This is a genomic window from Microbulbifer maximicatervae (SeqCode), from assembly GCF_052467825.1.
In genome coordinates this window covers 1,101,513-1,158,327 of sequence record NZ_CP174327.1, presented here as the reverse complement: position 1 = coordinate 1,158,327, position 56,815 = coordinate 1,101,513, and the positions used below count along the sequence as shown (strand labels likewise).

Genomic DNA, 56,815 nt, shown 5'->3' with positions numbered 1-56,815 from the left:
CGACCTAAAGACAGGCAAGGATCTGAAGGAACAACTGACCGGTATCAAGTTTAGTGATGCCAGTTGGGCGCCGGATGAGTCCGGTTTTTACTATAGCCGGTACCCGTTTAACAGAGATGGCACGGCGGATGATAGCAAACAGGTAGCCGTCTATTTTCACCGACTGGGAAATGCCCAGGAGAGTGATCAACTGGTCTATGAAATTACTGACCATCCCACCCGCAATCCGGGGGCGTCGGTGAGTGATGATGGCAACTATCTCCTGTTTGGTATCTTCGACGGCTATGACTCGAACGGCTTTTACTATCGCGATTTACGCGATGAAAGCGGCAAGGTAGTTAAGCTTCTGGATGACTGGGATGGCCTATACCAGTATCTCGGAAATAAAGGGAGCACCTTTTACTTTGAGACCAGTGCGGGGGCGCCGCTGGGCCGTGTAATCGCTATTGATCTGAATAAGCCGCAACGCAAACACTGGCGCGATCTGGTGCCGGAGACGACTAGTGCCCTGCAGAGTGCCAGTTATATCGGTGATCGCTTTGTGCTTCACTACCTGGAGGATGCGAAATCGCGAGTGCTGGTGACCGATACTAACGGTAAGAAACAGTACGAGCTGAAGCTGCCAGGGGTGGGCTCAGTGAAGGGGTTTTACGGTGAGCCGAATGAAGTCGAGACCTTCTACGCTTTCTCTAATTTTATTACCCCGCCGAGTATCTACCACCTGAATGTACAGACTGGCGAAACCAAACTGTTCAAGCAGCCAAAATATGCAGCAGATTTTTCCGATCTGACTGTGAGCCAGCATTTCTATAAGAGTAAGGACGGTACCCGGGTGCCTCTATTCCTGGTGCATAAGAAGGGAGTGAAGCGCGATGGCTCCAACCCCACGCTGCTTTATGGGTATGGTGGTTTTAACTCCGCTCAGTTACCGCGCTTCTACAACCGCTTTGTCGGTTGGTTGGATATGGGCGGCACCCTGGCACTGGCCAACTTACGCGGTGGTAGCGAGTACGGCAATGCTTGGCACCAGGCGGGTACCAAGACGCAAAAGCAAAATGTCTTTGATGATTTTATCGCTGCAGCTGAGTGGCTGATCGAGGAGAAAGTCACTTCTCCTGAAAAACTTGCTATTAGTGGTCGCTCCAATGGTGGACTATTGGCGGGGGCAACGCTGGTACAACGACCGGATTTATTTGCGGCGGCATTACCGGTAGTCGGTGTCCTGGATATGCTGCGATATCATACCGCTTCCGCTAATGCCCGGCAGTGGTCGAGCGATTATGGGCTTAGTGAAAATCGCGATGAGTTCAAAGCGCTGCATGCCTATTCTCCGGTCCACAACACCCGTGAGGGCACCTGCTATCCGGCCACGCTGATCACAACTGCCGATCGCGATGATCGAGTGGTTCCCTGGCACAGCTACAAATTTGCGGCAGCCCTACAAAGGGATCAGGGCTGTGACAGACCGGTCTGGCTTGCCGTGGAGACTCGGGCAGGGCACGGTGCAGGCAAGCCGGTATGGATGCAGGTGGAAGACTTCGCCAATCAGTGGAGCTTCCTTGCCTACCAGCTGGGCATGAAAATCGAGTAGCCTTTCCAGCTAACCCAACAAAAGTAATAGCGGGATCAATCAAAAAAACTCCCGGTAGGACGATTGCAAAGGGGTTTAGTTTTGCGGCGGTGTCACTAGTGAAGTTAGTGTGCCGCCCACTCTGTCGGAGTGGTGGTATCACCAACCGGTCTGCCCTTCCGGAAGGAGGTGGCTTCGATAGAGCTAATCACTGGGTATGAATAACGATAACAACTCATCCGGTGGATTTATGAAACACGCATTTGTAACCGGGGGAACCGGTTTTCTCGGCGCTAATTTGGTAGAGCAATTGGTTGGTGATGGGTGGAAAGTTACCGCCATGCATCGGCGCACCTCCAATACCGATATGTTGCGCTCTCTGGGCGTCAATCTGGTTGAGGCCTCTCTGAATGACCCTCAGTCCCTTCAAGCTGCAATTCCAAATAATGTCGATGCACTTTTCCATATGGCGGCTAATACCAGTATGTGGCGCGGCGGTAATGCCCAGCAGTGGAAAGATAATGTTGAGGGGGCGGCTAATATTGCCAAAGTTGCCAGGGAGAAAAATGTAGGGCGTATGGTGGTGACCAGCTCAATTTCTGCTTATGGCTACCATAAGGAAAGAATTACTGAAGAAAGTGATAAGCTGGCAGATGACCCTCATCATCACTATCTGTACACGAAAAAAAGAGAGGAAATTGCCGTTCGCAAGGAAATTGAGCAGGGCCTGGATGCGGTATTTCTAAACCCTTGTGCAATTGTTGGTAAATACGATACCACCAGCTGGGCGCAGACCTTTTTTCTGATTGATAAAAATCAATTACCAGGTGTTCCACCGGGCTGGGGTTCTTTTTGCCATGCCGGTGCAGTAGCGCGAGCGCATATCGACGCGGTTGAAAAGGGGCGGTGTGGCGAAAATTATATCCTGGCCGGAACGGATGCCAGTTTTTTAGAGTTCTTTGGAAAGATCGCTGAGCTATTGCATAAACCTGTACCAAAACGCACCACACCGGCATTTCTAATTCAATCTATCGCCTGGTTTTCTGACCTCTGGTCTCGGGTGAGTGGGCAAGAGCCGGTTATTACCCCTGAAAAAGCCACGTTGGTAACGCGGAGAGTCGTTGCTAGTAGCGCTAAAGCTGAATGTGAACTCGGTTATCAATCGGGGGTGGCTTTGGATACTATGTTATGCGAATGTCGCGATTGGTTAGTGCAGAACAATTTGTTGGAGTCGAAGTGAATCGTAATAATATTATTTTTGGGTTAGTTGCCTTGCTTTTGGTTTTACAGCTTATTCAGTATTACTTTTTCTCTGGCGCAAGCTAGTTATAAAAAGGAAGTAATGATGGCGGAAAAGCGCTGTGACTGGTGCCTGTCTACACCACTTTATCAAAGTTACCACGATGAGGAGTGGGGTAGGCCGGTTACCGATGATCAAACCCTGTTTGAGTTTTTGTTGCTGGAGGGGGCCCAGGCGGGCTTATCCTGGATTACAGTGCTCAATAAGCGGGAGAATTACCGTAAACTGTTTAATAATTTTGATGCTGAAAAAATTGCTCGGTACACCCCTAAAAAGGTAGAGAAATTACTTCTCAACCCGGGAATTATTCGCAACCGGCTCAAGGTTGAATCGGCCATCAAGAATGCACGGGCAACCCTCGAGTTGCGCGATCGCGGTATATCCTTAAGGGATTTTCTCTGGCAGTTCACCGGTGGAAGAGTGATTGTTAATCGCCCCCGCTCCATGAAGCAGGTGTCGGCCACAACAGCAGAATCTGATGCGATGAGTAAGGCGTTAAAGAAAGCGGGTTTTAGTTTTGTGGGATCAACCATTATGTACGCGCATATGCAGGCTACTGGAATGGTCAATGATCACTTGGAAACTTGTCCGGCTCATCAGCGTTGTGTCGATGAAGCGCAGAACTTAGGTTTGGCTTGAATTTAAAATAGGGATTTATTTTCGGGGATCGATGAATATTAATAGCTTTCTCAATGAGTATTGGCCCCAAGTAACTGCACTATCCCTAAAGTTGGCAGCCGCACTACTGGTAGTTTTGGTGACGCTGTTTGTGGCCCATCTTGCTCGCCGAGCGGTTGATCGTATGCCGGACCGGTTTGATATTACCTTGCGCCCGGTACTGCGCAGTATTTCGAGCTGGGCGGTTTATATTGTTGGCGCACTGCTGGTATTGGATGTCTTTGGTATTAACACTACCAGCTTAATTGCTCTACTCGGCGCTACTGGTGTGGCAGTAGCCTTAGCGTTGAAAGATACCCTGCAAAATATTGCTTCGGGGTTCCTATTGCTGGGATTGCGGCCGTTCCGCGTTGGGGATGTGATTCAGTTCGGTGCCATATTGGGCACTGTTCGCGAGGTAGGGCTGTTTACTACGGAGCTGGATACCATGGATGGGCTGCGTATTACCGCACCCAACAGTGCTATCTGGGGGCAAGTGCTCACCAACTTCAGTCGCAATAAGACTCGCCGTATCGAGATTGTGGCGAGTATCGCCTATGGCGATGACATTGATCGCGGCCTAACAGTATTACGTCGCCTAGTAGAACAGGAACCCCGTATTCTTGCTGAGCCAGAGCCAAGTTTCGCTGTTAAGGCGCTTGCTGACAGCGCGGTCAATTTACAGTTGCGGGCCTGGGCTGCCAATGATCAGTACTGGGATGTTTATTGGTCCCTGATGCAAAAGCTTAAGCCTGCACTGGAGGCAGAAGGCTTGACGGTACCCTTTCCCCAGCGAGAGCTACATATCGTGGACCGGGTCACAAGCCGGCGTTAGTCCATTACCGCAGGGTCACTTGTGGCAATATCCTGCTTCAGGTATTGGGTCCACCTAGTCCAAAATCTCCGATTTGCCTCAACTCAACGCAAACATATGGCGTTCTGGGGGGCATGAATCGACACCTCACCGAATTCGTGTCAAAGTTAGCGGCGTTTTTTTGTACAACTTTTGATCGAGATAGGAAGATGCCGATAAAGCTGAACAACCCACTGATCCCCAGCCTGCTGGCTGTCGCTATCCTTGCGGGCTGTCAGGGTGACAAAAGTACCCAGACTGGAGCCAACGTAGATAAGCCCCAAAATGCGGTTGCCGAGGCCTCAGTAACTGTAGATGCGGTTGCCGAAACCAAGCGCCTGACTGAGTGGCTGGATGAGCGTTATGAGGAACAGCTGCAGTTCAGCCCGATTCAGCTGTCCTACCTGGGTCGCAAAGACCACTACGACCAAATCGACGATATGAGTGAAGCCGCAGAGGCTCGCCGCTTGGTTTGGCAAGAGAAAAGTGTTGAAGAGCTCAAGAAGAATTTCGACTACAGCAAGCTGACTCAGGAAGGGAAAACCTCCTACGATATCTGGATTTATCAGTTTGAACAGGCCAAGGCCGCTGCGCCGTTTATCCGTCACGGCTACATCTTTGAGCAGATGGGAGGTGCACAATCGCAGTTGCCCAACTTCCTGCTGAACTTCCACAAGGTCGACAACGTTGAAGATATGCAGGCGTATATCACCCGTATCGGTGGTATCTCCCGCGCGATCAACCAGTTGCTTGACCGCGCCAAGCTGTCGTCCAAAGAAGGTATCCGCCCCCCGCGCTTTGCCTATGAGGGTGCAATTGATCAGTCCAGTAAATTGATTGAAGGCGCGCCGTTTACCGATGGTGAAGACGCACCTCTGTGGGCCGGTGCCAAAGGGAAAATCGCTGAGCTGCTCGAAGCCGGTACTATTGATCAGAAGCAGGCAGACAAGCTGACTGCGGAAGCGCGCAAGGCATTAGAGACTGAGTTCTTCCCCGCATATCAAGGGCTGGTTACCTGGCTCAAAGCGGATATGCAGAAGGCCTCAGCAGAGCCTCAAGGTGCTAGTAGCCTGCCCAATGGTATGGCCTACTACAATCAGCGCCTGGCCAACACCACAACTACGGACCTGACTGCCGACGAGATCCACAATATCGGCCTGGAAGAAGTGGCGCGTATCCGTGGTGAGATGGAAACTATCAAGAAGCAGGTTGGTTTCGAAGGTAGCCTGCAGGACTTCTTCAAGTTTATTCGCGAAGATGGCCAATTCTACTACCCGAATACCGATGAAGGTCGCCAGGGCTACCTGGATGACTCAACTGCGTTCCTGGACAACATTACCAAGAAATTGCCGGAATACTTTGGCCTTCTGCCGAAAGCTGAGTTGGTAGTAAAGCGGGTTGAGTCTTTCCGCGAACAGGATGGCGGTGCCCAGCATTACTACCCCGGCACTCCCGATGGTTCCCGCCCGGGTATTTACTATGCGCATCTGTCTGATATGAGTGCCTATTCCACGACTGATATGGAAACTGTGGCCTACCACGAAGGCAACCCCGGTCACCATATGCAGATCTCAATTGCTCAGGAATTGGAAGGTATCCCGCAGTTCCGCACTCAAGCTCACTTTACTGTCTATGTAGAGGGCTGGGCGCTGTACTCTGAGAAGCTTGCTAAAGAAATGGGGGCCTTCGAAGATCCCTATAACCTGTTTGGCCACCTGACGGCTGAAATGTGGCGAGCCATTCGCCTTGTTGTTGATACCGGCCTGCACGCCAAAGGCTGGAGTGAAGAGCAAGCGGTGGAGTACTTCCTGGAAAACTCCGCAATCCCCGAGACTGCAGTTCGTTCCGAAGTGCGTCGTTACCTGGCGTGGCCGGGCCAGGCAACTGCTTACAAGATCGGTATGCTGAAAATTCAGGAGCTGCGCAAGCAGGCTGAAGATCAGTTGGGTGATAAATTCGATATTCGCGGATTCCACGATACCGTACTGGGTGGCGGTGCTTTGCCAGTGCCCGTATTGGAGAGCCGTGTAGCCTCTTGGGTGGAATCGGTGAAGCAATCATAAGCTTCTTAGCTGACTCTTTTAAAAAGCCGGGCATAGCCCGGCTTTTTTATTGGGCTTATTTCTGTGAATATCGTCTGTGTATAGAGGAAAGCTGGTTTTCCCTAAAATAATTGTTTATGGAAAAGTCCCAATGGATTCAAATATTTACTCTGCCCCAGAGGCTGAATTAGATACTGTTTCAGAAGACGAAGCGCAGTTTTATATAGTTTCACCAACCAAATTCTGGGTAATGAGCCTAGGTACAGTGGGTATCTATTCAGTTTATTGGTTTTACCGTCATTGGGCAGAATATCAGCGTGCTAGTGGAGAGAATATGTGGCCGGTTATGCGGGCGATATTCTCTATCTTTTTTACTCATTCCCTTTTTTCCAGGATTCAAAGCCGTATCGAGATTGATAAGGTGGATTACCGCTGGGTGCCGGCACTTTGGGCTACGTTATATGTAGTTTTTGCGATTGCCGGGGCTATTGTCGACAGGATTTCCTATTACTCCGATGTAATTTCATTGATCGATATAGTAAGTATACTTCTCTTACCCTTTACATTGTGGCCACTTTATGAGGGACAGAAAGCTGCCAATATGGTTAATGGAGATATTTCAGGACAGGCTAACTCGAGATTTACTCCCTGGAATTTTGTTTGGTTGGCTGTAGGGGCTGTGTTTTGGGGAGTGGGTATTTTTGGGGCTTATTATCTGCTGGGCAATGTATAAGAGAGGAGTATCTATGAGACGTTCAGGATTTATTATCGTCGCTCTGCTATTACAACTGTTTCCTTCCGCTTTATGGGCGGAGCCAACACCCACTGAAATTACCGTGCGCGCCAAGGCCATGGATGCCAAGTTTATTGGCTCCTCGATCGGTGGTGCCATGGTTATTATTCGCGATGCAGATTCTGGGGAAATTCTTGCCAAGGGGCTTACCCAAGGGAGCACCGGTGACACCACCAGAATTATGAAAACGCCCCGAGAGAGGTTCCAACCTATCGCCGATGGCGCTGCACATTTTACCGCTACACTGAATATCAGTGAGCCGGTGTTTCTGACGGTGGAAGTTCTTGCACCGTATATCAAAAAGCAGGCCCGAGTGGTGGCGCAGACACAGACTTGGCTGGTTCCGGGAAAGCCTATTTCTGGTGATGGGCTGATTGTGGAAATTCCGGGAATGTTGGTAGATTTACTCAGCCCACAGACCCATCTCTATACAGGCTTGGACCAGAGTCCCTTTGAGATTCGCGCTAATGTGGTAATGATGTGCGGATGTTCACTTACCGATGGTGGGCTTTGGGATGGCAGTAAGATAGAAGTTGTGGCATTGGTTAAAAGAGATGGCAAATCATTTGCTCGAGTGCCGCTAGAGATACAGGAGACTATGAATACTTTTAGTGCGCCCTTTGCGACGGATTTGCCAGGTGTTTATGAAATTGTGCTATATGCCTATGATCCCAAGACTGGAAATACCGGTGTGGATCGGGGGAGCTTCATTGTGCGCTAGGCAAGTGCGGCAAGCCGTCTGAGATATGGATTCCTATGGATATTCGGCAGGCTATAGAGAGTGACCTCGAAGGCATGTGGAGCCTCTTTAGTGTTGTGCGAAACAGAGGGGATCTGCCTTTCTCGCATAAGATCAGTCGAGAAGTGTTTTCTGCTCAATGGCTTAATGACGACTTACAGACTTATGTTACCGAAGAGTTACCTCACCTGCTGGGGGTGTATAAATTAGGGGTTAATTTCCCTGGTATTCATAGCCATGTCGCGACAGCCAACTTTCTCGTGCACACGGATGTGCGCGATCGCGGTGTAGATCGTGCACTGGTCCAGCATGCAATCGCCAGAGCCCAGGACGCCGGCTATTTGGAAATGCAGTTCAACTACGTTCCCAGCGACAATGAGCCCGTAATTACCCTTTATACCGAGCTGGGCTTCACTATTATCAAAACGCTAGATAGAGCATTTACCGATCCTTTGGGAAGGTTGCAAGATGCTTATGTTATGCAGCGGTTTTTACAGTAGCTCGCCTGGTTATGGACCGGCAAAACCCAAAACACCAACAAGAAAGCCGGGAAGCGCTAATTGAGGAGCATCGACCGGAGCGTATTGAGGCGCGCTTGCGAAGTCGTCCACAGTCACAGTGGCTCTCTGATTTTGTTTTGGGAGCGATAGATGGCTGCGTAACTACCTTTGCCATTGTTGCAGGCGCTTTTGGTGCAGGCTTCTCCGAAGCGGTTGTGCTCGTGATGGGCTTTGCCAACCTTATCGCTGATGGTTTCAGCATGGCGGTAAGCAATTATGAAGCTGCCAGTGTGGAGCGTGAGCAACGAGCCGCGGCTATGCGTACAGAGCGTCAGCATATTGCTTTAATTCCCGAGGGAGAGCGGGAAGAGATCAGGCAGATTTTCTATCGAAAGGGATTTCGAGGTAAAGTTCTCGATAATATTGTTGCCACTATCACCGCGAATCAAAAGCTGTGGATAGAGACAATGCTGGCGGAAGAGTACGGTATAAGCCGCTTAGAGCATAACCCTCTGGGGGCGGCACTGATAACCTTCGCCGCTTTTTTGTGTGTAGGTGCTATTCCCCTGCTGCCCTACCTTTTCCACAGCCTTAATCCCGCCGAACAATTTTATGCGAGCGCCGTTCTGTCGGTCTGCGCTTTTTTTGCTATTGGCTTGTGCAAAGGACTGGTGTTTTCCCACCACCTGCTGGTGGCGGGCTTAAAAACTCTGTTTTTTGGCAGTAGCGCAGCGGCCCTGGCACTCGTCGTTGGCTATCTACTGCGCCACTTGGTGACTTAATATTTATGCGGCTACCACTTTGTTGCGCCCGCCATTCTTGGCTCGATACATACGTTTATCTGCTTCGGCCAATAGCTGATTGAGTGGCTTGCCATTGGTGCTGCCTTCGACGACTCCGAGACTGATTGAGATTTTTACCGGGCGTGTATAGCGGCGACTGAGGGTGGATACTCTGCGACGAAGTTTTTCTGCAAGGACACTGCCGCCTTTCAAGTCAGTATTCGGCAATAGCAATAAAAATTCTTCGCCGCCCCAGCGCGCCACAATATCCTCAGACCGGGTGTTACTTTTCAGTATCTTGGCAACATCTTGTAATACGCGGTCGCCAAAGGAGTGCCCGTAGGTATCGTTGATCGTCTTGAAGTTATCTAAGTCTCCGATAAGGATGACATATTGATCTTTCAGCTCATCATTCCGGCGTTCTAATTCATGAATGGCGCGAAATGCTTCTCTGCGATTCGCTAATCCGGTCAATGTGTCCGTGGCAGCATAGGTCTCCAATTCACCTGTTAATCGCTGGAGGAGCTGTTGAGTTTGGTGACGGCTACTGTCAAGTAATGCAGTTAGAGCCGTGAGTGCACCAAATACTGCAATAAAACGCGCACGATAGGCCGTATCATATTTGGCCGTGAGCCCTGGGAAATCCGGATAAAACAGGATTGCTGCCGTAGCGAGACCTATGCCGAGCAGTGCAGTGGTGCCGGTTTTATAGCCGTAAAGGTTGATAAATCCGGGGACCAGCATAACTGCCCACATCAATCCGGTATTGTTTACACCACCAGTCATTAGTAAGTAGAAATACAGCGCCAATAAAAGAATTCCCACCAATAATGGCGTTTTCTCGGTAGGACCGATAATGTTGACAGTGATATATGCAAATAAAATAACCACCGCGACGATAAAAAGCGTCGATGCCTGCAGGATATTAGTTGCAGTAAGGGCGATGATCGCCATGGCTCCGGTGATAGCCATAGCGAATATCAGCATATAAGAGGAGGCCAATATCCGTCTGCGCAGATCTATGCGCTGCACTTCATCAATAGAGGTGGATATCGCGGGGTTTTGATTGTTATACCCTGAGCTCATAGTCATTCCCGTTGCTATACCGACTGCAACCTTCCGCTTGCTCGGGACCGTCCTGCATCATACAACTATGCTGGTAGCCACTGCCGGAGTGAAGCAATGGTGAGTATAGGGGGAATCTGTCACCGACCAAAGTAGCAAGCTACAGTATCAGTAACTCAAACTTTAGAACTGAGAAATCGTGACACAAATTCAACTGACTTCTGGCGATATCTTGACGATGCGTGGAGATGCTCTGGTGTGTCCGGCACACAAGCATCTTATTCGGGGGCGGGGGCTTTCAGCGCAGATTTATGCCCAGTGCGGGACTCGGTTACCCCCCCAATGTGCCAATCAAAGAGCATGCCCAGTTGGTGAAGCTCGCGTGACTCGAGCCTATGATTTACCGGTCGATTACTTATTGCATACTGTTACGCCCCAGTGGAGCAGTGGCGATCAATGGGGGAGCCAGGCTATAGTTCTGTTGAGGCACTGCTATGAAAGTGTTTTAGAGTTGGCGATAGAGCGCGGCTGCAAAACGATACTGTTTCCGGCATTGGGAGCTGGCACTAACCGCTTCCCTCACGAGATTGCAGCACATCAGGGGTTGGCCGTTTTACGCGCTTATGCCTCAAGGTTCGAGAGACTCACAGTTTGTTTGCACTCACAAACTGCATTGGCGCAGTGGCAGAAAGTTGAGCAGCGCTTTTATGGCCATAATTGATGTGTCACGGGTAATTGAATGGGATACAGCCTATTGTGTTAATTATTTAGTTAAGCACTATTGATTCCATGCAGTTAATGGTTCCTTCAATAACCTAATGTGGCGTATATACAGTAGTTCTGCGGTGCAGGCAGATCGAACCACGGCATGCCAGTCTAACAAGCAATAACTTACCAAGTCGTCTTCTGATCTCATGAATTGAGAGTTATTCAGGTGTTATACAGCCTTTTCTAACTTTTCGGTGATTATTAAGTGCTATGCCTACATTTAATTATTTGGTTCTATCGTGCTAAATGTTGCTTTCGTTGGTCTTAACGAGCCATCTATTCGATAAAGTTAGTTATTAATGATTTAATAAATACGTCCGGCTTCTATGCGTATTTTTTAAATCTAATAAATTTTTAGTGGCTATGAATTATTGTAAAGTCTGCATACAGGAACAAGAAATCTATGAAGATGTAGGGCATAGATGTGCATTGTGTCTAAGGTGGGAGTATCCTAAAGTAAAAAAGAGATCCTCTTTTTTACCGTTCCCAATGCCGCTGCTGAATAGAAAGCGCGTTATTATTCGCTGCAAGTGGGACTGGTTTGTCATCGTGCTTTCCCTTTTGTTAGTGGCTATTATAGTTGTTTCTTACTTTAAGCTTTTAGTATCTCGGCGAGTAGAGTCTTTATCTGAGGGCGCAATCTTGGCAGACCTTACTAATGAGGGATATATTTTATCAATGCTGCCAGTAATGTTTATTTCTATAATATTATTTGCGACCTTCTCTAAGCTGATTTCATACTTAATCCCTACGGCAAGGGTAGAACTTGATAAGGAGCTCAGTCTAAGATATTTTGAGGGCTATGGGTTAAAGCAGTCAATGCGTAACAATTTTAGAATTCTCTCGTTTTTTTTGGCTTGTTTTTTACCTTTGATGGTTTTGGGGCTAAATAGTTATTTTGTTGTCAGCTCCAACGGGGTGAAATTAAATTCATTATTTTCCCTTTTTCCTAAAGAGTATAATTGGAGCCAAATTCAGACGGTTGAAACAGCTACTGGTACTGGCGCGGCACGCAGCCGTTGGGTTCCAAAGTACATTTTAAGAATGGATGATAATAAGAAAATTAATTTAATTGATTATAAGCTGCAGAGATTTATTGCCTCTTACCCCAGGCTCAGAATTTATCTGCGAGATCAAAAGCACATTAAGTACGAGAAAAATTTGACAGATAATGGTATTCGTTGGCTGAGATATAATTTGTCAAAGGATGACTTTGATGAAGTGATGCATATCTTACAAGATACGCCGTAATAATTATTTTGAGCGCGGACTAAATAATAAATAAAAAGGGCCCCATAAGGGCCCTTTTTATTAGAGGAGATACCAGCCGTCTTTTTGACGGCTGGTATGTACCCTGATTATTGACAGGAACTCGCTTCCCAATACTGGGGCGCGTTAGCCGGGGACCACCAGTTGGGGCCAAAAGTAGACACATAAACCTGGCCTTCGAAGGTTACTAGGTCGCCAACCTGATAGCCTTCGTCACCAGCATATGGCTGCTGGAATTCGGGGCAGGAAGCGGTCTCACCTGAACCTTGATCGCTGTCGGTGTTGTCATCGGAACCGTTATCGGCGTTGTCGTCAGAACCGCTATCGGAGCCATTGTCGTTGCTATCGCCAGAGCCGCTGTCGGAACCATTGTCGGAGCCTTCGCCCTCAGTTTGACAGGTGGTTTCGGTCCACAGCGATGGCGCAGAACCTGGAGACCACCAGTTTGGCTCGTGGGTGGACTCGTAGGCGACTCCTTCAAAGACAACAACGTCACCGACTGAATAACCTGGGTCGCCGGCATAGGGCTGCTCAAACGCGACGCAGGCGCTGCTTCCGCCATTATTATTGCCACCGCCACTTCCGGTGTCGCCAGTATCTCCGGTATCTCCGGTGTCTCCGGTGTCTCCGGTGTCTCCGGTGTCTCCGGTGTCTCCAGTGTCTCCAGTGTCTCCAGTGTCTCCGGTGTCTCCAGTGTCTCCAGTGTCTCCAGTGTCTCCAGTATCTCCAGTATCTCCAGTATCTCCAGTATCTCCGGTATCTCCTGTGCCTCCGGTGTCGCTATCACTGGAACCGCCCTGTCCGAAGACTTCGAGTGCGGCATCGAGCAATGGATATTGATACTCGTTGTTCTCCAGTAGCATTCCACCGCGTAGCTGCCAGATCATCACGCCACCAAGGCCCTGGTCGAGCACATATTGGGCGCGTGCGGCGATAGAAGTCGTATCTTCGAAAGAGATAAAACCGCCATCCTCAAACCAACCATAGTGGGTGACGGCCTCGGGATCGTAAGCGGTCTGGAATGAAGAGTCGCTCTGCATTTTCTCGACGATCTGGTAGTAGCGCGTCTCGGTGTCAGAGCCCCAGTGAGCGACGTCTTGTCCGGAGGCGGCTTCACCGATTGCGGTGGCGCCAGCCACGCTGCGGCCGTAGTGGGACATACCCAGGGTGATCTTCTCAGCGGGAATATTGCCCTCAGTCATCCACATATTGCGGCAGCTGTCTGCGTCGAAGCCTTCGTTGACCTGGCCTTCATAGGGGTACAGCGGCGAGGTGTGCTGGGCTACGGTATCCCAGTCGCCACCAAAGTCATAAGTCATCAGGTTGACATAGTCGAGGACTTCGCCCACAGCAGCAAAATCATAACCCTCTTCTGCAATCGAGGGGCCACAGGCCACGGCAGCGGTCAGTTCCAGATTTTTGCCGGTCTCCGCTTCAACCTCATCAAAGCGCGCGCGCAGCTCTTGCAGCAGGGTGGTGAAGTTTTCTTTGTCGATCGAGCGGCCGCCGTTCGGTGCATAGCCGGGGTATTCGAAATCGAGATCGAGACCATCGAAATCCCAGTCAGTAAGCAGTGTCACTGCATTTTCGATAAAGGCTGCACGCGCGGTGTCGCTCTCCATCATCTCAGAGACTTTGTGGGAGAGGGTCCAGCCGCCCATAGACAGGATCGCCTTGGCACCGTCGTCATGTACCGATTTTACAAAACCTGATTCGTGGTCATTCCAGCCCTGGCAGACCGCGGGCTGAATACTGGAATCGTATTGGCTGTAGGGGTGCCAGAATTGCGGCGAGCATTTTACGGGACCATCACCGGCGCCGCCGGAAAATGATTGGGCGCCCAGGCCGTAGAAAACGTAGGGGTCTGTAAAGTAGATGTTGCCGTCTTCGTCATTCCAGGCAAAGGCGTACTGAACGTGAGTGAGCTTGGAGAAATCCACGTTGTCATGGGTGAAGGATGAGTCGGCCCAGTATTCCCAATCGGCCCAATAGGCAGATACACGTTTAGAGGTTTCTTGTGCGCTGACGTTTCCGCTGATGGCGATTGCTGCTGCGAGTGCCGCCGCAGCTTTTAATTTAAACCCAAATTTAGATCCGCGTTCACTGCGGCTGCCCACCAACATCCTTGTTCGATCCTGAGATTGCAGGAAAGAAAACATTAGATTGACCTCCCATAGGTCTTAATTATGTATAAAGAAATTTGTCGTTATATGTGGAAAAATTTGAATAAATGGAGAGGCAAAAGTTCCGCGAGGAAATGTGGAATAAATGTGCAAGCCACGGAGGGTAGTGGCTGAGTGGTTATATTTATTTCCGCTGTAATTTTATGATGGGGACAATAAAAAGTGCGGGCATAAATTTAATTGCACCTTCCAGGAATAAATATTTGAGCAGATCAACGATAAAAATGGTCGATTATTTAATATCAAAAGAAGATAAATTTTCTTTTTGGGGTAAGAGATCGGAAAAAAATACCGGATTCTGGCGAGCGATATTTACGGCCTCTTGCAGGCAGCCTCCCTGCAGTTTAGTGCAGCACGGCTTCTGTCGAGTTAATCAATCACCACTTCACTATGTAATGTTTCCGCGGAGCAATTTTTGATTATCTCTCTTAAGGGATTGAAGATGTCATGAAATGGTAAAACAAAAAAGGGCCCAGGGGGCCCTTTTTAAAGTTGAAGAAAATACTAATTATTTTTTCGCGCGCTTGCGCATATTTTCCTGCAAAATTTTCTTGCGCAGGCGGATAAAGTTAGGAGTCACTTCTACCAATTCATCGTCTTCGATAAATTCCAGAGCCTGCTCAAGGGTGTGACGAATGGGTGGTGACAGAGTGAGTGCATCGTCGGTACCTGACGCGCGCACATTAGTGAGCTGTTTGGCCTTGGTGGGGTTTACCACCAGGTCGTTGCCACGGGAGTGAATACCGACGATTTGGCCTTCGTAGACCTCTTCGCCATGGCCCAGGAACAGGCGACCACGATCTTGTAGTGCGAACAGACCATAGGCGAGGGTTTTGCCCTTGACCATGGAAACCAGTACACCGTTGATGCGCTTGGCCACTTCACCCTGCTTCACCGGACCGTAGTGGTCGAAGATACTGGTCATAATGCCAGAACCACTGGTGATGGTAAGGAATTGGGAGCGGAAGCCGATCATGCCGCGCGAGGGCACGATAAAGGTTAGGCGCACGCGACCTTTGCCATCGGGCTCCATATTGGTGAGATCGGCCTTGCGCAGGCCCAGCTCTTCCATAATGGGCCCCTGATGGGGTTCCTCAACATCGATAACCACTTCTTCATAAGGCTCGTGGATCTCTCCGTCGACCTCTCTCTGCACCACTTCGGGGCGGGAAACGCCCAGCTCGAAACCTTCTCGGCGCATGGATTCGATCAGGACAGACAAGTGCAATTCGCCACGGCCGGAAACCTTGAACTTATCAGGAGAGTCGCCTTGTTCTACACGCAGGGCCACGTTGTGAATCAGCTCCTGGTCAAGGCGCTCTTTGATGTTGCGCGAGGTAACGAACTTGCCATCCTGGCCGGCAAAGGGGGAGTCATTGACCTGGAAGGTCATGCTCACGGTGGGCTCGTCCACGCTCAGGGCGGGCAGGGCTTCTGGAGTATCCAGGTCGCACAGGGTATCGGAGATATTTAGCTCACCCACACCGGTGATACACACGATATCGCCAGCACTGGCCTGCTCCACTTCCACTCGCTCCAGGCCGAGGTAACCCATAACCTGCAGGACCTTGGCTTTGCGCGAGTTGCCCTCGCGATCGAGAACCACCACTTGCTGGTTCGGCTTCAGGGTACCGCGAGTGATACGGCCAACGCCGATTACGCCTACGTAGCTGGAGTAGTCCAGAGCGGAAACCTGCATCTGGAAAGCGCCGGTGGGGTCAACTTTCGGGGGCTCAACCTTGTCCACAATCATCTGGAACAGCGGCGTCATATCGTCGGCCAGGTCGGTGTCGTCGAGACCGGCGATGCCGTTCAGGGCGGAGGCGTAGACAACCGGGAAGTCCAACTGCTCGTCGGTGGCGCCGAGGCTGTCGAACAGGTCGAATACCTGGTCCATCACCCAGTCGGGGCGCGCGCCGGGGCGGTCGATCTTGTTAATCACCACGATCGGGTTGAGGCCCTGCTCAAACGCCTTCTGGGTTACGAAGCGAGTCTGCGGCATGGGGCCATCTACTGCGTCTACGAGCAGCAGAACTGAATCCACCATGGACAGTACGCGCTCTACCTCGCCGCCGAAGTCGGCGTGCCCTGGGGTGTCGACAATATTGATGCGGTAGTCATTCCAGCGGATAGCGGTGTTTTTCGCCAGGATGGTGATGCCACGCTCACGCTCTTGATCGTTGGAGTCCATGACGCGCTCGGCGCCTTCGTCGCGGCGGTCGAGAGTGCCGGACTGGGACAACAGCTTGTCCACAAGGGTGGTTTTGCCATGGTCTACGTGGGCGATAATCGCAATATTGCGCAGATTCTCTATCACTGGGGGCCTCTGGGCGTTAAATCTTGGTAAGTCGGGGCGGGGGCCTGCGGGGTTTCTACAGCAGCATTCCGGCCAAAGGCGGCGATTATAGGGGGGCCGCATGACAATTGGGAGTGATTTTGAGTAAAAAATCACCGCCCCGGGGCGCTGATCGCTTTAAAACCCGCGCGGGCGGTAATTGCCCGCGCCTTGAGCAGAAGTTACTTCTTAATGGTTTCCGGTCTGTGGGGAATCAGCGGGCGCAGCACGCCCACATTGCGAAAACCTTCGTCCAACAGGTGTGAGGCGTGCAGGCGGCTCATAACGCCTTTGGAGCAATACAGGAGGTACTCACGCTCTTGGTCCAGGTGGGCAAAGCTGTTGTTGAGACGGTAGAAAGGAATAGTCTGCACCTCACAGCCAAGCTCCAGTGGATCCAGCTCCTCCTCATCCGGGTGGCGGATATCGATAACCACAGCGCTGCCCGGCTCTTCGCGGATCTCCACATCCGGTGCTTCGCCATCGACTTCTTCGATCACCTGATCAATATTTTGCATCACCCGATTGCTGATAGCGCGATCGAGGACGGTGAAATCGAAGCGGTTTTCCTCGGACTCCACTTTTTCAATCTTGGCGCGGGTGGTGGGTTTTACCGAGATAACGCCGCAGTATTCCGGCATATTGGCGGCGAACTCTTCAGTGCCGATGGCCCGGGAGGTGCGGATAATATCGGTCTTGTCGGTGGTGATCAGTGGGCGCAATACCAGGGTATTGGTAACACTGTCGATCACCGACAGATTTTTCAGGGTCTGGCTGGAAACCTGGGCGATGGCTTCACCGGTGACTACGGCGTCCACCTCCAGTTCCTTGGCGATCACATCGGCGGCGCGCAGCATCATGCGCTTCAAAATGACGCCCATATGGGAGTCGTCGACCCGCTCGAGAATCTCTGCCACGACTTCGTCAAACGGCACAGTGATAAAGCGCACCCGATGGGAAGCACCGTATTTGTTCCACAGGTAGTAGGCGACTTCTTTCACGCCCAACTCGTGCTGGCGTCCGCCCAGGTTGAAGAACAGGAAGTGGGTGCGGATACCGCGCTTCATGGTCATGTAACTGGCCACGGTAGAGTCGAAGCCACCGGATACCAGCGACAAAACCGGGTCTTGCGTTCCGAGGGGGAAGCCGCCAAGGCCGGGATGCTGCTCTTCGATCACGTTGAGCTTGTCGTGGCGGATCTCCAGCTTGACGGTGATGTCGGGGTTTTTCAGTTTGACTCCGGATGCCTCGGTGTTCTTGTTGAGGCCGCCGCCCACGTACTGCTCCACATCCAGGGATTGGAAGTCGTGTTTGCCGGTGCGCTTAACCCTGACGCAGAAAGTCTTGTCCTTCAGGGCGTCTCCCCATACCGATAGGGTCTTCTCGTACATGTCGTGCAGGTCGCCCAGGGGGAACTGGCGCACGCGGGAGAAGTTGGCGATGCCGGGGGTGTGAGAGAGCACCTCTTCGATACGTCCACCCAGGTGGGACACAGCATCGGGCGCGATCACATCGATCTTTTCCCAATCCTTGCGCACCTGGATACGGTCGTCCAGCTGGCGCAGCAGGCGCTGCAGGTTGTCCTTGAGCTGGCGCGACATGCGCTTGCGCACAGGGTTGCTCTTGATGGTGATCTCTGGAAAAAACTTGACGACAAAGTGCATGGGAATCCGTGGGGTACCGCATGTTGATAGAAGGTGCGGCATTATAAACTAGCCGGAGCCAAGTTGGTTGTGCACTGTTTGCGGGCGAAGCGAGAGCAAATATGTTCTATTTTGGTGCGTATTTATGTGGCTGCTCGGCCACAATACATCTATCCTGGCTGCGTCAGCACTTTGCTGGGGCTCGCACCGGCGCCAACCGGGACTATGAGGCGATTGCCCTAATTTGGCACACTCCTTGCTTTATTTCACGCCAGGTAGAGAGTGAATGCCGGCAGCGACAGCAAGGCATAGCGACCAATTACTTTTCAAGACCTGGAGGACTGCAATGTCAGCGAAAACGCTCGGTTTGATTAATGAAAGTGAAGCGAAATGGATAGACCTGCGCTTTACCGATACCAAGGGTAAAGAACAACACGTTTCCATCCCTGCGTCGGAAGTTGACGGTGAGTTCTTTGAAGAAGGCAAAATGTTCGATGGTTCTTCCATCGCCGGTTGGAAGGGCATCAACGAATCCGACATGATCCTGATGCCGGATGACGAGACAGCTTTCCTCGACCCCTTCACCGATGAGAGCACCGTTATCATTCGCTGTAACATCGTCGACCCAATTACCGGTCAGGGTTACGAGCGCGATCCTCGCTCCATCGCATTGCGCGCTGAGGAATACCTGAAGTCCACTGGTCTGGGTGACACCGCTCTGTTCGGCCCCGAGCCCGAGTTCTTCGTATTCGACGACATCACCTGGGGTGCCGAAATGGGCGGCGCCTTCTACAAGATCAACTCCGAAGAAGCAGCCTGGTCCTCAGGTCACAACTTTGCAGAAGGCAATATTGGTCACCGTCCCGGCGTTAAAGGCGGTTACTTCCCGGTTCCTCCGGTGGATTCCCTGCACGACGTTCGCGCCGCAATGTGTTCTGCGATGGAACAGATGGGCCTGCGCGTAGAAGTGCATCACCACGAAGTGGGTACTGCTGGCCAGTGTGAGATCGGCGTTGCCGCCAACACCCTGACTAAGAAAGCGGACGAAGTACAGATCCTCAAGTACGCTGTACACAACGTTGCCCACGCCTACGGCAAGACCGCGACCTTTATGCCCAAGCCGCTGGTTGGCGATAACGGTTCCGGTATGCACGTTCACCAGTCCTTTAGCAAGGATGGCGTAAACCAGTTTGCCGGTGACGCCTACGCTGGTCTGTCCGAAGCTGCTCTGTACTACATCGGCGGTATCGTTAAGCATGCTCGCGCCCTGAACGCGCTGTGCAACGCTTCCACCAACTCTTACAAGCGTCTGGTACCTGGCTTCGAAGCGCCGGTAATCCTGGCTTACTCTGCGCGTAACCGCTCTGCGTCTATCCGTATTCCTTTCGTGCCCTCCCCGAAAGGCAAGCGCATCGAGACTCGCTTCCCGGACCCGACCGCCAACCCATACCTGTCTTTCGCCGCACTGCTGATGGCGGGTCTCGACGGTATCAAGAACAAGATCCACCCTGGCGATGCTGCGGACAAGGACCTGTACGATCTGCCGCCGGAAGAGTTGGCTGAGTACCCGACTGTCGCTTCCAGCCTGGAAGGCGCCCTGGATGCTCTGGACCAGGATCGCGAGTTCCTGACAGCCGGTGGTGTATTCACTAACGACGCTATCGATGCCTACATCGAGCTGAAGCGTGAAGAAGTAGAGCGCCTGAACATGACCACTCACCCGGTCGAGTTCGATATGTACTACTCCGTGTAATGGCGAGCGGCATCACGATGATGCCGTCGAGCCGTTCTCGAAAAGCCCGCGCCACTCTGGTGCGGGCTTTTTTATTGCGGGTACACTGTCAGTGGAAGTGAATTGAGTGCCGCTATGCGGAGGCTCAGGAATATCACATTGGCCCGATCTGGGAAGAAAGGAGCGTCCGCCCTGCGGTCGAAAACACTATGGCAAGGTTTTGGCAATTAAAGGCCATGTTACTCGCAATGCCTCTGGTGGCAGTTGCGGCTTCTCAAGAGAATGAAGAGGCTGGCGCGATCTACAAAGTGGTTGGGCCCGATGGCCAGGTCAGTTTTAGCGATACACCACCGGCAAATGGCAACTCAGAGAAAGTGGATTTAGCCCCAATCAATATCCAGCCTATTGCGCTGCCCCGCCAGCTGCCCACAAGAAAGCTGTCGCCCAAAAGTGATGATGAAGAGTTGGGGCCGGTATCGATTCGAATTGTGAGTCCAATTAATGAGGCGACTATTCCGCCAGGGCAGACACTGATAGCGCTTCAGGTGGATGTGGCCCCCAATTATCCAGAGGGCGCTAGCTTTTATGCGGTTATTGATGGGCAGCGCTGGCAGGGAAGTTCGGCTGGTAACTCCCTGGATATCTCCGCCCTGGTCCGCGGTACCCATACGCTCAAGGCGGTTCTGCTAGGGCCCAAAGGGCAAGTATTGGCCCAGTCGCAAACGATCACAATTCATGTCAAGCGCCCGATAGCTCGGGGGTGAATGTTTGAGGGAGTGCAAAGCTCCCGCTACCCCTTACTTCGCTCTAAAGTCCGTCTGCCTGTTTTTTGACCTATGCACCTTAATGGTGCATTCTCTCTGTGGTCGGCGGCATCCTATTTCTGAGACTGAATACTCGCAATGCCGTTGTTGCTAATCGCGCACTGATTGTGTCCGGTTGAAGCTGCTTCCGCCTACAAATGCCAGCTTATGCGCCATTTTGGTTTGCTTTTTGCACTGACTAGATACAGCGCTAGTTTGCTGGGGGTGACCAAAGGGAGTTTGGTCAGAGCCTCGGAATGAATCGGAAATTTTGTGAATGCTGAATGATCGCCAGTTGCGCCAATTACTCGATAGCCTGACTTCCGCAGTGTTGGTGCTGGATGAAAACTTATCGCTTTGCTATTTGAACAATGCTGCTGAGGACTTGTTTGCCGCCTCCAGTACCCGGGTTAAAGGCTCGAAGTTGGAGGAGGTGGTGCGAGAATCTCCCACTGCCTATGAGGCTATGCGGGAAGCATTGCGCAAAAATGAGAAGTATACAGTGCGCCGGGCCAGTTGGAGGTTGAACAATCTTGAAACCCGGACCGTGGATTACTCAGTCAGCCCGGTCCCCGAGTTTTCTGTGCTACTTGTGGAAGTGCAGCCGATGGATCGCCTGTTGCGAATTGCCAGGGAAGATGCGCTGCTCAGTGCCCAGGAAACGACACGAAACCTGGTTCGCGGTATGGCCCATGAGGTCAAGAACCCCCTCGGTGGTATCCGCGGGGCGGCACAACTATTGCAGCGCGAGTTGCCGGACCGAGAGTTAGACGAATATACACAGATTATCATTGAGGAAGTGGATCGCCTGCGCAATCTGGTTGACCGTTTATTGGGACCACGCCAGCCGGTAGTACTGCAACCGGTTAATGTGCACGAGGTTCTGGAGCGGGTTGCCCAGTTGCTGGATGCAGAGTGTATCGGCGAGCTTCAAATTCGCAGGGATTACGATCCGTCTATTCCCGATGTCCCCGCAGATAGCGAACAATTGATTCAGGCGCTGCTTAATATTGCCCGCAACGCCATGCAAGCTATCGATGAAAGTATTGGTCTCAGTAGCGGGGAGATGGTACTGCGCACGCGTATCCAGCGCCAATTCACCATTGGCCGCCGAAATTGCCCATTGGTCTGCCGTATAGAAATTGAAGATAACGGCCCGGGCATACCGGAGGAAATTCGCGAGCGGATATTCTTCCCGATGATCTCCGGCCGCGCCGAGGGTTCAGGTCTTGGACTTTCGATTTCCCAGAACATTATCAATCAGCACAAGGGGTTGATTAAGTGTGACAGCCAACCCGGCCGTAGCATTTTCCAAATTTATCTGCCCCTGACTACCGAATTAGCAAATACAGGAACCTAGAGAATGAGTAATCGCGTTTGGATTATTGACGACGACAGATCAATCCGCTGGGTGCTGGAAAGAGCGCTATCGCGTGAGGGGATTGATACCCAGTGCTACGAGAGTGGCGACCGCGCCCTAGATGATTTCTATAGCGATTCACCGGATGTAGTAATCAGTGATATCCGTATGCCAGGCTCCGATGGCTTTAAATTATTGCAGCGTTTCCAGGCTGAACGACCGAGCCTGCCGATAATTATTATGACTGCGCACTCGGACCTGGATAGCGCGGTAGCTGCTTACCAAGGGGGAGCCTTTGAATACCTGCCCAAGCCATTTGATATTGATGAGGCCGTAGCGGTAACCCGGCGCGCATTGATGCACGCCAGCGAACAGAGTGCTGAAGAATGGGTTGAGCCGGAAAATGGTCAGGGTAATAAAGAAATTATTGGAGAAGCGCCGGCGATGCAGGAGGTCTTCCGTGCGATTGGCCGTTTGTCTCATTCCAACATCACCGTTTTAATCAACGGTGAATCCGGCACCGGTAAGGAGTTGGTGGCGCAGGCTCTGCACAATCACAGTCCGCGCAGGGATAAGCCATTTATTGCATTGAACATGGCGGCTATACCCAAGGACCTGATGGAGTCTGAATTATTTGGCCATGAAAAAGGGGCCTTTACCGGTGCCAGCTCCCAGCGTGCCGGACGTTTTGAACAGGCCAATGGTGGCACCCTGTTTCTAGATGAAATTGGTGATATGCCCGCAGATACGCAAACCCGGTTATTGCGCGTGTTGGCTGATGGTGAATTTTACCGTGTCGGTGGCCACACCCCAGTCAAAGTGGATGTGCGTATTATTGCGGCGACTCACCAGGATCTGGAAGAGTTAGTATGTCAGCATAAATTCCGTGAGGACCTGTTTCACCGCCTGAATGTTATTCGCATCCATATTCCAAGACTGGCGGATCGCCGTGAGGATATTCCGCGATTGGTGAGGCATTTCTTTAATGCTGCGGCAAAAGATCTGGGGGTGGAGTCAAAGATCCTAACCAAGGAAACTGAGGAATATCTCTCTGGGCTGGATTGGCCCGGTAATGTGCGACAACTGGAAAATACCTGCCGCTGGATTACCGTAATGGCCTCCGGACGCGAGGTACATATTGAAGATTTGCCACAGGAGTTGCATCAGCAGGGCGCGACGACAGAAACACCGACAGACTGGCAAAAAGCTCTGCGTCTGTGGGCCGACCAGGCCCTATCCTCTGGGCAGCGCGAGATTTTAAATGAGGCTGTCCCCGCATTTGAAAAAGCGTTAATAGAAATTGCCCTTAAGCATACAGCTGGGCGCAAACGCGATGCTGCTGATCTGTTGGGCTGGGGTAGAAATACTCTGACACGTAAGTTAAAAGAATTGGAAATTGGTGGAGAGTAAATAACAGTGAGGTCTTACCAAACACGATGGGAAGACCTACTTGAAATATACTCATATCTCATTATCAGGCCGCTCTTAATTTATTTTTTTCCTGATTGAGTCTTTTACTAGCAGTAATCTATTAATATTTATTTAGATAGGTATTTTTTGTTCCAGCGAATAAATTTGAAAATGCAGCTATGTATAGAATCCTGAGTGATATTCTTATTGCCTGCTAAAATTAGAGTTAATTGCTGGTATTTAAATGATTGAGACGATATGACTGCTGATGAACTGAAAGTAGTTGCCGAGGTTCCATTTTTATTTTGGGTTAAAGATCAAACAGGCGTATATCTATGGGGTAATCGCCAAATATGTCAATTGGCCGGTGGTGAAGTGACTGGTAAGACAGACCGGGAACTTCCTTGGTCAAATAATGCTGATGCATTAAAAGCTGCGGATGATCGGGTTTTTTCCTCAGGGAAACCCGAGCACCTGCAAGAGTATGTCGATAAATCCAGCCGAGGAGAGGTTACGTTGAATGTCTGCAAGTGGTTGGATGAATTTGAAGGGCGGGATTGCTGTTTTGGGATATCTTTTGTCATTGATTCCCAATAGCCCAATAGAGCACTGGGCTATTCCACCATATATTTAGTCACTCCGGACTATTTATTTTCAGGCTGACTCCTTTTTAACACCCAATTCACCAAGCGTTCGCGCTATATCCTCTGCGCTGGTTGCCGGCTTAACATCCTTGTCAATTTTTTTAATTCGTCCATCTTTACCGATATAAATGGTAACGCGACGGGCGATATTCATTACGGGAATAAGTACATCGTACGCTTTAGCCGTTTCACCGGTGGGGTCACTGAGTAACGGGAAGTCCGCTTCGCTCTCTTCAGCAAATCGGGTGTTATCGTCAAGATCATCTGTACTGGCCATAAAGTAGGTGACTTCATAATCTTTGATCAAGTGACCGTTTTGGGCGAGCGATTTACACTCTATGGTGCAGCCACGGGTGAATGCCTTGGGAAACCAGGCGATCACAACAGCGCTTTTGCCTTGGAGGTCCGCCAATGTGTGGGTTTGGCCATCAGACCCCTGTAAAGTGAAATTTGGTGCCATTTCACCAACTTCCAGAGCGAGGCTGGGAAGGCTGATAAACGCCGTAATTAAGAGGGTCAGCAGATATTTCACGAATATTTCCCTTGAAGTTTACCGATACGCCTATGCTACTGCCCAAAGGCCTAACTGGCCAATAGCTCTGCTATAACTGCTATGCTTTATGCGCCAAAGTAAGAATATTGGTGCGTCAATGCACCGTTATGGACTTGCCGTTTTGCATGGGCTTAAATGCGCTTTGACAGCCTTTTCTATACTCTGCCACTTCCACTGATCTATACCATTTCAGTTGCCGTAGTGCTTTGCGCTTTAGCTGTGGGGATTTATCTGGGTCAGCGGCGGGTAGTGAATGCCAGTATCAAGGAGGATTCTTCCCTGGGCAGTGCGGTAGCTGCCACTTTGGGCCTGGTCGCATTCGTTTTGGCATTTACCTAAGGAATCTCTGAATAACTCCGTAATGCCTCTGCGGGTCTTGAAGGCTGCAGATGTTAGGCGCAGCTCGCCGCGAATGGCTCAGTCCTTTGCAAGAGCTGCAACGCAGCAGCTGTGGCCTTCAAGGCCCGCCCTTCGGGGCTTGCAGAGCGATTCACACTCCGCGTTGCGACTTCTTGCAAGGTCTGGACATTCCTGCGAAGCCGCGCCTTGATTGAGAACCGCTCTGCATGCCAGAGGTATCACGGAGTTATTCAGAGATTCCTTGATATGACAGCCGACCGATTTAATGAACGCAAGGCATTGCTGTTGCAGGAGGTCAATACCATTCAGGCCGCATATTTAAATGCGAGCTTTCTGCAATTGGATAAGCAGGATAAGGCGCGAGACCTAATAGCTGAATATGCGAATCTCAGGGATATTGACCCATCAATCGCTGTCACTCCGGAAGATGTAGCTCGCAGTGAGGAAATTCACCAGGCTCTTTGGCGTTTGATCGAGGCGCATATCGCACAGGATTACAACGCCGATTATTTACGCCAGTTTGCCGAGCAGGTTAACGGGATGGTAGATCTGCACCGCGCCAGGGTTGTGGTTGGGTTGCAATACCGTATACCGGGTCCACTCTGGCTATCCCTGTACTTTATGACCATTTTGGCGATGCTGGCAATTGGATACCAGTTGGGTATAAGTCGTGGGGGATCTGCCCAGGTAGTTATAGCTTTGGCCCTGACTTTCTCAACAGTGATTTTACTGGTGGCGGATTTGGATCGGGCAAATGAGGGAGCACTGTTGGTTGATCAGTCGCCGATGAGCGATCTCAATTTGCAGCTGAAAGAGCTACAGGAGGCTGCCCACTGAGCTGTTGTGCGAGCTGACTTTGCATATTAATTGGGTGGGGCGGAATTAAGGCTTTTCCGCCCCGGGGAACAGGTTAAAGATCTTCAGGTTTTTGTGGCATTAAGACATCTTCGGGATGCACAAACTCACGCATAAAAATTTCCCAGAAGGCGAGGAATAGTGCAGCGAGAAGAGGGCCTATCGCAAAGCCACTGATTCCAAACATAAACAGACCGCCGACAGTGGAGAAAAGTACTAAATAGTCGGGGAGTTTTGTGTCTCGGCCCACCAATATTGGGCGCAACAGGTTATCTACCAGGCTGATCACGGTGAAACCATAGGCGAGTAAAATCGTTGCCTTCATGGGTTCGCCAATAGCATAGAGGTAAATAGAAGCGGGGAACCAGATCAATGCGGCACCGACGGCGGGCAATAATGACAACAGGGTCATTAAAACACCCCAAAGCACCGGTGCCGGTAGGCCCAGCACCCAGAAAATAATTCCGCCCAAGCCGCCCTGGGTAATAGCGACTACCAGATTTCCTTTGATGGTTGCGCGAGTGACTTCAGCGAACTTTGCCAACAAAAGGTGCTCGCGCTCATCACCCAGTGGCAGGGCGTGGATAATCAGGTTTACCAGTCTTTCACCATCGCGAATCAGAAAGAAGGTGAGGTAGAGCATTAAGCCCAACATAACGAAAAAGTTAACAGTATTCTGTCCGACCTCAATCGCATTTTTTGCGACGAAGCTACCGGCATTCATCACTCCACCCATCAGGCGCTGCTTGGCCTCCTCGACATCCACGCCAATACTCTCGAGCGTGCTGTTAACCCTGGGGAAAGCACTGCGAATCTGCTCAAAGGATTTAGAAACATCAATTTGTCCTTCCTGGATCCGGTGATACAGAGTTACCGCTTCATTAATAAAAGAGGTGGCCACTACCAATACGGGTATCACCAATAGAACGATACACATAAACAGGGTTAGCAGAGCCATTAAATTAGGCGAATTGGGAAAGCGCTGCATCAGCAGACGGTACACGGGGTAGAAAATCAGTGCGGTGGCACAAGCCCAAAAAATAGGGGTAAAGAAGGGTTTTATTAGGAGTAAAAAAGCTACGCTGACCAATAACAAGGTCAATATAAATGAGCGCCTTTCCAGTTTTTCTTGCACTGCGACTTCCTCTGCTTCTCTTTCGGCAGCCCAGTGGTAGGGCGCCTAATTTTTGCTCTATCTAAGCAGATGCAGTGGGGTTTTACCAGCGCCTATATCCGCACGTATCCACGTGAAATCGAATGCCCCGATAGATTCCGAGGCCCATTTGCCACTCGCGGCCGTTGCGCTTGTGGATATCCCTAAGTACGGGCACCAATTGCTCTCGGGAGAACTTCTTTTTCGGAACTATATCCAGCCCGCAGAAATGCAGATGTTTACTTCCCTTGGAACCCCCGGCCTTACGGTTGTAATCCACTGTGCGCCACCCGGAGACCACTGTTACCGGGCCGACGCGGGGCACTATTTCCCGCTCGATTACCCGCAGAGTATTTACGATGCCCCACCAGAGCTCCTTGGGAGGGATGGCGAATGCGGGTTCGTCCAAATCCTGCCAGTCACTGCCCTGACGCAATAGCTCATAGGGTTGCACAACCTGTTCAACCCGGTTGGAGCGCAGGAATTTTTTGAGTTGAGTAAAGCGTGCATGGTTATTGCCTTTGCTCAGGAAGCGGCTGAATGCCCTCTCGGAAGCTGCCGGATAGCCCTGGATATCGTAAACCTCCGGGATCATTAGCAGCGGTAGGATATCGATAGGGGATTTCACCCGGTCATCAGCCTCGCGCGCTCGCTCGTAAGTAAAAACAAATAGACCGGTGAGAATCGCCAGTGCGATTGCCCCAATGATGATGATCCGCCGGCGCAGTTGACGCTGGCCGATTTCTACGCACTCTTTGTTACTTTGCATAACCATCGGGCAGCTCCCTCAATTACCAGGTGCGATAGCCACAGGTATCGACATGAAACAGGACATCGTCAATCAGGCCCATTCCGACATTGCTATCGGGACCGAGGCGTGCGTGCAGTGTGCTTAGCTCTTCAGCGAGTTCGTTTTTACCGATATTGGAATTCGGAATTAAGTCCAGCCCGCAAAAGTCACGGTGGCGGGGCTGGTCTTCGGTCGCAAGTTTTCGGTTGTAGGCATCAGTGCGGTAAGCGGAAACCACAGTGACAGGGCCAATTAGCGGTATTACCTGGTCTCGTACCAGGGTGAGGGTTTTCACAATATTGGACCACTGGTCCCTGGGTGGTATGGCGAATGGGGGTTCCCCCAGTTCCAGCCAGTCCCCCCCCTGTCGCAGAAGATCACGAATAGGAAAAACCTCGGCGACACCCCGGTCCCGAAGCAATTGATTGAGTGCTTGTACGCTGGAGCGGTTACTGCCCTCTCGCAGGAATTTGTTAAAGGTCTCCTCGTTGGCGAGGCGATAGCCACGCTGCTCGACATAGGACTTCTCTTGCGAGGAGAGGAATAGATAGAGCCAGAGGGTAAACAGGATGGCACTGAGTATTAAAGTGAGGGCACTGACGACCACCCGATTGACTCTTTGCCCGGGCGGCTTGTGTGGGAACAGGGTTTCGAAGCGAGTAAACGAGTTACCTGCGGACATAGTGCTCGCGATTGCTGCTGAGAGAGTTTTTCCTCCGACGCTAAAATCGTCGGCGCCTGTTTACTCACTATAGCCGCAAAAATCGACGGGCTGCGGGCTTGGGATCAGCCACAAAAAAAGCCGCCGCTCCTGGGGGAGCAGCGGCTTTTGGGTCACGGACAGCGCACTGTGCCCGACAACCTCTACTTAGGCTTTAGGGCCTGCATTTTTAACGTCTTCGCTGACATTGAACTTCTCAATGTTCTCGGCGAACAGCTTGGCCAGCTTGCCTGCCTGATCGTCGTAAGCAGCTTTGTCAGCCCAGGCTTCACGAGGGTTCAGGTAAGACTTGTCCACGCCGGGCACTTCCATCGGGATATCCAGGTTCAGGGCATCCAGGTGCTCAGTGGCAACGCCTTCCAGGGCGCCGCTCTGGATAGCGGCAACGACAGCGCGGGTTACCGGAATCGGGAAGCGCTTGCCGTTGTCGCCGGAGCCGCCGGTCCAACCGGTGTTTACCAGGTAGACCTTGGAGCCGAACTCTTCGATGCGCTTCATCAGCAGGTCTGCGTATTCGCGCGGTGCACGGGGCATAAACGGCGCGCCAAAGCAGGTGGAGAAAGTCGGGTGGATACCGGCCTCTGCGCCCAGTTCGGTGGAGCCTACGCGGGCGGTGTAGCCAGACAGGAAGTGGTAAGCCGCAGCCTCTTTGGAGAGGATGGATACCGGTGGCAGTACGCCGGATACATCGCAAGTCAGGAAGATAACGTTCTTCGGCTCGCCAGCGCGGTTTTCCAGCTGACGCATTTCGACGTGCTCCAGCGGGTAGGAGCAGCGACCGTTTTCAGTCAGGCTGGTGTCGCAGTAGTCAGCAGTGCCGTGATCGTTGGTTACCACGTTTTCAACGATGGCACCGAAACGGATGGCATCCCAGATTACCGGCTCATTTTTCTGGCTCAGGTCGATGGTTTTCGCGTAGCAGCCACCTTCCATATTGAAGACGGCACCCTTGGTCCAGCCGTGCTCATCGTCACCGATCAGGTAGCGCTCGGGATCTGCGGACAGGGTGGTCTTGCCGGTACCGGACAGGCCGAAGAACAGGCAGGTATCGCCATCTTCGCCGACGTTAGCCGCGCAGTGCATGGGCATTACGTCTTTTTCTGGCAGCAGGAAGTTCTGTACAGAGAACATGGCCTTCTTCATTTCGCCGGCGTAGCGCATGCCGGCCAGCAGAACTTTGCGCTGGCCGAAGTTGATAATTACGCAGCCTTCGGAGTTGGTGCCATCGCGCTCGGGCTCACAGACAAAGTGAGGAGCGTGCAGGATTTGCCACTCTTCCTTGGACTTGGGGTTGTACTTTTCGGCGCGGATAAACATGTTGCGGCCGAATAGGTTGTGCCATGCAGTTTGGGTGGTCACTACCACTGGCAAGTAGTGGTCTTCATCCTGGCCCACATGCAGGTGCTGAACAAAAGTATCGTGACCGGCAACAAAAGCCTCTACACGATCCCACAGGGCGTCAAACTTATCCTGCGGGAAAGGACGGTTGACGTTGCCCCAGGCGATGCTGTCGGCAGTGGAGGGCTCTTCTACAACAAAGCGGTCAGCCGGGGAGCGACCGGTGCGTGCGCCGGTTTCAGTCACCAGAGCGCCTGTATCTGACAGCTTGCCCTCGCCGCGCGTCAGAGCCTGCTCTACCAATTGTGCCGGTGATAGGTTCTTGAAGACCATCGCGGAGTCGTCGATCTGTGCCATTCGTGGAATACCCGTGAAAGTTGGACAGTAAATAAAATGGGGCTGCCCAAGGTTTAGACAGCCGTAGAAAATTTTGGGGGCGCATTATTGCAAAATTCAAAATATGCGGATACCAACTATGGCTATTTTGTAGTCAATGACAGCGCTGTCATGGAAAATAATGTCGACCTAAATTCACACCATTTATGGCTGCACCCCTGATTATTCTTTTTTTGAATTTAATGGGGGAATTAGGGGTGTCAGGTGGTAGGGCTGCGCTGAGGATTCGGCGGTTGCGCAGCCCTTCGAGGATCAGTGAAGAGTGTGGGGGGGAGCGTTGAGGAGCGACTCAATTTGATCCCGGTCAAAGCGGTACTGGGTGTTACAGAATTGGCAGTCCGCGATAATCTCACCCTGCTGCTCTTCCAGCAGGCGGTAGACATCCTCTGCACCCAGGGAAACCAACGCGCGGGCACTGCGCTCTCTCGAGCAGCTGCACTTGAAGCGAATAGTGTCGGTACCCAGGGTTGCCGGCTCCAATTGGTGGAATAGGCGGTGAATCAGCTCTGGGTGGGGAACGTTAAATAACTCCTCGTCAGTTACGGTCTCCGCTAAGTGAATCGCTGTTTCCCAGGCGTCCTGATTTTCCTCTTCCGTGGCGGCATTATTGCCCGGCAGAATCTGCAACATAAGACCGGCGACGGTATTGTCACTGCTTTCCAGCCATACGCGGGTAGCCAGCTGTTCCGATTGCTTAAAGTAGTCTTCCAGGCAGCCGGCCAGGTTGTCCTGCTCCATGGGAACCACACCTTGATAGCGCTCACCGCGCTTTGGCTCAAGGGTAATGGCCAGGGCTCCATGGGGGCCGATCATATCGCGCAGGGTGGCGTTTTCGTCGATTTGTGCACCCTCAGCAACTCGGGCGATGCCGCGCAGGTCGCTGTGGTGAGTGCACTCCGCCATAATCATCGGCACATCGCCTTCGCCACGGGCCTGGAGGCTCAGGACACCTTCGAATTTCAGTGTGGTTGAAAGCAGGCTGGCTGCGGTGAGGAATTCCCCCAGCAGGCGGGCCACTGGCGTAGGCAGCGGGTTGTGTTCCAGTACTTCGCGGTAGGAATCAGTAAGTGTCACCACCTGTCCGCGAATATCGTGTTTGGAGAAAATAAAGCGTTCCAGCTGATCGGACATAGGTCGGGGGCTCTCGGTATTAAAACCGCAGGATTTTAGAGGTGGATATGCCTAAATGGTAGCTGTCGCTGATCATTGCTGGTGCAGTAGAGGAAGAATGTGGAGCGCTACCCCATTATCACAATGGGTCAGCGCTCAAGTAGGAGAGTAACTAGCCGCAGTAGTATTTAATTTCCCGCTGGAGCTTTTCAGCTATTTGCTGTCTCTCCCGCTCGGTGCGACGCACTTCTTTGCCGTTATTGTCGAGAAACACAACCCGCCCTTGAATGGCCTCAAGGTCACTGCGGGCCTTGTCGCAGGCTTTCTTCATCTTTTGCTGCTTTTCCTGTTTCTCGCGCAATTGGCGCTCGCGGTATTCATCATCAACCTTTTGAGAAACTCTTGATCTCGTTGCGGTTGTTAAAATAGGCCGCCGACTGCCATTGGAGCCAATAGAATTGATCGGGGCCAGATCCCCCGAAACATCCTCGGCTTTGGCGTCAGTCGGGGGGCGATCGCCAAAGTGTACCCGGCCATTTTCATCGACCCAGCGGTACATCTCTGCGCTGCTTGCGGTTGCACTAGCGGCCAGTATAAGGCCGCCTATTACGGAACGTAGACACAGTAATTTCACGGCTACTCCATGCCCTTCTATATTTCTATTCTTCTTTATTGGCCAGCTGGCTGAACAACCCCTGCGAATGGCGCTGGGGGATATGGTAGGTCTGCAGTATCAGAGGCTGCTGCTCCTGGGCCTCTGCCGCATCCAAGACCATCCGGTAACCGGAGCGGTCACGCAAATCCACAAAGTCCTGCTTGTTGCCTTCCATCAATTGAGCGAACTCGTCGAAGTCCTTGATGCTGTGGCCATTTACTGAGTCGATAATCCAGTTCTTCCAGTCGTGGTAGCCGAGGTTCACATTGGCAGGCAGTACTTTCAGGGCGACGACCAGCTCGCGGCGCTCCTCGTCACTCCATTGATTGCGGGCATAGAGGTAGTCAATAGGCGCCTTGGAGTGCCAGTTTTTGCCCCAGCGTTTGATCAGGTTCATATTCAGGGGCACAAAGACAACACCGCCGTAGATATAGTAGCGGGGCTGGCGGTCAAATTGCTCTCCCAGCACCATAGCGCGTGAGGGAGGTGTTGCGGCCAGCGTGACCTCAGCGGTCTGCTCTTTACCATCGCGGGAGAAGCGCACGGGTAAACGTTCACCGACATGGTGGCGGTCCACGGCGTAGTGGTAGTTGGTGCGCTGGTTTTCCCTCCATTCCACAGTCCGGTCAGCCGCTACTTTAAAGCCATCGACTTCGAGCAGGACATCGCCGGGTTTAAACACTTCAGCTGCGGGGGAATTGTCGAACACTTTAACGACCATGGCACCATCCTGGTCTTCCTCGAGACCGGCCGCTTTTTTCATCGATGGGCTTTCCAGACTCTGGGTTACCAGTCCCAGTTCGGGGAACCCTTGGTGCACATTGTCCTTAGCATCTTCTAAGACATGAGCGATCACGCTGGGGGGGACAAAGTAACCCAGGTTTTCAGCGCTCTGATTGGTTTGCATGGCCACGCCGACGATGCGGCCATTGGAGATAACCGGACCGCCGCTGTTGCCCGGGTTGATTGCCGCATCTATCTGGCCCGCCATCAGGTAGCTTTCCGCATGGGCATAATACTGGTGCTCCACGCGGGAGAGTACTCCGCGGGTAATCGAAAGGGATTTGCCGCCTATGGGGTAGCCGTAGACGGTGACCTCTTCCTGCAGATCGGGCAATTTGCCCAGGGTCAGGGGGCGGGTATCATTGAAAAAGCTTTCGTCATCGACGGTCAGCAGGGCGAGGTCGGCATCGTGGGAGACAAATTTCACTCGGGCGCGGAATTTCTTTGCATCGCCGTGGCGCTGTACCTGGATGAAGCTGCCGTTGGCCACTACGTGTGCGTTGGTCAGGATTTGCTGGTTGCGGATAACGGCACCGGAACCGGACAGCTGCTTGGGGTTGAGCAGGGCCCAGGGATTGAAATAATCCGGGGCGGCGGCGGTGGTGTAAATCTTGATGATTGAGCGCTTGAGCTGCTCGTGTTCTCGGCTATCTGCTAGGGCGGTTTGGGTACCGAGCAAAATCAGCAGGGAAATGGCGATCAGTCGTTTCAACATGGCTGTTTTCTATCCGGTTAAGTGGGGGCAGTTTAGCAGCTAAAGTGGGAAATGGCGGAAATTTCACCACTTTTGTCTGCTGAGTCTACTCTTGTTCCCGCAGGAAGCGGTGTATCTGGCGGCGTTGCTTTTTATTGGGTCGCTCCTGTTGTATCCCGGCATTGGCTGCCTGTCGCTCGGTTTTCTCTTTTTCCCGGCGGGCGATACTGTCTTCGGTCTCGCGGTATAAGGTGCGCGCAATCTCGGCGCCGCGCCGCTGATCCGATAGAGCGATTACTTCAACTTCCAGTAAATCCCAGCCCTGGCGGATGCTCAGTTTGACACCGGTAGTGACTTCCTTGCTGGCTTTGACCCGCTGGCCATCGGCGTGGACTTTTCCACCTTCGATCGCCTGCTTGGCAATACTGCGAGTCTTAAAGAAGCGCGCGGCCCAGAGCCACTTATCGATACGTACTTTTTCCATGGTTTCCTTGTGAAATCAGGCGGACCCGGTGTCCAGTCTGCTGCGGTTAAAAGCCATGATCTCATCAAAATGATGGATCGCCGGGAAGTTGGTAATTTCTCGTTTGGGCCCGCGGCTATCCGGTTGGCGAATACACAATAGGTGGGCGATACCGTAGTCCTGGGCCGCGCTCAGAACAGATTGGTTATCGTCGACAAACAGGGTGTTCTCCGGGTCAAATTCCAGGTTATCTCGCAGAGAGTCCCAGAAATTGGCACTCTCCTTGGCATGTCCATAATCATGGGAGGAGATGATGCCGTCAAACCAGCGGTCGATACCGGTGATCTCCAGCTTGTGATCCAGCCCTTGACGGTGCGCATTGGTCACGAGGTAGGTGGGCTTTTGCAGTTGTTGCAGGCCGCTCAGAAACGCCTCAGTGTGGGGGCGCAGGGCGATGCGGGTCTCAATCTCGCGCAATATGCTGAGGATATCCAGCTCCAGTTTTTCCGCCCAGAAGTCTAGGCAGTACCACTCCAGCGTACCGCGGCGGGCATTGATCTCAGCCTCGAGCTTCTGCTGGGCTTCCTGTGGATCAAAGCCGTGGACTTCAGCGTAGCGCTTGGGCAGGTGCGTGAGCCAAAAGTGGTTGTCGTAATGCAAATCCAACAGGGTGCCGTCCATGTCCAGCAATACGGTATCGATACTTCGCCAGTCGAGCATGGGAGCTGTCTACCTCTTTGAGATGGGGCGGGAAGACAAGTTTAGTTGGCTTGCCACTGCCTTCCCGGATCGTTTGCATTATGCCTGGGCGCGGTGGATTCCGTACAGGATACATAGTTGCGCACTGTAGTAGGTGAGCATAATGGCGGCATCGGCTAGTGGTAGTGGGGTGATGAACTTGTTAATAGCAATCAATGTGTCTGAAGCCATAAAGATGACTGCCCCGGAAAATAGCAGGGTGGAGTCGCCCTTGTGCATTGCGGCTGCGACCGCCATGGCGAGGATAGCCAGCAGGTAAGCCATTACTGCCGGTGCTAAGTCCCCTGCAGCAGGGAGGATAATTTGCGCCAAAAGCAGTGCGGCAATCACTACAGGCAGTGTCCGAATAAGGTTGCGCCGATTGGGGGGCTCCGCAAAACGAAGGAAGCCCAGCGCGTAGATTAGCTGGGCAATGAGAAAAGCACCCAGTCCAAATACAAAGTGTTGGGGGAATTGCATTTCGAGGAGTACATCCCCGATGGCGGAGAAAGTGAGGGCTAGGAAAGTGAACAGTAGGGTTTTGCCCCGCAGCTCCAGTCTGGCAATCATCATTAAACACAGTATCGGCAGCGCTTTTAGCGCGGGCATCCACAAGTTATCCAGTTTCCAGGTATCCAGAAAGATGAATAAAGTGGCACTGGCCAGGAACATCGGTACCAGGTAATTGCGAAAGTTGTGCTGGGGTGCGGAATTTTCTACGGACATAGGTACTTACCTTATTTTTATTTTGTATACCTCCCCATCAATTTAACGGTTTTCCTTCGCATCATCGATAGCTTGTACTCTCTAATTCCAATTGAGTTTTCTCCAGTGCCGGCCGCGGGACATTTCTGGGGTAATATGGAGCATCGAAAATACATGCCCGGCAGTTGTTTGCCTTGAGCACTAGTCATGGAGAGCCTCACCGATGAAAGCGGCCAATATTCTGGAAACAATCGGCAATACCCCTCACGTAAGAATCAATCACCTCTTTCGCCCCGATATAGAAGTTTGGATGAAGGTAGAGCGCTTTAATCCGGGCAGCAGTATTAAGGACCGAATTGCCTTGGCGATGATTGAGGATGCGGAGCGTCGTGGAGCCCTGCAGCCCGGTGGGGTAATAATCGAACCGACCTCTGGTAATACGGGAATTGGACTGGCGATGGTTGCTGCCGTGAAGGATTATCGCCTGATCCTGACCATGCCGGAGTCTATGTCGGTAGAGCGTCGCCAGGTCATGAAAGCAATGGGCGCAGAATTGGTCCTTACACCTAAAGAGCGCGGTATGGGCGGCGCTATTGCTAAGGCGGAGGAGTTATTGGCCTCACATGCAAATAGCTGGATGCCCCAACAATTTAATAACCGCGCCAATGTCCAGGTGCACCGGGATGTTACCTCCAAGGAAATCTTGGCAGACTTTCCTGAGGGGCTGGATTATATGATTACCGGTGTAGGTACTGGCGGGCATATCACAGGCTGTGGTGAAGTCTTAAAAGAGCACTTTCCAAAATTACAGGTCTATGCGGTAGAGCCGGAGAAATCACCGGTGATTAGCGGTGGAGAGAAAGGCCTGCATCGTTTGCAGGGTATCGGCGCCGGCTTTGTACCCCAGGTACTCAATACGGAAGTACTCGACGGTACTGTATTGGTGAGTGAGGAAGACAGTTTTGCAATGGCGCGTCGTTGCGCATTAAAAGAGGGAATTTTTGTGGGTATCTCCTCCGGTGCCAGCCTTGCGGCCCTGAAAAAGCGCGAAGGGGAGATGGATGCGGGCAGCCGGGTACTGGTGTTCAGCTATGACACTGGTGAGCGCTATCTGTCCGTTCAGGACCTTTTCTCCGCCTAAGATTTTATAATGGTGAATTCAAAGAGTATGGAGTTGTAATGGATAAAGCACTTTTGGAGCAGGTGATAGATATCTGCAAACGCGCGGGAGAGGCGATTCTCGAGGTTTATCACAACAGCGCTGAGTTGGAAGTCGAGACAAAGAAAGATGATTCCCCAGTAACTGCCGCAGATCTGGCCGCTCACAAAGTACTGGAACCGGCGTTAGCACAGCTTATCGAGGGAGTACCGGTTTTATCAGAAGAGCAGGAAATGCCCTCGTTCGAAGAGCGCAGTCAGTGGCAGCGTTACTGGATTGTCGATCCGCTCGATGGCACCAAAGAATTTATCCGACGCAACGGTGAATTTACCGTAAATGTCGCATTAATCGAAAATGGCGAGCCCGTTTTGGGGGTGGTTTACGTACCGGTACTGAATATCACTTATGCCGGCTGCAAGGGCGAAGGAGCCTTTAAGCGCGATGCCAATGGCGAAATTGACATTCGGGTGCGCCCACTGAAGCCGCGCCTGGATAATAGTGAAGTTGTTGAGCTTGTGGCCAGCCGCAGCCATGGAACTGGCACCGTCGACCAGTTGGTACAACGTATCGAGTCTGAACTGGGTGCTGTCGAGTGCAAAAATATGGGCTCGTCGCTGAAATTATGCCTGGTTGCTGAGGGTGCAGCAGATTTGTATCCGCGCCTCGCTCCTACTTGCGAGTGGGATACTGCGGCAGCTCAGGCTGTAGTTGAAGCAGCAGGTGGTATTGTTGTGGACGAAGAGTTTAATTTGTTGCGCTACAACACTAAAGACTCTCTGCTGAATCCCTTTTTCTATGTAATTGGCGATTCTTCTTTTGATTGGCAATCCCTACTGCTGGATAAGTCCGCTGCTTAGGGTGTGACACCAATAAACATATAGAGAGTATATTTGTGCCTCCACCACCACTGGTGGAGGCTTTAAAGGGGATCTGGATATTTCCAAATTCAGGAGGCTCACTGATGTCTGGACCCGATCTGCGCTTTAACCAGGATAAAGGTGAAATTCGCTGTTTGCGTCGGGAACTGGAGGAGGAAATAAACTGGTTGCAGCGGCATTTTGAAGCCCTCTCCAATGCAGTCGATGCAAATGATATTGCGTTGCGGCGCACCTATAACAGCATGCTATTTTCCCGCCGGGCCCTATTAGGTAGAATGCCCCGTTAACTAAATTCCAAATATTTTCTTGTGTGAAAAACTGTAGTGCTGCAGGTTTTAATTTGAATACGGCAGTTCTTCCTACTCAGTGCTGTCACTTATAGTGTTGAATCTGTGCCAGCGCGAAATATTATTTCCCAGCTAATTAGCTAATTTCCTTGCCAAATTCCCCCGTAAAATGTAAAGCAGTCTACGCTTTGGAAAGCTAATACATAAGAGTATTTTTCAATGCGCTACCCGGTTGTGGTGCACAATATTGAATATGCCGGATTTGGTGCCATTGCACCGGATCTGCCGCATTGCCACTGCTATGCCGATACCCTTGAGGGGACCCTGCAAAAAATGGCTGAAACGATTTTTCAGCGGTTGGAAGAGCTCCGTCAGGCTGGACAGCCAATGCCGCAAGCAGGTGATGTAGACAACCTGAAGAAAAACCCGGCTTTTGTAGGAGGCGTCTGGGCCATTATTGATGTAGAAACAACTTGAAATAATTCACTGAGCTTGAACTTGATGACTGGCTTTTTGATGTGAGTGGCGATGATAAAGCTATCCGTCTACCTGCTTTCCTTTTTTATAGCTGCGTCCAGTTATGGATTCGAGGCGAATAATCCTTTTGATGGTGTCGCCACGGGAGAGTACCGGATTATCGGTACCGTTGGTTTTGGGAGTGGCGAGCAGCAGTTAAATAAGCAGCGGGATTCTTTTGGCTATGTCAGCCTTGGAATTACGCCGGCGGTAGGAGTCTGGCAAGTTGAGCTGCGGGCGTCACATTTTGATGATAATCATGTCACAGTAGATCAGGTAGGTTTAAATTTTAAAATTGATTTTACCCTGAATTGTCACGTTCAATGTCTCTATTGGATGGTGGGATATAATTATGCCGATGTGGATTTGAACAATGTTATAAGAAGAGGCTATTGGTATCGAGAATACCCACCATTTTATCCGGATGATCGATATATCTATATTATTGATGCCAGTGGCAGTGATACCTTTTGGAATGCCGGAGTGGGTTACCGAATTATGTGGACTCAGGATTTCGATACTTCATTAGAGTATAACTACAATAATATTGGCAAAATAGAACGTGTTAACCTTGGGCATCTGCGTACCCTGAGTTTGAATTTTTCCTACCGCTTTTAGTTTGCCTCCCACCTTTTACTACTGGGATGGAAGGAAAGAATACACCGCACTCGAGACACGCTGTGAATACATCCCTGTAAGCTCCTAATCGGCATCCATGCCTCATAGGGTCCCAAGCGCGGTGTATTCTTTCCTTCTCCCTTTTTAGTAACTTATTTTTCCCAATAATTTACTCGTAGAAATTTCTCAATTAACTACTGATTTTCTGGGGAGTGAAAAAGGGGGTCGGGGACCCCCAATAGCTTTTAAATTCGATAAATGGCTTTCAGCCAGAAGGTGCGTCCCGGTTCGTTAACCCGGGTCAACTGATCGAAACCAATAATATTGGCTCCAGAGCGACTGATATGTTCTGCGTAAGTCTCATCGAATAGGTTATCGATACCGGTAGTTACCAGTACACTTTTACTGGGTTTCCAGCCGGCATTGATGGAAACGACGTTGGCAGAGTCGGTTGCACCAATATCCTGACCAACAATATTGCCTTTGCCGATATCCACCCGGTCCTGGCTTGCGATAGCGCGCCATAAAACACCTGCTGACCACTGGGCCTGTTCATAGTAGAGTCCCAGGCGGCCCTCCAGAGGCGGCAGTTGTGCCAAGGTAGTGCCATCGGTTTCGTTGGCACCGCGAACAGATGTTACGGTGAATTCAGTGCGCCACTGCTCGTTGAGCTGATATGAGGAGTCAAACTCCAAACCCCAGGAGCGCGCCTGGATGTTTCTGACAATGGAGGTAGTGCGAATATCGGAGGAGTCCATACTATCCATATTCATACTACCCATAGAGTCCATGCTACTCATTACTGCCGCTTTTTCGTAATCCGTCTCAATCATCAGGTAGTCATCAATCTGATTGACGAATCCGGAGACACTGGCAGAGAGTTTTTCACCGCGATAGATATAGCCGATATCCAGCTGGGTGGTCTTTTCTGATTCGATATCCAGTGCGCTGTAGGAGTCTGCTGTCTCGTAGGAGAAAATTTCCCAATAATCGGGGAAGCGCTCAGTGTAGCCGAGCCCGGCAAAGAGTGTGGCAGAACTATTGGGGCCGCTCTCGAGACCATATTCATAGCGCAGGAAGCCGCTGCTCAATAGCTCTGAGCGAGTTTCTCCCGCAGTGGGGTTATCCACTGAGGACATCATGGATAGAGCAACTTCATCGCGAAGGTCTTTTACTTCCCAATCATCCACTCGTGCACCGGCGATCCAGCGTTGATTGGCTGCGACTTGCCAGCTGACCTCAGAAAATAACCCCAGCTGGCTAAATTCGGCATCGGCCTCTCGCTTCATATCCCGGTAGTCCATGGTGGACTGGTTCATGGTCGAGCGGCCGGTGTGGCGATTTTCCCGGGCATCAATTCCACTGGTCAATTCCACATCGTCCATAGGCGTAAACACCAGAGCCATCTTGAAACCTGTGGTCTCACTATCGAGATTCATGACCATGGGGGTAGCGGTGCTGGATAGCTCGCGCAGGCTGTAGTTATCCATGATGTGGTCGATATAGTTGTAGTAGGCCTGGAGCTCAATTGAATCGAGCCAGCTACTAATATTGCTGCGGACATATTTAGCTTTGTGGCTCTCACGGGCAAACTTGGAACCGTCGACTCCCCGATCTGCATAGGCAGCTTCCCCATCGCTAAATGCAGTATCAAACTCGACCCGTGTATCGTCGCTGGGAGTCCAGGCCAAATTGACCTGGCTGCTCCAGCGCTCATAACTGGAATTTACCTCATTGCCATCCCCGTCTTCGTAGTCGTCCGCAGATGCCGAGGTCGAGGAGCTGCGGATAGAAAACTGCGGCGAACTATAGGAGATATCGAATAGACCATCGCGACGCTCGGCACTGGCGCCGAGCAGGCTCGCATGCATATTCCAGTCGCTTTCAGTGGGGCGCTCCTGCTGCTGATTAAATACAACTACGCCGGCGGAATTTCCCGGGCCATAGAGGACGCTCTGTGGCCCTTTAATAACTTCAATTTCGTCCATTGCCTCGGGAAAAATATAGGCTGTAGGTGGGTCCATTCGGCTGGGACAACCACCCGTCATTGTTTCTCCATCCACTACCATTCCCAGGCGCGAGCCCCCCATTCCGCGAAGCATCGGATCGCCACTGGTACCGCCTTTACGCACTACGGAAAATCCCGGAATTGTTTTCAGGTAGTCGGCGCCGTCATTGGCAGGTAATGGCTGACGGGGTTTTTTCGGGTCGGTTACCAGGTTGAGGGGGAGTTCAGTCTTTACCCCAGTAACCACCATTTGTTCCATTTCACTATCTTTTAATGGTTCTGACTCTTCGGATTCTTCCGCTGCGAGATGTGCTGAAAAGGTACAGCAGGCAGCAAGTGCCAGGCTGAGAGGTTTTTTCAGAAAAATTTTAGCGTTGATGCTCTGATGCATGGTTTTCAATCCTTTTCGCTGGCGTTTCGAACACGCAGCAGTGAGCGCGCAGGCCTGAGTAATATTTGGCGCACGCGACATATCCCCACCTGAAAAAGTGGTCGTATTTTGGCAAGACCCAAAGCGCTGAAAATGTTAAGACAGCAATGAGACTTGCGGTCCACAGCGAACTGCAGAGTGATGATGTTGGAATAAAAAAGGAATTAAACCGGGGGGGCGCGAATTAGTGGGCGGCTGTAAGCGTTAGAGATAACGTGGAAAAAAGCCGGATAAGAGGGCGGTTGAGTAAAACCGGGTAGGACTATTTCCAGTTCTGTAGTTGGTGCGCTGGCAATACTGGCAGCGGCGGAAAAATTACAATGGTTATCGGCAAATGAGTGAGCGGTAAGCGTATCGTGGTTGTGGCTTGAAGAGTGGTCGCCGTGATGATCGCTGTGGGAATTCGCTTTGAGGGCATTGAGCAATAAAGCGCTGCGGCTATCGCCATGGCAGAGCCCATAGGGCGTTCCCGCTGCAAAATCTGCCGGCATAAAACCTGCAGGAACCAGGCCTCGCGCGCTGAGAAATACCAGCAATAGCAATAGCGCCTGCCACTGGGACAGACGGGAACAGTATTGGGTGGTGCGCTTACCGCTCATAAATAAGAAGGTCTGTACTTTGCCCGGGCCCATTTTAAATACCCGGAGATGAGTAACAAGAGGTTAACGGGTGATACAGCAAAGTGCCACTGCCCCAAGTTAACTTTTGCGAACTAATACGAGGTAAATTGAGCTTTATCAGGTTTTGTTGGAATTTAATTTCTTTTCTTCCGCGCATTCTAAAAATAAATCTAACTTTGCTGGAAGCTAAAGGTTCCAGGAGGTAGCGCGCTCAATAAGAGATTCCCGGGATTGGGGAGAGTTCCCGGACAGCCCTGGATTATTGCGGGTAGTGGGAAGGTTATAGAGAAGGTTTAAATAGTGGGGGCTCGGAGAGTCCCCACTCACTCGGTGAATTTGACGATTCAGATTCTGCCGCTGCGCTTTAGGCGCCAATAGGCCTCTACCAGAGACTGGTGCAAAAGCTCCGGCCTCGAGTCAACCACTATGACATTGTGTGCCTGCAAATGCTGAAGTAATTGCTCCCTGCGGCGCAGGAAGTTCCTCGCTGCTGCGCTGTTTACTGCACTATCAAAGTTCTGAATCGGCTGTTGCAGCAATTTGTCCACAGAAGTCTCCCGCAGACTGGCAATCATCACCAGGTGATTGCGCGACAGCAATTTGACTGCTGCTAGGAGTTCGTCACTATCTTCATCGCGCAAGTTGGTAATCAGGATTACCAGGGCACGTCGCTTGTGGTGGGCCATCAACTGTTGTGCGGCGCTAGTGTAATCTGCGCTACTAGTGCCAGAGTGGAGGTCGTAGACATTATTCAGCAGTAGGTTGATTGCACTTTCGCCTTTTACTGGAGGCAGCTGTCCACCACTGCTCTCCTGTGCCGCAGCAAATGCCTGCAAGCCGACCGCGTCCCCCTGTTTGATGGCGACATAAGCTGAAAGTAGCAAGCCATTGAGTGCGTGGTCAAAGTGGCTCAGCTCGCCGTCTTTCGCACGCATCCGGCGGCCGCAATCCAGCATATAAATAATTTCCTGGTCGCGTTCGTCTTGGTATTCACGGCTGATCAGTTTGCGCAGCCGTGAGCTCGCGCGCCAGTCCACCTGTCGCTGGCTGTCTCCCTGGCGGTATTCCCGCAGTTGGCGGAAGTCCATGCCCTCACCGCGACGCTGCTGCTGGTGCAACCCCATCAGGCGCAGGCTCTGTTCGGTGGAGAGAGATTGCAGTGAGGAGATACCGAGAAAATTGGGGTAGACCTTGACGGTCTGCTCCTGTCCCAGCCATACCCTTGTCTGCCAGAGTCCCCAGGGAGAGTTGGCCAGTACCTCGATTCGTCCGAAAGAGGCGCTGCCGCGGCGACGGGGTACCAGGTCGTACTCGATGGTGATTTCCTGGTCCGGGTTAAGTTGTGCGGAGCGCGGCAGCCCTGTCGATCCCAGTTGCTGTGGGATTGAGTCGGAAACCTGGAGTAATAGTGGGCGTGGGCCGGTATTGTGAAGTTTTAGCCGCGCAGTATTGCGTACGCCCAGGGCCAGGTTGCCTGGCAATCGCCGCAGCCCCTGCAGACCGGTTACACGGTAACCGGTGAGATAGTCCAGCAGGGTGGCGCTGATTAACAGCACACTCGCTCCCCACCAAAGATTGCCGATAAATGAGCTGGCTTGTGGAAACCAAATTCGCGCTGCTGTAATTGCCAGAGCTGCCAGGCACCAGTAGCCGAGTAGTTTGACCAGACGCGGACTCGGGCCGGTGCGACCGCTTTGTGCTGGTGCTGCCTGTTGCTCTGTTGCAGCTGCAGTCTGTGTCACAGTCGCGGCGCCTCAACACTGTCGATAATCATTGCCAGCGCCGTATCAGCAGTTTCACCGTCAATTTCCATATCTGGAGATAGGCCGATACGGTGGCGCATTACCGGGATGGCCATGGCCTTGATATCATCTGGCAGTACAAATTCCCGTCCCTGTAACAGCGCATTGGCGCGGGCTGCCTGCAGCAGGCCGATACTGGCGCGCGGGCCGGCGGGGCTGCGCAGCTGCGGTGATTGGCGGGTGGCGCGCACCAACCGCACGGCGTAATTCAATACCTGTTCGTCCAAGCCCACCTGGGGCACCAGGGCCTGAAGTTGCTGCAATCCCTCGACAGTAATTTCCCCGGCCAGCTTTTCCTGCAGGCTGCGCTCAATTCGGCCACTGCTGGCGGCGGCGGCCAATTTCAGTTCCGCTTCGAGGCTGGGGTAATCGATGAGGACTTTCAGCAGGAATCGGTCCAGTTCCGCCTCTGGTAGCGGGTAGGTACCTTCCTGCTCGATGGGGTTTTGAGTGGCGAGTACCATAAATGGACTGGGTACTTTCAGTGCCTGGCCGTCGATAGTGACCTGCTTCTCCTGCATCACCTCCAGCAGGGCGGCCTGGGTTTTGGCGGGGGCGCGGTTGATTTCATCCGCCAGCAGCAGGTTGGTAAATACCGGCCCGCGACGCACTTCAAAGCGGCTCTCTCCCATGTTGTACATGGCGTGGCCGGTAACGTCGGCGGGCATCAAATCCGGGGTAAACTGGATGCGACGGAAATTGCCGCCAAAGCAGTTGGCCAGGGTGCGCACCAGAAGGGTTTTGCCGAGTCCGGGTACACCTTCGAGCAGTACGTGGCCAGAAGCCAATAGAGCCACGAGTACCTGGTCAACCACCTGCTCCTGGCCAATCAGCAACCGGTTGATATTGTTGCGCAGTATCTGAAGTTTGGCGGACGCAGCCTGCCAGTCAGGTGACGGGCCCGTGGTTTGTTGTTCTGGTTGAAGGGTGGTCTCGTTCATAGGACTGCCTCAATTCGCTGCAGATTACGCATGTGTTCAGTAAATGTTTCTTCGGTTGTAGGGGGCTTGCCCCACAGGGTTTCAACTATTAGCCGTTCATCCATACCGGTGGAGGCACAGAGCTTGTCGCACAGTTTACGTTTTTTAGTGGCGTTGATATGGGTGGCGCCAAGGCGACGTAGAAGTTCTTCCCGATGGCCGCGCAGCAGGGTTTCCCCCTGGTCGTCCTGCCAGTAGTAATGGCCGCAGGCGGATATATGTTCTAGCAGGGAACGGCGGGATACTTCTGGCTCCGGTTGCAAGGGGCCGAAGCGGCGCCCTTGTAGTAATAGCCAAGCGAGTAAGGCCAGTGCGCCGGCGAGAAAAAACTCTGCAGCGTATTGACGAGCAACCTTAGAAAGGGTTTCAAAGCGGGGGCGGGTGAGAAAGACAAACTCTCCTTCGCCGGCCAGCAATTGTAAGAAATAGGCGTGATCGAAGTGGCCAATACGCTGGGACTGCCACAGGGTGCTGTCAGTCATCAGGGTAATTACACCGTTGCCGCGCTCGAACTGCATAAACGGTACGCCGACATCGCCGCGTCGTACCTTAGCCCAGAAAACAGGCCCACCGTCGATAGTCTCGTCATTAAATGAAGGATGGTAGAGCAGGTGGCTGGCATCGAGGTATAGCTGTATATCGCTGCCGCCCTCAACAGGCAGGGTTACCAGATCCTCCTCTGACACATCGGGGTTGCGAGACTCCTCTTGTTCCTCTGGCTCATCTTCTGTTTCGCCTTCGTCCAGTTTGCGATTGTGCTCCCGCATGGCATCAGCGGGGCTCTGCTCAGGCTCGAGTACCGCATCCTCCCCGAGCAGTTGCTCCAGGGTTTCTTGCAGTTCGAACTTGTTGTGCCCCTCTTCGATAGAGACGTCCATGGACTCAAGTAGCCAATCGCGGTTTTCACTGCGACCGGAGTCGCTGTCGAAGTTGCCGGTATAGGCTATAACGATGGCGTGGCCACCGCGCTCGACCCACTCGAGAAGTTCTTGGGCCTTGGTGGGGTTATAGACCTGGCTGGAGCTGCTGATAAACAGGGTGGCATCGGAGGAAAGGCCTTGGAGTACAGATATATTATCTGCCTGACGCGGCGCCAGTTGGATATCGGTGAGGTATCTTTCTGCTGCCAGGTAGGGATTTCGTCTGGCTTCCATGCTCCAGCCGCTGTCGATCTCCTTAGAGTAGCGCTCGTAGAAAGTGAGGAATAGCCATACAAGTGCAACGCCACTTATGACCAGCGCTGCCAACAGAATTCTCTTAGCGGTCATTGCCAAATTCCTCCTGCCATTGGCTACAAAGTGAGCTTACCTGAGCCTCTTTTGGCGGCCGGTGGGCATAGGCAAGCTGCTGCCAGTTTGCAGTAAGCTCTTGTACAAATTGACTCAGGGCGGGACTTACTGGGCGCTGTACTTCATTCGGCTCCTGTTGCCTTACTTGTACCAGCTGTGCGCATTCACTTTCGGTAAGGTGATCGCCAAAATAAAACTCGAAGTCTTCAATCAGGTGAGAGAGGGTGGCGCGGTACAATAGTCCCAAACTGGCTCGCTTGTCTCCCTCTGTCCACAGGCGCATGACCTCCGCGCAAACGTCATCGGGCAGACTCGATTGGCGTACATCCAGGCCGAATAGGGTTTCGGGGACGGGCTGCTTTTTCTTTGGCTTAGGCTGCCATTTCAAGCTCTGAAGAATTTTATCGTGATGTCTCCAAAGCAGATAGCCCAGGCCGAATACCAAGCCAATCCAGAGCAGCAGCTCCAGGATTTTCGCAATTGTTGGGCCCCATTTAACTTCATCGTCAACTTCAGGCGTATCTTTAGAGTTCTCAAAAAGCCATTCGATAAAGTTAATTAACCACTCGGGGAACTTTTCTTTGACGGCTTCTGTTTCAGATTTGTCTTTTTTGCGCCAACCACTGATCTCTTTCATTTGATGAAAGTCATCGCTGGCGAGAATTTCGTCTATATGCTCTTGGGCCTGCTGGGGGGTTTCCAAAGATGCGGCACTGGCGGGGGGCGCTGGAATTAATGAGCCAAAGGTGAGCCCGCAGATCAGGATTAGGGCAGCAGTGCTTGGTTTTCTTCTGCGGTGAGACTCCTGTTCACGCTGCTGGCGTTCCAGCAGGTCCCGAAACTGGATTTCTATATCCCAGCCTTCCAACTCAATACGACGGCCAATATAAAGGCAAAATCCGCTAACGATATAGAAGGGGGCTACTGCTGCCATAACAAACAGGTAGAGTCCGTTATATATCCATTCCAGCCATTGAGTATCCCCTTGGAGCAGAGGGATCCAATCGATCCCATCGGAATACTGTTCAGGGATAAACAGAAATGCCATCACACTTAATGCGGCAAGTAGAAATATCTCAATATGGTAAAGCGTTAGTGTTAGCCAGGTGGCGGCCCCAGAGTGTTTGCGGTGCAGTACCCCAAGGCGCGAGGTACGGGCCTTACCTGTGGATTGCTCCAGCACGGTAACTGGCATATCGAAAGAGCGTGTGGGGCTCAGCCGACGGAGGGTAAGCCACATAAACCAGTCGCGACGATTCTGGCTAAAGAAATGCTTCAATGCCTCACCAATGGATACCGGTGAGCCAAATAATGCGCGGCTGATCATAAACAGGGGCAGCCGATCAAATACGGGTTTCAGCCACCAAATAAATAAGATGGAGAGCGTTGGTGACTCTGGAAACAGCGAATAACACAAAGCAAATAGCGGTGCTGCAGGCAACAGGTAGACTATAAGAAGTTGCCACCAGTATTTTCGTGCCAGGGCGATACCGAGATCGACAGACTCCCAGGGAGAGCGCAAGCGGGCTCGCACAGCCAGATTCTTAATTTGCATGAGTTGCGCCCTCCCTGCGTCCCGCCAGGATAAAGTACGCAAAGACCAGTACCCAAAACAGGGCGCCTACCCCGAGCTTGATCGCAATCGGTGTGCTGGCACTGGAGGACCAGAAGGCTTCAAGGAAAGCGGCAATCACCAGCATCAGGAAAGTGCCGTACATAATCTTCATTGCTTCGACAGCGGCCAGGCGCAGTGCGACCGTGCGTCGGTGTTGGCCCGGATCCACTAGAGAGCGCCCCAATATCAGGCCCGCTGCTCCCGCCAGTACTATGGCGGTCAACTCAAAGGCGCCGTGGCCAATCACAAATGGGTAGAAGGTGGAGACAAAGCCCACCCGGGTGATATGCCCAAACGCTGCGCCAATATAGATGCCGTTAAACACCAGGAAGAAAATTGAGCCCAGGCCAAACAGTACACCGCCGGCAAAGGTGCGAAAGGCGATGCCAATATTGTTTTTGATATAAAAACCGAACATGAACAGGTCGGTATCAGAGCCGCGCTCGCGGCCCAGTACCCGGTTGCCCGGATCATACATGGATTCAAAACCCATAACCTGTTCCGGTGACATTACTGCGTACACCAGGGCATCGTTGTTGTAAGTGCCGACTCCCAGGATCAGGCCAGGTATTAAAAACAAAGCGGATGCCAGCAGTACTGCGCGGCTATTAGCGCGCACGGCTTGGGGAAAACCCGCCAACAAATAGTGCAACCATCCCTTGCGGCGCAAGGTTTCCTGGCGGTAGACACGGTGATGTGCCGCCATAACCAGCTGGTTGAGGTGGTCTATCAGGCGGTTGGTATATTGCCGCTCCTTTGCCATTGCCAGCTGCTGGCAAAGGTTGCGATAGGCGACGGGTAGGTCCAGGGCCGCAACTTCGGACTTGTTCCGATCCGCTTTCAGCCAGGTTTCTAATTGCTCCCAGCTGTCGCGGTAGCGATTCTCAAAGTCTCTCTGCTTCATAGGTACCTCTGCCTATCCCCTGCCACCGAGTAGCCAACTGCCCACGGAGCGCAGGTAGCTCAAGGCATCGCTGTCCCTTTTCCGAGTAATCGGTTCGAGCAGATTGGCGAGCTCTTGCTGACGCGCTTCGCTTAAATCCTGGTGGCGCTCCAAAAGGCTGACTAGTGCCTGCTGGTCTTGCTGGCGAAGGTTCTGCGGTGGTGGGAGCGGGGTGGTATCCGGCAGGGCAACTGGTGCCTTTTCTTCTTCGCGATAGACCACCAGGGTGGCTGCTGCCAGGTCGCCAAGGCGCTGGAAGTGACGTCCCAGTGTCATGCTTATTACGCCAGTGGCGTAGGCAAATGGCATAAAATCCGCGAAGCGTAACAGGTTGCGAACGATGGATGCTCCCCAAGACACCGGCGTAAGGTTGTCGTTGACCACCATTAGACCAAAGGCCTTTTTGCCCGGTGTCTGGCCGCTCCGCAAAACTTCAAAAAACACCGGGTAAAACCACTCGAGAAGAAAGGCGCAGACGAGCCAGATACCCGCACCGGCAAAGCCGGCAAATAGCAACGCAAAGCCGATCGCAGCCAATATCAATGATCGATAAAACACATCCACTGCATACGCAAGGATACGTGGCACGGGCCCAGCGGCCCGCGCGCGCAAATCAATCCCCTCGGGTGTTTCGACGTTATAGGTGGTATCCAGCAAGCCACCGCTCCTGTCTGGTAGAGAAATTTAATTGTGATTGGGAACGCCGAAAACTTTTCGGTAGGCGACACCAAAAGCAATACTAATCAGCGGTATCGCCCAGATTAGGCCTATAAGTAGGGGGAGGCTGCCAACTAAAAAGATCAGCAAAATGACAATTGCGAAACCAAGGAAGGCAAACCAACTCTTAGTGATGGCTTTACGGGAGGTTTCCAGAGCTTGCCATGGGCTCAGATTGCGATCGGCAATCAGGGGCATTGCCAACATATAAGCAATCATCAGGTAAATGCCCGGAATCACCAGCAATATCAGACCGACCCCAATTAGTAGATAGATCAAGATGGTTGCAAGGCCGAGCGGGACTATCTTGTCGAAGTGTGCAAACACCTCGGTACCGGAAGTCTGCTCGTCGCGGGCGATCTTGATACCAATCATTGTCATACCCACCGCCAAGGGTGCGCTGGCAAAGGTCACGATCAGCTGAGAGAGAATCTCGGCAAATGGCCCTGGGTTGCTGTCGGGGCTGAATGCTGCTGTGCCGCCAGTAATTAAGGTGGCGACGATAGTAATTGCAATAATGGCAACGAAATAGAGCAGCGCTCCCACCCAAACAGTGCCTTTGTTGCCGCTAGTGCGCTGCCAGGCTTCGCTGAGAGTTTCCCCAATAGAAAACGAATAATCCCCGGCAATACCCTTTTCAATAGAGCCTGAGTCGCCATTCTCTGGGCTATTGGCCAAATTTGCTTCAGGGGCCTTATAGATGTCACTCATCCTGTTAGCTGTCCTTATTGAGATTTAGATTATTTATGGGGTGCAGAGTCTTGGGAGGGGAATATCTCATAGGCGGGAGTGGCGAACAATGCCACGCCAATACATCGGCAAATTAGGTGATACATCTTTCTCAGCATAAAATCCCCGGGGAGTGACCAAGGAATAGAATTGATGAAAAAAATACTGTGGATGAGCGGTCTGGTTTTGGTGTTGATTACCGCTGGATATGTCGCCTTGCCGTTTTATTCCATCGAGCAATTGCAGCGTGCGGCGAAAATGGCTAAATCCGATCAACCGCAGGTTAGAACTGAGAGTATCGACACGTTAGAGCGCTATGTCGATTTTCCTGTTTTACGTGACAATTTAAAGATCCGCTTACAGCAGCAACTTAGGAACTCCCTAAGTAATTCTATTCCTCAGGAGTTTGATGAATTACTCAGTGCTGGTGCAAATTTCTTTATGGATCCACTTTTACAACAGTTTATTACTCCTGAGGGCATAGCCGACCTTCTTCGTGGGGGAGAGGATCTGGAGGCATTTCAGCGGGAAATTTATCGACAGGGTAGTGAAACACCGAATATTTCCGCGAATGAGACGTCTGCAGCGGAAGAGAAAGAAGATTCCTGGCAGCGCATGGGGTGGCATTTTACCGACCTCAATCATCTGAGTGTTGAATATGGTGAGCATGGCCGGCCTGAATTGCGCCTGTTGATGCAACGCAATGGTCTGCGCTGGCAGCTGGTGGATATCCAGCTAATTGGTGATAAAAGTGGAGAGAGTCAGGAATGGAGATAGAAAATTCAGTCAACGTCTTTGGCGATCCACTGGTGCCTTGTAGCCTGGACCCGAAGACAGGCTTCTTTCGCGATGGCTGCTGTAACACCTGTAAAGAGGATCTCGGTTCTCATACCGTCTGCGTTGCCGTGACTGATAAGTTCCTGGAATTTTCCCGCAGTCGTGGCAATGACTTGAGTACACCGGTAGAGGAGTTTAATTTTCCCGGTTTAAAGGAAGGGGATCGTTGGTGTCTCTGTGCCGCGCGCTGGCTCGAAGCGGAGAAATTGGATATGGCTCCCCGGGTATTTTTACAGAGTACACATGTGAAGGCGCTGGAAATTATTCCTATGCAAACATTGCGTCGCTATGCGCTGGATTTACTTTAGTTAATTGGGTGGATCAGCTTCTTGTCCACCTATTAACTCCCTTCAAATGGCGGCACGTCCCTGTGTCGCCACGCTACAGACAAGATAGCTACTCGGAACTTAAGAGGGCAGGAAGTCGATTGAGTAGTTTTTGGTAGTACTCTCAACGTTGGCAGAACCAAAATTGATCATGCGGATTCTCGCCAGCAACTTGCGTTCAAGTGCCGGGTTATTGAGCTCGCTCTCTACCAATTTGATCGACGCGATAGCACCATTCGGTGCGATCACCAACTGTACGGTGAGCCTTCCCTGTAGAGTTGGGTCCCTGCGCAGCGCGCGATTATAGATTCCAATAATGGCCTCTTTATTGGCTTCCATAACACTGCGAATGGAATCGTCGGTACGTATGGATTTTTGCCCTCTGGCCTTGGCCACCGCTTCTTTGGCTGAACCCGTTGCCTGGGTACTTTGTACTCGGGTGTTCTCACGACCGGCCAGTGAGACACCACCGGTATCGCGACTCACTCTACCGGCGGCAACGCCGCCACTGGAGGCTTTTGACTTATCCGCGATCATACCGCGTTCTATTTTAGAGGCAGTAGCATTCCCCGAGCTGAGCTGGCCCCGGCTAATATCCGAGGTATTAAAACTCTCGCGCATATCCAACAGATCATCGGCGAGTGCATTCAGGCCGCTATTGGCCGCTTTCTCCCGGGCCTGCTGTACTTTGGCAACCGGGGGATTTTCAACCTTGCGCGGCTTCTCCACAGGCTTGGGCTTGTCGGGTGTTTCCGCTTTCTTTTTGGGTTTCTCTTCGGGCTTTTTCTTTTCCTCGGGCTTCTTTTGCTCTTTGGGTTTCGGCTTTGGCTTGGGTTTTGGCAATTCCTTTTTTTCCAGAATCACTTTGGCCAGCTGTGGTGGCACCCTTTCGGCCTGTTCCCGGGTGAGTTCGGGTACTGGCGCCAGTGCAACGGCAATGCCACTGATGGCCAGGGCTATCAGGCCACCGCGCAGCAATTTGATAAAGCGCTGATCCTCCTCTCTTGAGGCGGACCAAGGTAGCACTGTTTCCTGTAGTTGCCAGGGGGCGTAACTAATGGTTGCTGTACTCATATCAGGATTCCACCCCCGAGGGATCTTCCGGCGCTGTTTGTTCTACGGCGAAAGACATATCGCGGAAGTCTGCGGCTGCGCAGGTGTGCATGATCTGCTTCAGCAACTCATAGGGAACTTGTTCATCACCTAAAATAGTCACTGCTCGGCCCAGAGTTTTCTGGGCTTCGCTCAGCTCTCCCGCTCGTTCAGCACGGTATTTAAGCTCTGTTACCAGGGCCTCAATATTCTCTGCGCTGGGATCGATGTCATCGATGTTGGCGATAAATCGGTCCCCGACAAACAGCTGTTTATTGTTGACCCGCACTACAGTAGTCACCTCGGGTTTCTGTTGTGAGGTGGACTTGGGCAGTTTTATGGTTTTATCAGTCTGCAGAACCTGAACATCACTGGTTGAGTTCACCAGAAGGAAAAACACCAGGATGGTGAAGATATCCATCAGTGATACCAGGTTCAGTTTTGACTGCTGCTTTTTTTGCCTTTGCCTGCGCTCTTGCAGTTTTGCGGCTGCATTTATCTTCATAGTTTGGCCCCGCTATTTTGTCTGCTCCGGTGCATCGCCGAGAGATATCTGGGGGAACAGTTCTGCATCAACAACAGATGCGGCCACTACAGCCCGGTAGCTGCGTGCAGTATCCATGGCGGCGACCAGAGTTTTGTAAGGCGTTCCCTTTTCTGACAGGATCACCAGATCATCTTTGTCGATAGATTTTTCTCGCAACTGCCGTTTTATCTGCTGTAAAACGATAGATATCGTGGAGAAATCCGGTGAGTTTTCTTCGTGTGGGATGCGTTTAACCCGCTGCCCAGCGGGATAATTGATATCAACATACTGCGTACGCAAAACCAGTTCGAGCTGGCGATTTTCCTCCATACTGCTGGAACTTCCATCGCTGATACCCGGCAGATTCAGCTTGAGCACGGAGATATGGGAAAACACCATATTTAGCAGTAGCACAGGAACCAAAATGGTCATCAAACTCATAAACGAGGTGATATCGAGTTCCGCTTCCTCATATCCACGCCGGCGAATATTTATGTTCAGCATGGCGGTATCCCTTAGCTGTTAGCGGTGCGTTGTTCCGCTTTCTGTGGGCGTCCCATGGTCAGCAGATTAAGGAATTTAACCCCGGCCATTTGCAAACTATCGACAATCTCATTGGTTTTATTTTGTAGCATTGAGTTAAACAACAGCAGGGGAATGGCAGAAATCAAACCGAATGCTGTAGTGTTCATCGCTACGGAAATACTGGTGGAGAGCATGGTCGCTTTTTCAGATGGGTCGGCACTGGCTACTGCGGTAAATGCAGCAATCAGACCCATAATAGTGCCGAGTAGGCCCAGCAGAGTGGCAATATTAGCGAGAGTGGCCAAGTAACTGGTGCGTTTTTCCAGACGGGGAACAGCTTCGAGAATCCCTTCCTCAATAGCCAGGGCAATATTTTCCTCGCGCTTCGCAAATTGCAAAGTGTTGATGCCCGCTGCGGCGATACGGCCCATTGCTGCATCGTTGTCTCGGGCCAGCTGCAAGACACTTTGATAGCTGCGTTTTTGCAACATGGGCAATACTTGTTGATACGCCTTTTTATTGGCATTCCGCGCGCGTGATAAAAATATCCAGCGCTCTACTACCATTGCCAGTCCGATAACCAGGACCACTGCAATTGGGTACATGAAGGGTCCGCCATTTTGGAAAAAACGCAGCATCTCTTGAGTGAATTCCATGATTTAATTCTCCACAGATAAAGTTATAAATTTGTAGTGCAAAGGGAGAGCGATTGAGTTCCCACCCTTGGTGTATAAAGAGGGCCGCGGGACGTTGAAGCCTGCTGCGGCGGTTCCATGTCTTCGCTGTATAAATTCAGCAGCGCCACTTCCATACGCCGCAAAAATTATTTTTTATTTTGATGGGTCGGCCTAATCGGTTTTTTCCTGTTCAGCTTGTAACAGCTTTATTTCCCGCCGAAATTCCGAATATTCCTGATGTTCAAATACAGAGGAGAAAGTTTGCGGCAGAACGCTGTCGAGCCTTTGTAAACTGTCGGCTTGCTTCCAGGGAATGATATATAAAACCTTAGGTTGTTCCTGACTGCCAATTACAGTGGACTCCAGCGTTGTTATTTCCTCTGCTGTTGCGCCATATGCAAAGATAGACAGGCTCAGTATGAGGCTAGAAAATAATTTCATTGTTAAAGTCTCCGCTCCAGCTCGAGTATCCATGCACTGAGCAATTTATCCTGTTCAGTACCGGAATCTTGCGCTGCCATATAGTGCTGAAGGGCGCGCTCGGGTTGTTGCAGGTAAAGGTCGTAGAGGATTCCCAGGTTGCGGTGTGCATCGGCATAGTGTGGCCAACGCTCTATGGCGGCGTTGTAGTATTGCTCTGCATCTTCGAACCGCCCCCGGTCACGCATCAGCGCAGCGAGACGATTCCAGGCAAATACATTGTTATCGTTTACCGCAATAGCCTGGCGAAAGCTGCGCTCGGATTCCTCGTATTTCTCGCCGGACTGTTGCACGATTGCCAGATTAAGCCAGGCTCCAGAGAGTTCCGGCCACTTTTCAGTAATTTGGAGCAGTTGCGATTCAGACGCAGGTAAATCATTTGCCTGAAAATTCTGGCGAGCCAGTTCCATCGCCGTACGGGCCTGTTGCGGTACTCTTTTACCATCCCGCAAGTAGGGATTCTCTGTAAGTTGTTGCGCGGCGTCACTATCTGCGGGCGATGTCGTCTTTTGCAGGCCGCTACATGCAGAGAGTAGAAAAACCAATAGCGCAGTAGTGAATAACCGTGCGATTGAAGATAATTTCTGGGCGCTAAATTCAGTGCAGTGCATCACTCCACTCCAGGGTTTTTTCTTCTTTTTTGTAGCGTGCGGGTAACAGCTCTCCCAGTGAATGGAAGCTGCGTTTAACCCAGTCGTCGTAAATACCCACAACCGTGCGCTGGATATTGGCCTCGTGAAGTTCTATGGACTTCTCCTCGAAGGGATAGGCCTGTTCCTCCAGTAGAATTTCGTATTGTTCCAATTCCAGCTCGTTCAGGTTTTTAGGGCGCTGTGAGTCCATCAGGTCACGGCTGAGCTGTCGGTACACTTCCGCGAGGCGATAGTTTGCTTGAGGGGTGAATTCTGCGATGCCAAACTCCAGGACTTTGCGGTAATCTGCCACGGTGGTTTGCATGGCCCGCTTTTTATTAGCGAGACTGGTCTTTAACGGCAAGCGAAGTGCCAGTTCAGCAAATTTCGCATAACTTTGTTCCGCCAGTTCACTTTGAGAATAAGCGGCCAGGTAACGCCCGCGGGGTGACTGCAGCGAGTTCTGTGAAAGTTGTTGTAGCCAGTAATTCCGCTTAGTGGGCTTTTTGGTCTGAGCGTAGATTTCGACCAGCTGAAATTGCGCTTCCAGACGTTGCTCAGCGGGCTCTGGCCACAATTTGCTGTAGTTGCGATAGCTTTCAATAGCCCTGTTGTACTCACCGGCTTTTTGCAGGTTTTCTGCTGCCATAAACAGGGATTGACGGCGAACTTCCCGATCCGGATCTGTAGCGGCTAATTGCAGTAATTCTGAGGCGGCAGCCGCCGGCATTTCCAGAGCTTCAAAGATAACGATGGCTTTGGCAGCCAGTGTCGGCGTCAAGGTGTGCGCGGGATAAAACTGGCGGAAATCAGCGAGTTCTGTGCTGGCGCGCTGCCACAGCCCTAATTGAATAAGAAAATTAATCGCATCATATTGGGCGGTGGCCGCAACCTCTGTGCGCCCGCTATCGCGGATACGCAGCAGGTGATTGAGGGCTTCCTCACTGGGAGCGGCATCCTCACTCTCGCGCTGGGCCAAAATGATTTCTGCCTGGCGATAGATGGATAACTGCAATTGGCGCAATGCGTCTTTGCGCAGCTTATCGTCTGGCTGGTAGCCGAGCGCGCGGGTATAGGCAGCCTCTGCCTGGGGATATTGCTTCAGGGAAAAATGGCTGTGGGCCAGTATTATTGCAATACTTAGTTGCTGTTGCCTATTGGCTGGCGGTTGCCATTGATCGGCGTGCTCGGCAGCGGCGATGGCTTCGGCAAAGCGCGATTGTTGTAACAACTTATCGGCAGCGGCCAGCTGTACTGGCAGAGCTCTCGGGTCTTGGGGCCAGCTCTGTGCAAATTTCAGGCTCGCTTCGATATTGCGATCGAGCCACAGGATTTTCTGTTCCGACTCTTGATCCGGAGTTTGTTCA

Annotated in this window: 56 protein-coding genes (2 of these 56 only partly in view); 25 read left to right on the top strand and 31 right to left on the bottom strand. The window is 51.8% G+C overall.

Annotation, left to right across the window (positions count from 1 at the left end):
* The 9 genes from ACJJII_RS05145 to ACJJII_RS05105 all read left to right on the top strand — a co-directional run.
* Nucleotides 1-1,591: the 3' portion of a prolyl oligopeptidase family serine peptidase gene (locus ACJJII_RS05145; protein ID WP_444918532.1), read on the top strand. Its footprint begins 518 nt before the window's first position; 1,591 of the gene's 2,109 nt are visible here — the last part of the coding sequence; its start codon lies beyond the left edge, outside the window; its stop codon occupies nt 1,589-1,591.
* Nucleotides 1,592-1,820: 229 nt separating this feature from the next.
* Nucleotides 1,821-2,810 (top strand): SDR family oxidoreductase, encoded by a 990-nt coding sequence (locus ACJJII_RS05140; protein ID WP_444918531.1) that lies wholly within the window; start codon nt 1,821-1,823, stop codon nt 2,808-2,810.
* A gap of 105 nt (nt 2,811-2,915) precedes the next feature.
* The gene (locus tag ACJJII_RS05135) at nt 2,916-3,509 is read left to right on the top strand and encodes a DNA-3-methyladenine glycosylase I (protein WP_444918530.1); all 594 of its coding nucleotides are present in this window, start codon (nt 2,916-2,918) and stop codon (nt 3,507-3,509) included.
* A 31-nt stretch (nt 3,510-3,540) separates the two neighbouring features.
* Entirely contained in the window at nt 3,541-4,362 is an 822-nt protein-coding gene (locus ACJJII_RS05130; protein WP_444918529.1) for a mechanosensitive ion channel family protein, read from the top strand.
* 188 nt (nt 4,363-4,550) lie between these two features.
* The gene (locus tag ACJJII_RS05125) at nt 4,551-6,443 is read left to right on the top strand and encodes a DUF885 domain-containing protein (RefSeq protein WP_444918528.1); all 1,893 of its coding nucleotides are present in this window, start codon (nt 4,551-4,553) and stop codon (nt 6,441-6,443) included.
* A gap of 130 nt (nt 6,444-6,573) precedes the next feature.
* Nucleotides 6,574-7,155 carry a hypothetical protein gene (locus tag ACJJII_RS05120; protein WP_444918527.1) on the top strand — a complete coding sequence of 194 codons (582 nt, stop codon included), beginning with the start codon at nt 6,574-6,576 and terminating at the stop codon, nt 7,153-7,155.
* Between the two features lie 13 nt (nt 7,156-7,168).
* On the top strand, nt 7,169-7,936 hold the full coding sequence (locus tag ACJJII_RS05115) for a hypothetical protein (protein WP_444918526.1): 768 nt from the start codon (nt 7,169-7,171) through the stop codon (nt 7,934-7,936).
* 35 nt (nt 7,937-7,971) lie between these two features.
* Nucleotides 7,972-8,454: a GNAT family N-acetyltransferase gene (locus tag ACJJII_RS05110; RefSeq protein ID WP_444918525.1), complete on the top strand. Its 483-nt coding sequence runs from the start codon at nt 7,972-7,974 to the stop codon at nt 8,452-8,454.
* 11 nt (nt 8,455-8,465) lie between these two features.
* Nucleotides 8,466-9,236 carry a VIT1/CCC1 transporter family protein gene (locus tag ACJJII_RS05105; protein ID WP_444918524.1) on the top strand — a complete coding sequence of 257 codons (771 nt, stop codon included), beginning with the start codon at nt 8,466-8,468 and terminating at the stop codon, nt 9,234-9,236.
* Between the two features lie 3 nt (nt 9,237-9,239).
* Here the strand turns inward: ACJJII_RS05105 and ACJJII_RS05100 are convergent, their stop codons facing one another.
* Nucleotides 9,240-10,322: a GGDEF domain-containing protein gene (locus tag ACJJII_RS05100; RefSeq protein ID WP_444895763.1), complete on the bottom strand. Its 1,083-nt coding sequence runs from the start codon at nt 10,320-10,322 to the stop codon at nt 9,240-9,242.
* Nucleotides 10,323-10,500: 178 nt separating this feature from the next.
* On the opposite strand from ACJJII_RS05100, the gene ACJJII_RS05095 reads away from it, so the two are divergent.
* Entirely contained in the window at nt 10,501-11,022 is a 522-nt protein-coding gene (locus ACJJII_RS05095) for a macro domain-containing protein (RefSeq protein WP_444918523.1), read from the top strand.
* A 536-nt stretch (nt 11,023-11,558) separates the two neighbouring features.
* Nucleotides 11,559-12,320 carry a hypothetical protein gene (locus ACJJII_RS05090; RefSeq protein ID WP_444918522.1) on the top strand — a complete coding sequence of 254 codons (762 nt, stop codon included), beginning with the start codon at nt 11,559-11,561 and terminating at the stop codon, nt 12,318-12,320.
* A gap of 107 nt (nt 12,321-12,427) precedes the next feature.
* On the opposite strand, the gene ACJJII_RS05085 is transcribed toward ACJJII_RS05090, so the two are convergent.
* From ACJJII_RS05085 to thiI, 3 genes are all read right to left on the bottom strand, one after another.
* Nucleotides 12,428-14,497 carry a glycosyl hydrolase family 18 protein gene (locus ACJJII_RS05085; RefSeq protein ID WP_444918521.1) on the bottom strand — a complete coding sequence of 690 codons (2,070 nt, stop codon included), beginning with the start codon at nt 14,495-14,497 and terminating at the stop codon, nt 12,428-12,430.
* Nucleotides 14,498-15,029: 532 nt separating this feature from the next.
* Nucleotides 15,030-16,838, bottom strand: a complete 1,809-nt coding sequence (typA, locus tag ACJJII_RS05080) for a translational GTPase TypA (protein ID WP_282930811.1) — start codon at nt 16,836-16,838, stop codon at nt 15,030-15,032.
* A gap of 200 nt (nt 16,839-17,038) precedes the next feature.
* Nucleotides 17,039-18,520: a tRNA uracil 4-sulfurtransferase ThiI gene (thiI, locus tag ACJJII_RS05075; protein ID WP_413663717.1), complete on the bottom strand. Its 1,482-nt coding sequence runs from the start codon at nt 18,518-18,520 to the stop codon at nt 17,039-17,041.
* A 325-nt stretch (nt 18,521-18,845) separates the two neighbouring features.
* On the opposite strand from thiI, the gene glnA reads away from it, so the two are divergent.
* The 5 genes from glnA (at nt 18,846) to ACJJII_RS05050 (ending at nt 24,401) form a co-directional block, all read left to right on the top strand.
* The gene (gene glnA, locus ACJJII_RS05070) at nt 18,846-20,252 is read left to right on the top strand and encodes a glutamate--ammonia ligase (protein WP_108734896.1); all 1,407 of its coding nucleotides are present in this window, start codon (nt 18,846-18,848) and stop codon (nt 20,250-20,252) included.
* Between the two features lie 188 nt (nt 20,253-20,440).
* Nucleotides 20,441-20,995 carry a DUF4124 domain-containing protein gene (locus tag ACJJII_RS05065; protein ID WP_444918520.1) on the top strand — a complete coding sequence of 185 codons (555 nt, stop codon included), beginning with the start codon at nt 20,441-20,443 and terminating at the stop codon, nt 20,993-20,995.
* Nucleotides 20,996-21,311: 316 nt separating this feature from the next.
* Nucleotides 21,312-22,394: a nitrogen regulation protein NR(II) gene (gene glnL / locus ACJJII_RS05060; protein ID WP_444918519.1), complete on the top strand. Its 1,083-nt coding sequence runs from the start codon at nt 21,312-21,314 to the stop codon at nt 22,392-22,394.
* A 3-nt stretch (nt 22,395-22,397) separates the two neighbouring features.
* On the top strand, nt 22,398-23,804 hold the full coding sequence (ntrC, locus tag ACJJII_RS05055; protein WP_444918518.1) for a nitrogen regulation protein NR(I): 1,407 nt from the start codon (nt 22,398-22,400) through the stop codon (nt 23,802-23,804).
* A gap of 258 nt (nt 23,805-24,062) precedes the next feature.
* Nucleotides 24,063-24,401 carry a PAS domain-containing protein gene (locus tag ACJJII_RS05050; RefSeq protein WP_444918517.1) on the top strand — a complete coding sequence of 113 codons (339 nt, stop codon included), beginning with the start codon at nt 24,063-24,065 and terminating at the stop codon, nt 24,399-24,401.
* A gap of 57 nt (nt 24,402-24,458) precedes the next feature.
* Here the strand turns inward: ACJJII_RS05050 and ACJJII_RS05045 are convergent, their stop codons facing one another.
* Entirely contained in the window at nt 24,459-24,980 is a 522-nt protein-coding gene (locus ACJJII_RS05045; protein WP_444895773.1) for a peroxiredoxin family protein, read from the bottom strand.
* Between the two features lie 156 nt (nt 24,981-25,136).
* Between ACJJII_RS05045 and ACJJII_RS05040 the strand changes: the two genes are divergently transcribed.
* On the top strand, nt 25,137-25,340 hold the full coding sequence (locus ACJJII_RS05040) for a hypothetical protein (protein ID WP_444918516.1): 204 nt from the start codon (nt 25,137-25,139) through the stop codon (nt 25,338-25,340).
* Between the two features lie 267 nt (nt 25,341-25,607).
* On the top strand, nt 25,608-26,198 hold the full coding sequence (locus ACJJII_RS05035) for a bestrophin-like domain (protein WP_444918515.1): 591 nt from the start codon (nt 25,608-25,610) through the stop codon (nt 26,196-26,198).
* 73 nt (nt 26,199-26,271) lie between these two features.
* Here ACJJII_RS05035 and ACJJII_RS05030 read toward each other — a convergent pair whose 3' ends face one another.
* The 10 genes from ACJJII_RS05030 to ACJJII_RS04985 all read right to left on the bottom strand — a co-directional run bounded on the left by ACJJII_RS05030 (nt 26,272) and on the right by ACJJII_RS04985 (nt 35,783).
* Nucleotides 26,272-27,351, bottom strand: a complete 1,080-nt coding sequence (locus ACJJII_RS05030) for an AI-2E family transporter (RefSeq protein WP_413663709.1) — start codon at nt 27,349-27,351, stop codon at nt 26,272-26,274.
* 82 nt (nt 27,352-27,433) lie between these two features.
* Entirely contained in the window at nt 27,434-28,144 is a 711-nt protein-coding gene (locus tag ACJJII_RS05025; RefSeq protein ID WP_444895775.1) for a D-Ala-D-Ala carboxypeptidase family metallohydrolase, read from the bottom strand.
* A gap of 16 nt (nt 28,145-28,160) precedes the next feature.
* Entirely contained in the window at nt 28,161-28,841 is a 681-nt protein-coding gene (locus ACJJII_RS05020; RefSeq protein WP_444915242.1) for a hypothetical protein, read from the bottom strand.
* 186 nt (nt 28,842-29,027) lie between these two features.
* Entirely contained in the window at nt 29,028-30,575 is a 1,548-nt protein-coding gene (locus ACJJII_RS05015) for a phosphoenolpyruvate carboxykinase (RefSeq protein ID WP_282930824.1), read from the bottom strand.
* A gap of 291 nt (nt 30,576-30,866) precedes the next feature.
* Nucleotides 30,867-31,745 (bottom strand): Hsp33 family molecular chaperone HslO, encoded by an 879-nt coding sequence (gene hslO, locus ACJJII_RS05010; protein ID WP_444918514.1) that lies wholly within the window; start codon nt 31,743-31,745, stop codon nt 30,867-30,869.
* A gap of 151 nt (nt 31,746-31,896) precedes the next feature.
* Nucleotides 31,897-32,358, bottom strand: coding sequence for a DUF4124 domain-containing protein (locus ACJJII_RS05005; protein WP_444915244.1), 462 nt, complete (start codon nt 32,356-32,358; stop codon nt 31,897-31,899).
* A 25-nt stretch (nt 32,359-32,383) separates the two neighbouring features.
* Nucleotides 32,384-33,877, bottom strand: a complete 1,494-nt coding sequence (locus tag ACJJII_RS05000) for a S1C family serine protease (protein ID WP_444918513.1) — start codon at nt 33,875-33,877, stop codon at nt 32,384-32,386.
* A gap of 85 nt (nt 33,878-33,962) precedes the next feature.
* Complete coding sequence (locus tag ACJJII_RS04995; protein ID WP_444915246.1) at nt 33,963-34,340, bottom strand: Hsp15 family ribosome-associated heat shock protein; 378 nt, start codon at nt 34,338-34,340, stop codon at nt 33,963-33,965.
* A gap of 15 nt (nt 34,341-34,355) precedes the next feature.
* On the bottom strand, nt 34,356-35,039 hold the full coding sequence (gene yrfG, locus ACJJII_RS04990; RefSeq protein WP_444895781.1) for a GMP/IMP nucleotidase: 684 nt from the start codon (nt 35,037-35,039) through the stop codon (nt 34,356-34,358).
* Nucleotides 35,040-35,117: 78 nt separating this feature from the next.
* Nucleotides 35,118-35,783 carry a lysoplasmalogenase gene (locus ACJJII_RS04985; RefSeq protein ID WP_444918512.1) on the bottom strand — a complete coding sequence of 222 codons (666 nt, stop codon included), beginning with the start codon at nt 35,781-35,783 and terminating at the stop codon, nt 35,118-35,120.
* Nucleotides 35,784-35,985: 202 nt separating this feature from the next.
* Here ACJJII_RS04985 and cysK point away from each other — a divergent pair, with 202 nt between their 5' ends.
* The 5 genes from cysK to ACJJII_RS04960 all read left to right on the top strand — a co-directional run bounded on the left by cysK (nt 35,986) and on the right by ACJJII_RS04960 (nt 39,220).
* Nucleotides 35,986-36,903 (top strand): cysteine synthase A, encoded by a 918-nt coding sequence (cysK, locus tag ACJJII_RS04980; protein ID WP_444918511.1) that lies wholly within the window; start codon nt 35,986-35,988, stop codon nt 36,901-36,903.
* Nucleotides 36,904-36,941: 38 nt separating this feature from the next.
* Nucleotides 36,942-37,778, top strand: coding sequence for a 3'(2'),5'-bisphosphate nucleotidase CysQ (gene cysQ, locus ACJJII_RS04975; protein ID WP_444918510.1), 837 nt, complete (start codon nt 36,942-36,944; stop codon nt 37,776-37,778).
* Between the two features lie 104 nt (nt 37,779-37,882).
* Nucleotides 37,883-38,086 carry a hypothetical protein gene (locus tag ACJJII_RS04970; RefSeq protein WP_108734878.1) on the top strand — a complete coding sequence of 68 codons (204 nt, stop codon included), beginning with the start codon at nt 37,883-37,885 and terminating at the stop codon, nt 38,084-38,086.
* Nucleotides 38,087-38,305: 219 nt separating this feature from the next.
* On the top strand, nt 38,306-38,563 hold the full coding sequence (locus ACJJII_RS04965) for a type II toxin-antitoxin system HicB family antitoxin (RefSeq protein ID WP_108734877.1): 258 nt from the start codon (nt 38,306-38,308) through the stop codon (nt 38,561-38,563).
* A 51-nt stretch (nt 38,564-38,614) separates the two neighbouring features.
* A complete protein-coding gene (locus tag ACJJII_RS04960; protein ID WP_238152084.1) occupies nt 38,615-39,220 on the top strand; it encodes an outer membrane beta-barrel protein in 606 nt (201 codons plus the stop codon).
* 245 nt (nt 39,221-39,465) lie between these two features.
* Here ACJJII_RS04960 and ACJJII_RS04955 read toward each other — a convergent pair whose 3' ends face one another.
* The 9 genes from ACJJII_RS04955 to ACJJII_RS04915 all read right to left on the bottom strand — a co-directional run bounded on the left by ACJJII_RS04955 (nt 39,466) and on the right by ACJJII_RS04915 (nt 50,335).
* Nucleotides 39,466-41,700, bottom strand: a complete 2,235-nt coding sequence (locus tag ACJJII_RS04955; RefSeq protein WP_444918509.1) for a TonB-dependent copper receptor — start codon at nt 41,698-41,700, stop codon at nt 39,466-39,468.
* 122 nt (nt 41,701-41,822) lie between these two features.
* Nucleotides 41,823-42,290 (bottom strand): hypothetical protein, encoded by a 468-nt coding sequence (locus tag ACJJII_RS04950; RefSeq protein ID WP_444892285.1) that lies wholly within the window; start codon nt 42,288-42,290, stop codon nt 41,823-41,825.
* A 332-nt stretch (nt 42,291-42,622) separates the two neighbouring features.
* Complete coding sequence (locus tag ACJJII_RS04945) at nt 42,623-44,020, bottom strand: DUF58 domain-containing protein (RefSeq protein WP_444918508.1); 1,398 nt, start codon at nt 44,018-44,020, stop codon at nt 42,623-42,625.
* Nucleotides 44,017-45,021: an AAA family ATPase gene (locus tag ACJJII_RS04940; RefSeq protein WP_444895787.1), complete on the bottom strand. Its 1,005-nt coding sequence runs from the start codon at nt 45,019-45,021 to the stop codon at nt 44,017-44,019. Before ACJJII_RS04940 ends, ACJJII_RS04945 begins: the two co-directional genes overlap by 4 nt.
* Nucleotides 45,018-46,328 carry a DUF4350 domain-containing protein gene (locus tag ACJJII_RS04935; RefSeq protein ID WP_444918507.1) on the bottom strand — a complete coding sequence of 437 codons (1,311 nt, stop codon included), beginning with the start codon at nt 46,326-46,328 and terminating at the stop codon, nt 45,018-45,020. The genes ACJJII_RS04940 and ACJJII_RS04935 overlap by 4 nt, the downstream gene beginning before the upstream one ends.
* Nucleotides 46,318-47,904, bottom strand: coding sequence for a DUF4129 domain-containing protein (locus ACJJII_RS04930; RefSeq protein ID WP_444918506.1), 1,587 nt, complete (start codon nt 47,902-47,904; stop codon nt 46,318-46,320). Before ACJJII_RS04930 ends, ACJJII_RS04935 begins: the two co-directional genes overlap by 11 nt.
* Nucleotides 47,894-48,868: a stage II sporulation protein M gene (locus tag ACJJII_RS04925; RefSeq protein ID WP_444918505.1), complete on the bottom strand. Its 975-nt coding sequence runs from the start codon at nt 48,866-48,868 to the stop codon at nt 47,894-47,896. The genes ACJJII_RS04930 and ACJJII_RS04925 overlap by 11 nt, the downstream gene beginning before the upstream one ends.
* Nucleotides 48,869-48,880: 12 nt before the next feature.
* The gene (locus ACJJII_RS04920; RefSeq protein WP_444918504.1) at nt 48,881-49,564 is read right to left on the bottom strand and encodes an RDD family protein; all 684 of its coding nucleotides are present in this window, start codon (nt 49,562-49,564) and stop codon (nt 48,881-48,883) included.
* A gap of 27 nt (nt 49,565-49,591) precedes the next feature.
* Nucleotides 49,592-50,335: a DUF2189 domain-containing protein gene (locus ACJJII_RS04915; RefSeq protein ID WP_444918503.1), complete on the bottom strand. Its 744-nt coding sequence runs from the start codon at nt 50,333-50,335 to the stop codon at nt 49,592-49,594.
* Nucleotides 50,336-50,506: 171 nt separating this feature from the next.
* Between ACJJII_RS04915 and ACJJII_RS04910 the strand changes: the two genes are divergently transcribed.
* Both ACJJII_RS04910 and ACJJII_RS04905 read left to right on the top strand, forming a co-directional pair.
* On the top strand, nt 50,507-51,130 hold the full coding sequence (locus ACJJII_RS04910; RefSeq protein WP_444918502.1) for a DUF2939 domain-containing protein: 624 nt from the start codon (nt 50,507-50,509) through the stop codon (nt 51,128-51,130).
* Nucleotides 51,121-51,498 (top strand): DUF2237 family protein, encoded by a 378-nt coding sequence (locus ACJJII_RS04905; RefSeq protein WP_413663688.1) that lies wholly within the window; start codon nt 51,121-51,123, stop codon nt 51,496-51,498. Before ACJJII_RS04910 ends, ACJJII_RS04905 begins: the two co-directional genes overlap by 10 nt.
* A 99-nt stretch (nt 51,499-51,597) precedes the next feature.
* Here ACJJII_RS04905 and ACJJII_RS04900 read toward each other — a convergent pair whose 3' ends face one another.
* The 7 genes from ACJJII_RS04900 to ACJJII_RS04870 all read right to left on the bottom strand — a co-directional run.
* Nucleotides 51,598-52,590, bottom strand: coding sequence for an AgmX/PglI C-terminal domain-containing protein (locus tag ACJJII_RS04900; protein WP_444918501.1), 993 nt, complete (start codon nt 52,588-52,590; stop codon nt 51,598-51,600).
* Between the two features lies 1 nt (nt 52,591).
* A complete protein-coding gene (locus ACJJII_RS04895; RefSeq protein WP_444918500.1) occupies nt 52,592-53,113 on the bottom strand; it encodes an ExbD/TolR family protein in 522 nt (173 codons plus the stop codon).
* Nucleotides 53,114-53,125: 12 nt separating this feature from the next.
* Nucleotides 53,126-53,638, bottom strand: coding sequence for a biopolymer transporter ExbD (locus ACJJII_RS04890; protein ID WP_444918499.1), 513 nt, complete (start codon nt 53,636-53,638; stop codon nt 53,126-53,128).
* Between the two features lie 11 nt (nt 53,639-53,649).
* Nucleotides 53,650-54,315 carry a MotA/TolQ/ExbB proton channel family protein gene (locus tag ACJJII_RS04885; protein ID WP_444918498.1) on the bottom strand — a complete coding sequence of 222 codons (666 nt, stop codon included), beginning with the start codon at nt 54,313-54,315 and terminating at the stop codon, nt 53,650-53,652.
* A gap of 192 nt (nt 54,316-54,507) precedes the next feature.
* Nucleotides 54,508-54,777: a hypothetical protein gene (locus ACJJII_RS04880; protein WP_413663684.1), complete on the bottom strand. Its 270-nt coding sequence runs from the start codon at nt 54,775-54,777 to the stop codon at nt 54,508-54,510.
* Between the two features lie 2 nt (nt 54,778-54,779).
* Complete coding sequence (locus ACJJII_RS04875) at nt 54,780-55,427, bottom strand: tetratricopeptide repeat protein (protein ID WP_444918497.1); 648 nt, start codon at nt 55,425-55,427, stop codon at nt 54,780-54,782.
* Nucleotides 55,414-56,815, bottom strand: the 3' end of a protein-coding gene (locus tag ACJJII_RS04870; RefSeq protein WP_444918496.1) for a tetratricopeptide repeat protein. Its footprint extends 1,463 nt past the window's final position; 1,402 of the gene's 2,865 nt are visible here — the last part of the coding sequence; the start codon falls outside the window, past its right edge; its stop codon occupies nt 55,414-55,416. Before ACJJII_RS04870 ends, ACJJII_RS04875 begins: the two co-directional genes overlap by 14 nt.

Excerpts from the sequence above, each read along its gene's own strand:
- ACJJII_RS05140 (WP_444918531.1), top strand. The coding sequence starts at position 1,821 with ATGAAACACGCATTTGTAACCGGGGGAACCGGTTTTCTCGGCGCTAAT.
- ACJJII_RS05135 (WP_444918530.1), top strand. The coding sequence starts at position 2,916 with ATGGCGGAAAAGCGCTGTGACTGGTGCCTGTCTACACCACTTTATCAA.
- ACJJII_RS05130 (WP_444918529.1), top strand. The coding sequence starts at position 3,541 with ATGAATATTAATAGCTTTCTCAATGAGTATTGGCCCCAAGTAACTGCA.
- ACJJII_RS05125 (WP_444918528.1), top strand. The coding sequence starts at position 4,551 with ATGCCGATAAAGCTGAACAACCCACTGATCCCCAGCCTGCTGGCTGTC.
- ACJJII_RS05120 (WP_444918527.1), top strand. The coding sequence starts at position 6,574 with ATGGATTCAAATATTTACTCTGCCCCAGAGGCTGAATTAGATACTGTT.
- ACJJII_RS05115 (WP_444918526.1), top strand. The coding sequence starts at position 7,169 with ATGAGACGTTCAGGATTTATTATCGTCGCTCTGCTATTACAACTGTTT.
- ACJJII_RS05110 (WP_444918525.1), top strand. The coding sequence starts at position 7,972 with ATGGATATTCGGCAGGCTATAGAGAGTGACCTCGAAGGCATGTGGAGC.
- ACJJII_RS05105 (WP_444918524.1), top strand. The coding sequence starts at position 8,466 with ATGGACCGGCAAAACCCAAAACACCAACAAGAAAGCCGGGAAGCGCTA.
- ACJJII_RS05100 (WP_444895763.1), bottom strand. The coding sequence starts at position 10,322 with ATGAGCTCAGGGTATAACAATCAAAACCCCGCGATATCCACCTCTATT.
- ACJJII_RS05090 (WP_444918522.1), top strand. The coding sequence starts at position 11,559 with ATGCCGCTGCTGAATAGAAAGCGCGTTATTATTCGCTGCAAGTGGGAC.
- ACJJII_RS05085 (WP_444918521.1), bottom strand. The coding sequence starts at position 14,497 with ATGTTTTCTTTCCTGCAATCTCAGGATCGAACAAGGATGTTGGTGGGC.
- thiI (WP_413663717.1), bottom strand. The coding sequence starts at position 18,520 with ATGCACTTTGTCGTCAAGTTTTTTCCAGAGATCACCATCAAGAGCAAC.
- glnA (WP_108734896.1), top strand. The coding sequence starts at position 18,846 with ATGTCAGCGAAAACGCTCGGTTTGATTAATGAAAGTGAAGCGAAATGG.
- ACJJII_RS05065 (WP_444918520.1), top strand. The coding sequence starts at position 20,441 with ATGGCAAGGTTTTGGCAATTAAAGGCCATGTTACTCGCAATGCCTCTG.
- glnL (WP_444918519.1), top strand. The coding sequence starts at position 21,312 with ATGCTGAATGATCGCCAGTTGCGCCAATTACTCGATAGCCTGACTTCC.
- ntrC (WP_444918518.1), top strand. The coding sequence starts at position 22,398 with ATGAGTAATCGCGTTTGGATTATTGACGACGACAGATCAATCCGCTGG.
- ACJJII_RS05050 (WP_444918517.1), top strand. The coding sequence starts at position 24,063 with ATGACTGCTGATGAACTGAAAGTAGTTGCCGAGGTTCCATTTTTATTT.
- ACJJII_RS05040 (WP_444918516.1), top strand. The coding sequence starts at position 25,137 with ATGCGCTTTGACAGCCTTTTCTATACTCTGCCACTTCCACTGATCTAT.
- ACJJII_RS05035 (WP_444918515.1), top strand. The coding sequence starts at position 25,608 with ATGACAGCCGACCGATTTAATGAACGCAAGGCATTGCTGTTGCAGGAG.
- ACJJII_RS05025 (WP_444895775.1), bottom strand. The coding sequence starts at position 28,144 with ATGGTTATGCAAAGTAACAAAGAGTGCGTAGAAATCGGCCAGCGTCAA.
- ACJJII_RS05020 (WP_444915242.1), bottom strand. The coding sequence starts at position 28,841 with ATGTCCGCAGGTAACTCGTTTACTCGCTTCGAAACCCTGTTCCCACAC.
- ACJJII_RS05015 (WP_282930824.1), bottom strand. The coding sequence starts at position 30,575 with ATGGCACAGATCGACGACTCCGCGATGGTCTTCAAGAACCTATCACCG.
- hslO (WP_444918514.1), bottom strand. The coding sequence starts at position 31,745 with ATGTCCGATCAGCTGGAACGCTTTATTTTCTCCAAACACGATATTCGC.
- ACJJII_RS05000 (WP_444918513.1), bottom strand. The coding sequence starts at position 33,877 with ATGTTGAAACGACTGATCGCCATTTCCCTGCTGATTTTGCTCGGTACC.
- ACJJII_RS04995 (WP_444915246.1), bottom strand. The coding sequence starts at position 34,340 with ATGGAAAAAGTACGTATCGATAAGTGGCTCTGGGCCGCGCGCTTCTTT.
- yrfG (WP_444895781.1), bottom strand. The coding sequence starts at position 35,039 with ATGCTCGACTGGCGAAGTATCGATACCGTATTGCTGGACATGGACGGC.
- ACJJII_RS04985 (WP_444918512.1), bottom strand. The coding sequence starts at position 35,783 with ATGTCCGTAGAAAATTCCGCACCCCAGCACAACTTTCGCAATTACCTG.
- cysK (WP_444918511.1), top strand. The coding sequence starts at position 35,986 with ATGAAAGCGGCCAATATTCTGGAAACAATCGGCAATACCCCTCACGTA.
- cysQ (WP_444918510.1), top strand. The coding sequence starts at position 36,942 with ATGGATAAAGCACTTTTGGAGCAGGTGATAGATATCTGCAAACGCGCG.
- ACJJII_RS04970 (WP_108734878.1), top strand. The coding sequence starts at position 37,883 with ATGTCTGGACCCGATCTGCGCTTTAACCAGGATAAAGGTGAAATTCGC.
- ACJJII_RS04965 (WP_108734877.1), top strand. The coding sequence starts at position 38,306 with ATGCGCTACCCGGTTGTGGTGCACAATATTGAATATGCCGGATTTGGT.
- ACJJII_RS04960 (WP_238152084.1), top strand. The coding sequence starts at position 38,615 with ATGATAAAGCTATCCGTCTACCTGCTTTCCTTTTTTATAGCTGCGTCC.
- ACJJII_RS04955 (WP_444918509.1), bottom strand. The coding sequence starts at position 41,700 with ATGTCGCGTGCGCCAAATATTACTCAGGCCTGCGCGCTCACTGCTGCG.
- ACJJII_RS04950 (WP_444892285.1), bottom strand. The coding sequence starts at position 42,290 with ATGGGCCCGGGCAAAGTACAGACCTTCTTATTTATGAGCGGTAAGCGC.
- ACJJII_RS04940 (WP_444895787.1), bottom strand. The coding sequence starts at position 45,021 with ATGAACGAGACCACCCTTCAACCAGAACAACAAACCACGGGCCCGTCA.
- ACJJII_RS04935 (WP_444918507.1), bottom strand. The coding sequence starts at position 46,328 with ATGACCGCTAAGAGAATTCTGTTGGCAGCGCTGGTCATAAGTGGCGTT.
- ACJJII_RS04930 (WP_444918506.1), bottom strand. The coding sequence starts at position 47,904 with ATGCAAATTAAGAATCTGGCTGTGCGAGCCCGCTTGCGCTCTCCCTGG.
- ACJJII_RS04925 (WP_444918505.1), bottom strand. The coding sequence starts at position 48,868 with ATGAAGCAGAGAGACTTTGAGAATCGCTACCGCGACAGCTGGGAGCAA.
- ACJJII_RS04915 (WP_444918503.1), bottom strand. The coding sequence starts at position 50,335 with ATGAGTGACATCTATAAGGCCCCTGAAGCAAATTTGGCCAATAGCCCA.
- ACJJII_RS04910 (WP_444918502.1), top strand. The coding sequence starts at position 50,507 with ATGAAAAAAATACTGTGGATGAGCGGTCTGGTTTTGGTGTTGATTACC.
- ACJJII_RS04905 (WP_413663688.1), top strand. The coding sequence starts at position 51,121 with ATGGAGATAGAAAATTCAGTCAACGTCTTTGGCGATCCACTGGTGCCT.
- ACJJII_RS04900 (WP_444918501.1), bottom strand. The coding sequence starts at position 52,590 with ATGAGTACAGCAACCATTAGTTACGCCCCCTGGCAACTACAGGAAACA.
- ACJJII_RS04895 (WP_444918500.1), bottom strand. The coding sequence starts at position 53,113 with ATGAAGATAAATGCAGCCGCAAAACTGCAAGAGCGCAGGCAAAGGCAA.
- ACJJII_RS04890 (WP_444918499.1), bottom strand. The coding sequence starts at position 53,638 with ATGCTGAACATAAATATTCGCCGGCGTGGATATGAGGAAGCGGAACTC.
- ACJJII_RS04885 (WP_444918498.1), bottom strand. The coding sequence starts at position 54,315 with ATGGAATTCACTCAAGAGATGCTGCGTTTTTTCCAAAATGGCGGACCC.
- ACJJII_RS04880 (WP_413663684.1), bottom strand. The coding sequence starts at position 54,777 with ATGAAATTATTTTCTAGCCTCATACTGAGCCTGTCTATCTTTGCATAT.
- ACJJII_RS04875 (WP_444918497.1), bottom strand. The coding sequence starts at position 55,427 with ATGCACTGCACTGAATTTAGCGCCCAGAAATTATCTTCAATCGCACGG.